This is a genomic window from Sulfitobacter sp. CW3 (assembly GCF_019392245.1).
In the GTDB taxonomy this organism is placed as follows: Bacteria; Pseudomonadota; Alphaproteobacteria; order Rhodobacterales; family Rhodobacteraceae; genus Sulfitobacter.
The window spans coordinates 1-57,108 of sequence record NZ_JAHXRL010000003.1; the positions used below are offsets into that span (position 1 = coordinate 1).

General features: G+C 57.5%; 53 protein-coding genes and 1 other RNA gene (1 of these 54 only partly in view). 27 read left to right on the forward strand and 27 right to left on the reverse strand.

Going from position 1 to position 57,108, the window contains the following annotated elements:
• Nucleotides 1–312: 312 nt before the first annotated feature.
• On the reverse strand, nucleotides 313–1,200 hold the full coding sequence (locus KZZ06_RS06755; RefSeq protein WP_219579299.1) for a LysR family transcriptional regulator: 888 nt from the start codon (nucleotides 1,198–1,200) through the stop codon (nucleotides 313–315).
• A gap of 119 nt (nucleotides 1,201–1,319) precedes the next feature.
• On the opposite strand from KZZ06_RS06755, the gene KZZ06_RS06760 reads away from it, so the two are divergent.
• The 5 genes from KZZ06_RS06760 to KZZ06_RS06780 all read left to right on the forward strand — a co-directional run bounded on the left by KZZ06_RS06760 (nucleotide 1,320) and on the right by KZZ06_RS06780 (nucleotide 6,540).
• Nucleotides 1,320–2,450 (forward strand): ABC transporter ATP-binding protein, encoded by a 1,131-nt coding sequence (locus tag KZZ06_RS06760; RefSeq protein ID WP_219579300.1) that lies wholly within the window; start codon nucleotides 1,320–1,322, stop codon nucleotides 2,448–2,450.
• Nucleotides 2,447–3,370: a carbohydrate ABC transporter permease gene (locus tag KZZ06_RS06765; RefSeq protein ID WP_219579301.1), complete on the forward strand. Its 924-nt coding sequence runs from the start codon at nucleotides 2,447–2,449 to the stop codon at nucleotides 3,368–3,370. Before KZZ06_RS06760 ends, KZZ06_RS06765 begins: the two co-directional genes overlap by 4 nt.
• Nucleotides 3,363–4,256: a carbohydrate ABC transporter permease gene (locus KZZ06_RS06770; protein WP_219579302.1), complete on the forward strand. Its 894-nt coding sequence runs from the start codon at nucleotides 3,363–3,365 to the stop codon at nucleotides 4,254–4,256. Before KZZ06_RS06765 ends, KZZ06_RS06770 begins: the two co-directional genes overlap by 8 nt.
• Before the next feature lie 148 nt (nucleotides 4,257–4,404).
• Nucleotides 4,405–5,658 carry an extracellular solute-binding protein gene (locus KZZ06_RS06775; RefSeq protein WP_219579303.1) on the forward strand — a complete coding sequence of 418 codons (1,254 nt, stop codon included), beginning with the start codon at nucleotides 4,405–4,407 and terminating at the stop codon, nucleotides 5,656–5,658.
• A gap of 57 nt (nucleotides 5,659–5,715) precedes the next feature.
• Complete coding sequence (locus KZZ06_RS06780; RefSeq protein WP_219579304.1) at nucleotides 5,716–6,540, forward strand: phosphodiesterase; 825 nt, start codon at nucleotides 5,716–5,718, stop codon at nucleotides 6,538–6,540.
• 88 nt (nucleotides 6,541–6,628) lie between these two features.
• On the opposite strand, the gene ccoS is transcribed toward KZZ06_RS06780, so the two are convergent.
• From ccoS to fnrL, 10 genes are all read right to left on the reverse strand, one after another.
• On the reverse strand, nucleotides 6,629–6,784 hold the full coding sequence (gene ccoS, locus KZZ06_RS06785) for a cbb3-type cytochrome oxidase assembly protein CcoS (RefSeq protein WP_219579305.1): 156 nt from the start codon (nucleotides 6,782–6,784) through the stop codon (nucleotides 6,629–6,631).
• A complete protein-coding gene (locus tag KZZ06_RS06790; protein WP_219579306.1) occupies nucleotides 6,781–8,931 on the reverse strand; it encodes a heavy metal translocating P-type ATPase in 2,151 nt (716 codons plus the stop codon). The genes ccoS and KZZ06_RS06790 overlap by 4 nt, the downstream gene beginning before the upstream one ends.
• The gene (locus tag KZZ06_RS06795) at nucleotides 8,928–9,380 is read right to left on the reverse strand and encodes a FixH family protein (RefSeq protein ID WP_219579307.1); all 453 of its coding nucleotides are present in this window, start codon (nucleotides 9,378–9,380) and stop codon (nucleotides 8,928–8,930) included. Before KZZ06_RS06795 ends, KZZ06_RS06790 begins: the two co-directional genes overlap by 4 nt.
• Nucleotides 9,381–10,922 (reverse strand): cytochrome c oxidase accessory protein CcoG, encoded by a 1,542-nt coding sequence (gene ccoG / locus KZZ06_RS06800; protein ID WP_219579308.1) that lies wholly within the window; start codon nucleotides 10,920–10,922, stop codon nucleotides 9,381–9,383.
• A gap of 151 nt (nucleotides 10,923–11,073) precedes the next feature.
• Nucleotides 11,074–11,943 (reverse strand): cytochrome-c oxidase, cbb3-type subunit III, encoded by an 870-nt coding sequence (ccoP, locus tag KZZ06_RS06805; protein WP_219579309.1) that lies wholly within the window; start codon nucleotides 11,941–11,943, stop codon nucleotides 11,074–11,076.
• A complete protein-coding gene (locus tag KZZ06_RS06810) occupies nucleotides 11,930–12,124 on the reverse strand; it encodes a cbb3-type cytochrome c oxidase subunit 3 (RefSeq protein WP_219579310.1) in 195 nt (64 codons plus the stop codon). Before KZZ06_RS06810 ends, ccoP begins: the two co-directional genes overlap by 14 nt.
• A gap of 11 nt (nucleotides 12,125–12,135) precedes the next feature.
• Nucleotides 12,136–12,861 (reverse strand): cytochrome-c oxidase, cbb3-type subunit II, encoded by a 726-nt coding sequence (ccoO, locus tag KZZ06_RS06815; protein ID WP_219579311.1) that lies wholly within the window; start codon nucleotides 12,859–12,861, stop codon nucleotides 12,136–12,138.
• 12 nt (nucleotides 12,862–12,873) lie between these two features.
• A complete protein-coding gene (gene ccoN / locus KZZ06_RS06820; protein WP_219579312.1) occupies nucleotides 12,874–14,490 on the reverse strand; it encodes a cytochrome-c oxidase, cbb3-type subunit I in 1,617 nt (538 codons plus the stop codon).
• Nucleotides 14,491–14,606: 116 nt separating this feature from the next.
• Complete coding sequence (locus tag KZZ06_RS06825) at nucleotides 14,607–15,014, reverse strand: universal stress protein (RefSeq protein ID WP_219579313.1); 408 nt, start codon at nucleotides 15,012–15,014, stop codon at nucleotides 14,607–14,609.
• A 100-nt stretch (nucleotides 15,015–15,114) separates the two neighbouring features.
• Nucleotides 15,115–15,849, reverse strand: coding sequence for a transcriptional regulator FnrL (gene fnrL, locus KZZ06_RS06830; protein ID WP_219579314.1), 735 nt, complete (start codon nucleotides 15,847–15,849; stop codon nucleotides 15,115–15,117).
• A gap of 49 nt (nucleotides 15,850–15,898) precedes the next feature.
• Here fnrL and hemN point away from each other — a divergent pair, with 49 nt between their 5' ends.
• Complete coding sequence (gene hemN, locus KZZ06_RS06835; protein WP_219579315.1) at nucleotides 15,899–17,254, forward strand: oxygen-independent coproporphyrinogen III oxidase; 1,356 nt, start codon at nucleotides 15,899–15,901, stop codon at nucleotides 17,252–17,254.
• A 2-nt stretch (nucleotides 17,255–17,256) separates the two neighbouring features.
• Here hemN and KZZ06_RS06840 read toward each other — a convergent pair whose 3' ends face one another.
• Nucleotides 17,257–18,213 (reverse strand): acetamidase/formamidase family protein, encoded by a 957-nt coding sequence (locus tag KZZ06_RS06840; protein ID WP_219579316.1) that lies wholly within the window; start codon nucleotides 18,211–18,213, stop codon nucleotides 17,257–17,259.
• A 27-nt stretch (nucleotides 18,214–18,240) separates the two neighbouring features.
• Nucleotides 18,241–18,855, reverse strand: a complete 615-nt coding sequence (locus tag KZZ06_RS06845; protein ID WP_219579317.1) for a response regulator transcription factor — start codon at nucleotides 18,853–18,855, stop codon at nucleotides 18,241–18,243.
• Nucleotides 18,856–19,228: 373 nt separating this feature from the next.
• Here KZZ06_RS06845 and KZZ06_RS06850 point away from each other — a divergent pair, with 373 nt between their 5' ends.
• The 6 genes from KZZ06_RS06850 to KZZ06_RS06875 all read left to right on the forward strand — a co-directional run bounded on the left by KZZ06_RS06850 (nucleotide 19,229) and on the right by KZZ06_RS06875 (nucleotide 25,890).
• Entirely contained in the window at nucleotides 19,229–19,735 is a 507-nt protein-coding gene (locus tag KZZ06_RS06850) for a molybdopterin-dependent oxidoreductase (protein ID WP_219579318.1), read from the forward strand.
• A 78-nt stretch (nucleotides 19,736–19,813) separates the two neighbouring features.
• Nucleotides 19,814–22,360, forward strand: a complete 2,547-nt coding sequence (locus KZZ06_RS06855; RefSeq protein WP_257884249.1) for a PAS domain-containing hybrid sensor histidine kinase/response regulator — start codon at nucleotides 19,814–19,816, stop codon at nucleotides 22,358–22,360.
• Nucleotides 22,361–22,550: 190 nt separating this feature from the next.
• Nucleotides 22,551–22,703 (forward strand): hypothetical protein, encoded by a 153-nt coding sequence (locus KZZ06_RS06860; RefSeq protein ID WP_219579320.1) that lies wholly within the window; start codon nucleotides 22,551–22,553, stop codon nucleotides 22,701–22,703.
• Nucleotides 22,700–23,701: a glycosyltransferase family A protein gene (locus KZZ06_RS06865; protein WP_219579321.1), complete on the forward strand. Its 1,002-nt coding sequence runs from the start codon at nucleotides 22,700–22,702 to the stop codon at nucleotides 23,699–23,701. Before KZZ06_RS06860 ends, KZZ06_RS06865 begins: the two co-directional genes overlap by 4 nt.
• Nucleotides 23,702–23,810: 109 nt before the next feature.
• On the forward strand, nucleotides 23,811–25,268 hold the full coding sequence (locus tag KZZ06_RS06870) for a cobyric acid synthase (protein ID WP_219579322.1): 1,458 nt from the start codon (nucleotides 23,811–23,813) through the stop codon (nucleotides 25,266–25,268).
• Between the two features lie 76 nt (nucleotides 25,269–25,344).
• Nucleotides 25,345–25,890 carry a biotin transporter BioY gene (locus KZZ06_RS06875; RefSeq protein ID WP_219579323.1) on the forward strand — a complete coding sequence of 182 codons (546 nt, stop codon included), beginning with the start codon at nucleotides 25,345–25,347 and terminating at the stop codon, nucleotides 25,888–25,890.
• Nucleotides 25,891–25,939: 49 nt separating this feature from the next.
• On the opposite strand, the gene KZZ06_RS06880 is transcribed toward KZZ06_RS06875, so the two are convergent.
• The 6 genes from KZZ06_RS06880 to KZZ06_RS06905 form a co-directional block, all read right to left on the reverse strand.
• Nucleotides 25,940–27,316 carry a M20 family metallopeptidase gene (locus KZZ06_RS06880; protein WP_219579890.1) on the reverse strand — a complete coding sequence of 459 codons (1,377 nt, stop codon included), beginning with the start codon at nucleotides 27,314–27,316 and terminating at the stop codon, nucleotides 25,940–25,942.
• A 4-nt stretch (nucleotides 27,317–27,320) separates the two neighbouring features.
• Entirely contained in the window at nucleotides 27,321–28,742 is a 1,422-nt protein-coding gene (locus KZZ06_RS06885; protein WP_219579324.1) for a mannose-1-phosphate guanylyltransferase/mannose-6-phosphate isomerase, read from the reverse strand.
• An 84-nt stretch (nucleotides 28,743–28,826) separates the two neighbouring features.
• Nucleotides 28,827–29,999, reverse strand: a complete 1,173-nt coding sequence (locus tag KZZ06_RS06890; protein WP_219579325.1) for a DegT/DnrJ/EryC1/StrS aminotransferase family protein — start codon at nucleotides 29,997–29,999, stop codon at nucleotides 28,827–28,829.
• A complete protein-coding gene (locus KZZ06_RS06895) occupies nucleotides 29,996–30,925 on the reverse strand; it encodes a GDP-L-fucose synthase (RefSeq protein WP_219579326.1) in 930 nt (309 codons plus the stop codon). Before KZZ06_RS06895 ends, KZZ06_RS06890 begins: the two co-directional genes overlap by 4 nt.
• Nucleotides 30,926–30,928: 3 nt before the next feature.
• Complete coding sequence (gene gmd / locus KZZ06_RS06900; protein WP_219579327.1) at nucleotides 30,929–32,050, reverse strand: GDP-mannose 4,6-dehydratase; 1,122 nt, start codon at nucleotides 32,048–32,050, stop codon at nucleotides 30,929–30,931.
• Nucleotides 32,051–32,245: 195 nt separating this feature from the next.
• On the reverse strand, nucleotides 32,246–34,459 hold the full coding sequence (locus KZZ06_RS06905) for an NADP-dependent isocitrate dehydrogenase (RefSeq protein WP_219579328.1): 2,214 nt from the start codon (nucleotides 34,457–34,459) through the stop codon (nucleotides 32,246–32,248).
• A gap of 234 nt (nucleotides 34,460–34,693) precedes the next feature.
• Between KZZ06_RS06905 and KZZ06_RS06910 the strand changes: the two genes are divergently transcribed.
• Nucleotides 34,694–35,281 (forward strand): histidine phosphatase family protein, encoded by a 588-nt coding sequence (locus KZZ06_RS06910; protein WP_219579329.1) that lies wholly within the window; start codon nucleotides 34,694–34,696, stop codon nucleotides 35,279–35,281.
• A gap of 39 nt (nucleotides 35,282–35,320) precedes the next feature.
• Complete coding sequence (locus tag KZZ06_RS06915) at nucleotides 35,321–36,238, forward strand: 3-hydroxyacyl-CoA dehydrogenase NAD-binding domain-containing protein (RefSeq protein WP_219579330.1); 918 nt, start codon at nucleotides 35,321–35,323, stop codon at nucleotides 36,236–36,238.
• Here the strand turns inward: KZZ06_RS06915 and recR are convergent.
• The 3 genes from recR to KZZ06_RS06930 form a co-directional block, all read right to left on the reverse strand.
• On the reverse strand, nucleotides 36,230–36,823 hold the full coding sequence (gene recR / locus KZZ06_RS06920; RefSeq protein ID WP_219579331.1) for a recombination mediator RecR: 594 nt from the start codon (nucleotides 36,821–36,823) through the stop codon (nucleotides 36,230–36,232). The genes KZZ06_RS06915 and recR overlap by 9 nt on opposite strands.
• 73 nt (nucleotides 36,824–36,896) lie before the next feature.
• Complete coding sequence (locus KZZ06_RS06925) at nucleotides 36,897–37,241, reverse strand: YbaB/EbfC family nucleoid-associated protein (protein WP_219579332.1); 345 nt, start codon at nucleotides 37,239–37,241, stop codon at nucleotides 36,897–36,899.
• Nucleotides 37,242–37,319: 78 nt separating this feature from the next.
• Nucleotides 37,320–39,059 (reverse strand): DNA polymerase III subunit gamma/tau, encoded by a 1,740-nt coding sequence (locus KZZ06_RS06930; RefSeq protein ID WP_219579333.1) that lies wholly within the window; start codon nucleotides 39,057–39,059, stop codon nucleotides 37,320–37,322.
• Nucleotides 39,060–39,240: 181 nt separating this feature from the next.
• Between KZZ06_RS06930 and KZZ06_RS06935 the strand changes: the two genes are divergently transcribed.
• Entirely contained in the window at nucleotides 39,241–40,080 is an 840-nt protein-coding gene (locus tag KZZ06_RS06935) for a neutral zinc metallopeptidase (RefSeq protein ID WP_219579334.1), read from the forward strand.
• Between the two features lie 238 nt (nucleotides 40,081–40,318).
• Here KZZ06_RS06935 and ffs read toward each other — a convergent pair.
• Nucleotides 40,319–40,416, reverse strand: an RNA gene (gene ffs, locus KZZ06_RS06940) — signal recognition particle sRNA small type.
• Between the two features lie 37 nt (nucleotides 40,417–40,453).
• Entirely contained in the window at nucleotides 40,454–42,235 is a 1,782-nt protein-coding gene (locus KZZ06_RS06945) for a bifunctional UDP-sugar hydrolase/5'-nucleotidase (RefSeq protein ID WP_219579335.1), read from the reverse strand.
• A gap of 219 nt (nucleotides 42,236–42,454) precedes the next feature.
• Here KZZ06_RS06945 and nudC point away from each other — a divergent pair, with 219 nt between their 5' ends.
• On the forward strand, nucleotides 42,455–43,423 hold the full coding sequence (nudC, locus tag KZZ06_RS06950) for an NAD(+) diphosphatase (RefSeq protein ID WP_219579336.1): 969 nt from the start codon (nucleotides 42,455–42,457) through the stop codon (nucleotides 43,421–43,423).
• 34 nt (nucleotides 43,424–43,457) lie between these two features.
• Nucleotides 43,458–43,925, forward strand: a complete 468-nt coding sequence (locus tag KZZ06_RS06955) for an SRPBCC family protein (protein WP_219579337.1) — start codon at nucleotides 43,458–43,460, stop codon at nucleotides 43,923–43,925.
• 22 nt (nucleotides 43,926–43,947) lie between these two features.
• Here KZZ06_RS06955 and KZZ06_RS06960 read toward each other — a convergent pair whose 3' ends face one another.
• Nucleotides 43,948–44,793: a prephenate dehydratase gene (locus tag KZZ06_RS06960; protein ID WP_219579338.1), complete on the reverse strand. Its 846-nt coding sequence runs from the start codon at nucleotides 44,791–44,793 to the stop codon at nucleotides 43,948–43,950.
• A gap of 132 nt (nucleotides 44,794–44,925) precedes the next feature.
• Here KZZ06_RS06960 and KZZ06_RS06965 point away from each other — a divergent pair, with 132 nt between their 5' ends.
• The 6 genes from KZZ06_RS06965 to KZZ06_RS06990 all read left to right on the forward strand — a co-directional run bounded on the left by KZZ06_RS06965 (nucleotide 44,926) and on the right by KZZ06_RS06990 (nucleotide 51,632).
• Entirely contained in the window at nucleotides 44,926–45,435 is a 510-nt protein-coding gene (locus KZZ06_RS06965; protein WP_219579339.1) for a cytochrome c family protein, read from the forward strand.
• A 171-nt stretch (nucleotides 45,436–45,606) separates the two neighbouring features.
• Entirely contained in the window at nucleotides 45,607–47,538 is a 1,932-nt protein-coding gene (locus tag KZZ06_RS06970) for an extracellular solute-binding protein (RefSeq protein ID WP_219579340.1), read from the forward strand.
• A 9-nt stretch (nucleotides 47,539–47,547) separates the two neighbouring features.
• Entirely contained in the window at nucleotides 47,548–48,636 is a 1,089-nt protein-coding gene (locus KZZ06_RS06975; protein ID WP_219579341.1) for a microcin C ABC transporter permease YejB, read from the forward strand.
• 4 nt (nucleotides 48,637–48,640) lie between these two features.
• Nucleotides 48,641–49,747, forward strand: a complete 1,107-nt coding sequence (locus KZZ06_RS06980) for an ABC transporter permease (RefSeq protein WP_219579342.1) — start codon at nucleotides 48,641–48,643, stop codon at nucleotides 49,745–49,747.
• The gene (locus KZZ06_RS06985; protein ID WP_219579343.1) at nucleotides 49,744–50,043 is read left to right on the forward strand and encodes a hypothetical protein; all 300 of its coding nucleotides are present in this window, start codon (nucleotides 49,744–49,746) and stop codon (nucleotides 50,041–50,043) included. The genes KZZ06_RS06980 and KZZ06_RS06985 overlap by 4 nt, the downstream gene beginning before the upstream one ends.
• Entirely contained in the window at nucleotides 50,040–51,632 is a 1,593-nt protein-coding gene (locus KZZ06_RS06990; protein ID WP_219579344.1) for an ABC transporter ATP-binding protein, read from the forward strand. The genes KZZ06_RS06985 and KZZ06_RS06990 overlap by 4 nt, the downstream gene beginning before the upstream one ends.
• Before the next feature lie 50 nt (nucleotides 51,633–51,682).
• On the opposite strand, the gene KZZ06_RS06995 is transcribed toward KZZ06_RS06990, so the two are convergent.
• Complete coding sequence (locus KZZ06_RS06995) at nucleotides 51,683–53,158, reverse strand: D-alanyl-D-alanine carboxypeptidase family protein (protein WP_219579345.1); 1,476 nt, start codon at nucleotides 53,156–53,158, stop codon at nucleotides 51,683–51,685.
• A gap of 250 nt (nucleotides 53,159–53,408) precedes the next feature.
• Complete coding sequence (locus KZZ06_RS07000) at nucleotides 53,409–54,101, reverse strand: HAD family hydrolase (protein ID WP_219579346.1); 693 nt, start codon at nucleotides 54,099–54,101, stop codon at nucleotides 53,409–53,411.
• Between the two features lie 92 nt (nucleotides 54,102–54,193).
• On the opposite strand from KZZ06_RS07000, the gene clpS reads away from it, so the two are divergent.
• The 4 genes in view from clpS to hemF are tightly spaced (at most 58 nt apart) and all read left to right on the forward strand, a layout consistent with a single transcriptional unit that may run on beyond the window.
• Nucleotides 54,194–54,535, forward strand: a complete 342-nt coding sequence (clpS, locus tag KZZ06_RS07005; protein WP_219579347.1) for an ATP-dependent Clp protease adapter ClpS — start codon at nucleotides 54,194–54,196, stop codon at nucleotides 54,533–54,535.
• A gap of 3 nt (nucleotides 54,536–54,538) precedes the next feature.
• A complete protein-coding gene (locus KZZ06_RS07010) occupies nucleotides 54,539–55,531 on the forward strand; it encodes a class I SAM-dependent methyltransferase (RefSeq protein ID WP_219579348.1) in 993 nt (330 codons plus the stop codon).
• Between the two features lie 31 nt (nucleotides 55,532–55,562).
• Nucleotides 55,563–56,363, forward strand: a complete 801-nt coding sequence (locus KZZ06_RS07015) for an SDR family NAD(P)-dependent oxidoreductase (protein ID WP_219579349.1) — start codon at nucleotides 55,563–55,565, stop codon at nucleotides 56,361–56,363.
• Nucleotides 56,364–56,421: 58 nt separating this feature from the next.
• Nucleotides 56,422–57,108: the 5' portion of an oxygen-dependent coproporphyrinogen oxidase gene (gene hemF, locus KZZ06_RS07020; protein WP_219579350.1), read on the forward strand. It continues 207 nt past the right edge of the window; the window shows 687 of its 894 coding nt (coding positions 1–687); its start codon is at nucleotides 56,422–56,424; the stop codon falls past the right edge of the window.

A 57,108-nucleotide genomic window follows, 5' to 3' on the forward strand; every position in this document is an offset into this window, starting at 1 on the left:
TTCGCGCCAAGCCCAGCCTGATGCTCCTTCAATATCCCGATTATCTGCTCTTCGCTGAAACGGCTTCTCTTCATCGTGTCTCCTTTTGAGAGAACAGGCTAACTCAAAAAACCGGACTTTTCAGGGGAGCACGTCAATCCAACACGTGACCTTTGCTGCATCCGCAGGTTGAGATTTGGTCAAAGGTGAGATTACAGCCGCCGATCAGAAGCTCTTTTGGCAATATCACACCCGACTTGCAGTCCGATTCCGCACCTGGTTTCGTCCCGCAGTGATCAGGCCACTCAAACAACAAGTCCGCACACCCCAAGATCACAGATCATCCGTATGAAACCGTGTTTCGACGACGGATAGAAAGCTTTGAACCAGTCTGAAATCGTGTTTGTCATTGGGCACGACAACGCAGTTTCTGTAGGTCTCTGGCATCTCATCAATCGGAATACTGACGAGAGCGTGGGTTTCGGCTGTGCTGTCCTCTAAAAACAGTCCGACACCGGCCCCCTGCAAGATTGCCTCTTTCATCACTGGAAATGTTGTTGTTTTGATTTTGCGCCGGACGTCCAAATTATGTTTGCTCAGCGCTTTCGCGACCACCCGCTGGGTCAGCGAACCTTGCTCTGGCAGCAGTAGCGTTTGGTCGCTCAAATCTGCCAAACTGACTGTGTTGCGCGTGGCCAATGGGTGGTCCACCGGTACATAAAGAACATAGCGTTTGCGTCCAATTTGATAAATTGTCCATTCAGTGGAATGGGTTGGCTCGAAAATGAGCGCAATATCAGCCTGATGATTACGCAGCATTTCAATGGCAGTTGTCCAGTCGTACAGGGTAAAATCGATCTGTACGTTCGGCCATTGTTTGTTGAACCGCGCGATCAAACTAAGGGCAGGGACCGGGGCATTTGCGATGATGGTTAGATGCCCGCTGTCCAGCGTGGCATATCCCGCCAACCGTTCCGCGATCAGCCTTTCAAGTGACACGTGCCGTTCGGCCAGCTCGAATATCTCTTGTCCGGTTCGGGTTAGGGTCTGGCCCTCCCTGCTGCGGGTAATCAGCTTTCCACCGACCAAGGCCTCCAGCTTTTGGAGGTGCTGGGTCACGGCTGATTGCGATACACCCAGCTTTCGCGCGGCGTCTGTCACGCTACCCTCGCGGACAACATGGGAAAAGGCCGTCAACTGGTATGGATTCGGCCTGAGCATCGGGTCTCTCCAACTTCAAAGTGACTCTAGTCGACATAAGTTACACTTATATGGCGTCACAGAATCGTTATCTGAACTGATTAGCTTGCCCCCGAAGCGACACGGTCTTGGGGGCAATGATGTCATCTATTTCACTACGAGAGATCACCAAGGCATTTGGTGAAACGAAGGTTCTGAACGGCGTTAACCTCGACATTCAAGATGGGGAGTTCATCACCCTTGTCGGCCCGTCGGGCTGTGGCAAATCCACCTTGTTGCGTATCCTTGCGGGGTTAGAGACTGCAGATGGCGGCGCGGTACGCATTGGCGATACCGACGTTACCCACACGCGGCCCTCTGCGCGCAATCTGGCGATGGTGTTTCAGTCTTACGCGCTTTACCCGCATCTGAGCGTCGCGCAGAACATGCTGACACCTTTGCTGCTACGCGACCTTACTACAGCGGAACGCTTGCCCATTCTTGGCCCCTTGTTGTCGCGCAGCAAGCGCCGCGCGTTGATGGATCAGGTCGATAGTGCCGCGCAAACACTGAAAATAACCGACCTTTTGCCCCGCAAACCCGGACAGCTTTCGGGTGGCCAGCGCCAGCGGGTGGCATTGGGGCGGGCCATGGTCCGCAATCCGGTGGCATTCTTGATGGATGAACCGCTGTCAAATCTGGATGCCGCCCTGCGCGTTCATATGCGCAGCGAATTGGCCGAACTGCATCGACGTCTGAAAACCACTTTTGTTTACGTAACCCACGATCAGGCCGAAGCGTTGACCATGTCCGATCGCATGGCGGTCATGATGGGCGGTAACATCCTTCAGTTCGGGCGGCCCGACGACATTTACCGTGATCCAGATTCGTTGGCCGTGGCCCAGTTTGTGGGGTCTCCGGGCATTAATACGATTCCGGGGGAAATCGCAGACAACGGCCAGCTTTATGTTCAGGGCAAGCGCATTGCGACGGTTCACGGTGCCGCACGGCAACCCGTTACAGTGGGCATCCGACCTGAACATTTGACCATTAGTCACACCGGGCAATTCAAGGGTGTTGTGCGCCACCGTGAGAACCTTGGGTCGGACATCTTTTTGCACGTGGCGGTCGAAGGGCTGACCCAAGTCGCGGTATTACGCGCCAGCCCCGATCAGGCAGCAACGTTGGGCGCGCAAGTTGCCTTTGATATGAACCCTGATCGGGTGCTCGTCTTCGATAGCCAAGGCGCAAGGATCCGGATGTCAGTCCCAAAGATGGCGGCGATGGCATGACTGGAAACCGCTACGCATATTTGTGGTTCATCGGGCCCGCGCTCGTCTTGATGTTTGTGATCCTGTTGCTGCCGATCCTGATCGCCGCGGGGATGAGCTTCACCAACTACTCGTTAGGGAATTCAAGCGCTGACTTTGTAGGGTTAGAGAACTACGAGAAAATTTTCACCCGCTCCACCTATGCCAAGATGTTCGGCGCGACCTTTCGCTATGTCTTTGTGGTTGTGCCGATGACCGTCGGCCTCGGGCTAGGCGCTGCATTGTTGATCAATTCCCTTACCCGCTTTGGCGATGTCTATAAAACGATCTATTTCCTGCCCGTCATGGCAGCATTGATCGCAATGGCCATCGTGTGGGAATTCGCATTCCACCCCACCATCGGCATTATCAACGCAACACTGGAATACGGCTGCGGCACGTTTCTAGAGAGCTGGAGCTGGTATGCCAAAGGCTGCGCACGCACCTTCCCGCTTTGGCTGACGGACAGGGATTATGCAATCTGGACAGTCAGCTTTATCGGCATCTGGCAGGGCTTTGGCTTTAACATGGTGCTCTACCTTGCAGGGCTGACAGGCATCCCTCGCGATCTATACCACGCAGCAGAAATGGACGGGGCGCGATCCGGTTGGGACAGCTTCCGGCTTGTCACATGGCCGATGCTGGGGCCGACCACTGTCTTTGTCGTCACCATCAGTTTGATCCGTAGTTTTCAAGTCTTTGACACCGTCGAGGCATTCTATCCGCAGGGGGGCGGCCCGTCGAAATCTGTCTACGTGATGATGTTCGCGATCTACGAAAAAGCGATCCAACAGAACCTTATGGGGATCGGCGCAGCCATCACGATGGTCTTCCTTGGCTTTGTGCTGATCCTGACATTGATCCAGCGTTGGCTGGTCGAACGGAGGACGCATTATGCGTAACCGCTTTTCCACGGGCGAGACGCTCAAACATGTCGTGCTGATCCTTGGGGCGATTGTCGTGCTGTTGCCGTTCTACGTCATGGTCACCTACAGCTTCAAAAGCCCGAACGAGATTATGACCAACTCCGGCGGGCTCTTTGGGGCTCAGGAATTATTTCTCGATGACTATTGCGTGGCCCGCGGCAATCTGGCGGCCGACTGCATGGTCACCCCCTGGATCTACAACTACACCACCGCCTTTTCCAAAGCGCCGCTGCTGCGGTATCTGGCAAATGGCGTGTTCGTCACCGCATCAATTTTCCTGATCCAAGTCATCGTGGCCCTGCCGTGCGCCTATGCGCTGGCCAAGCTGCGATTTTGGGGGCGGGACGCGGTGTTCGGGCTGGTTATGTTCTGTTTGTTGATCCCTGTGCATGCGATTGCATTGCCGCTTTACATCATGCTGGCCAAGCTGGGCCTGACCAATAGCTATACGGCGCTGGTGATCCCGTGGACGATTAGCGTCTTCGGAATCTTTCTGATGCGACAGTTTTTCATGACAGTGCCTGATGATCTGATCGATGCGGCGCGCATGGATGGCATGTCCGAATATTCGATAATTTGGAAAGTCATGCTGCCCACAGCGATCCCCGCGCTCATGGCTTTCGCGATTTTCAGCGTGGTCGCCCATTGGAACGATTACTTCTGGCCGCGCATTGTCATCACCGGCAACCGCGATCTGTTTACCCCGCCACTGGGACTGCGCGAATTCAAGGGCGATGCAGATGGTGACAACTTTGGCCCGATGATGGCCACGGCTGTTGTTATCGTCACGCCGCTGATCGTGGCCTTCATGCTGGCGCAACGCCGCTTCATCGAGGGGATCACGCTGTCAGGGATGAAATAGCAGCCCCCACATCGCAAAGCTGAAGAGCAAAGAATGGAATTGGGCGCGCCCGAAAGCGCACCCAAAGCAACCTCATCCCACAAGGGATAAAAGCGGGTCCAGCAAATCGTCAAATCAATCTGGGCCCAAGGCAACTGGAGTGAAAGTAATGAAAAATCTGACAACTGCAATGGCACTGGTGCTCAGTGCCGGCACGGCAATGGCGCAGGACAAGGTGACCATCGAATTCGCCTATCCCTACAGCCATCTGTTCGATGTGACTTACGAGAACATTATGCCGCTGTTCAACGCAGCGCATCCGAACATCGAAGTGAAGTTCCGTGCCACCTATGAAAACTACGAAGACGCCAACAACACTATTCTGCGCGAAGCGGTCGCAGGCGAATTGCCTGACGTGACCATGCAGGGTCTGAACCGTCAGGCGATCCTTGTCGACAAAGGCATTGCGCAGTCGCTGGAACCGTTCATCGCCAACGAGGCCGATTTCGCCAAAGACGGCTATCATCAGGCGATGCTTGATCTGGGTACGTTCGACGATGTTGTCTATGGGCTGCCTTTCTCGATCTCGCTGCCTGTTGGGTATTACAACATGGAAGTCATGGCCAAGGCGGGTATCACCGACACGGCGGATCTGCCGACCACATGGGACGAGGTCATCGCGACCTGCGGCAAACTGGCCAAGGCTGGTGTCGATAACCCGATGTTCTGGGGCTGGAACATCACAGGAAACTGGTTCTTGCAGGCGCTGATGTGGTCGCAAGACGCGCCGACCGTGATCGGCAATGACTTCAACCTCGACAGCCCCGAAGGTCTGAAGGCGCTTGAGCAGATGAACGCTTTGTTCGATGGCTGCGACATGCAGAACATCGAATGGAAAGCCGCACTTGCATCGTTTTCCGCAGGCGAGATCGGCATGATGTTCTGGTCAACTTCGGCGGTTGGCGCTGTTGAACGCTCCATGGGCGATTTCACTTTGGTCACCAATGAATTCCCCGGCTTCGCTGCGGGTGGTCCATTGGGTTTGCCAGCCGGTGGGAACGCAGCAATGCTGACCTCGACGTCTGACGATCCGGCTGTACGCGAGGCCGCTTGGCACTGGCTCAAGTTCATCACCTCGGGCGAAGGTGCCGCAGCCGTTGCCCGCACCACGGGCTATATGCCACCAAACCAAGCCGCGAATGAAATCATCCTCAAGGATTTCTATGCAGAAAACCCCGCCAAAGCGACGGCAGTGCGCCAGCTTCCTTTGCTGCGCGACTGGCAGGCCTACCCGGGCGACAACGGTTTGGCTGCGACGCAAGTGATCTACGATGGTCTCGAAGGCATCGTTACGGGTGAATATGATGACATGCCAGAGCTGCAAAAACAGCTGTCCGAAGAAGTCCAAGACCTTCTCGATTAAGGCTATGCGCGGCCACCGGAATACTTCGGTGGCCGCATCTCTCTTTGGGAACAGAATATGAAACTTTTGCAGATCACAGACATCCATTTGACGACCCCCGGCAAAACCATTGGCGGACGTGACCCTAACACCAATTTCGCCAAGGCATTGGCGCATGCAACCAGCCACCACCCGGACGCAGAGGCGCTGGTCATCACCGGTGATCTTTCAGACTGGGGCGAAGCTGCGGATTATGAGCGCCTCAAGGCTCAGTTGGTCGATGTCCCTATGCCCGTGCACCTGTGCATTGGAAATCATGACGACCGGCAGACCTTTTTGGACGTTTTCCCCGAAAACCAAGGCGCAGATGGCTTTGTTCAACGGGTTGTGCCGTTGTCCATGGGGCATGCAATATTGTTGGACACTTGGGGTGAAGATACCCATGCGGGACATTTTTGCGAGGCCCGCGCCGCGTGGCTCTCTCAGCAGTTAGAGACGCTGGACGGCCCGATCTGGATATTCATGCACCACAATCCCGTACCGGTCGAAGTGTCCCCGATGGATAAGATCATGCTGCTGGATGCCGACCGCTTTGCCGATACGGTCGCAGCCCATGCGGGCAAAATCCGCCATATCTTTCATGGTCATTGCCATATGCATCTATCGGGTGCTCTTCACGGCATACCGTTTTCGGCACCACGCGGCACGAACCACGCAGGCTGGCCGGATTTCGCGGCAACCAAGCTGTTATCGGCGGCGGACCTTACCGAAAGCTACAGCGTCATTTTCGCGACCAACACCACGACAATGGTTCACATGGTCGAATATGGATACCAAGGTGAAATTCGCGGTGAAGGGTCGCCTGACTATGCCGACTGGGATCAACTGACGATGGTGCGTTAGCATTGTTGTGAATGGCCAGATGCGATGAAGACGCATGGCGGAACGGGGCGCGGCTCATCTCTGGTGTGCCGTGTCGTAAAAACCGCCGCTACCCTTCGTCCGGTTCATCGTCGTCCAGCAACAACCGCGCTGCACTGCCTTCGGCATCGTCATATTGGCCGCTGCGCAGGGTCCATAGAAAACCGCACAGGCCCAAGCCGCCCAAGATGATCGAGACGGGGATCAGGATAAGCAGCACATTCATTTGACAAACCTGACCCGCATGGCGTTGAGGATAACGGTGATGGATGACGCGGACATCGCAATCGCCGCGATCAGGGGTGTCGCATAGCCAAGCAAGGCAACGGGTATCGCAATGGCGTTATATCCGGCGGCGATGGCAAAGTTCTGTTTCGACAGCCGCGATGTGCTGCGCGCGATACGGATCAGCAGCGGGAAATCATCAAGGTTTTCGCGCAATAACACGACATCTGCCGCGTTCCGCGATGCGTCCAACGCCGAGGACGGTGCAACAGACGCATGCGCCGCAGCCAATGACGCAGTGTCGTTCAGCCCGTCACCCACCATCAGCACATGGTGCCCTTCGTTCTGCAATTTCGTCAGATAGGTGTGTTTCTCTGTTGCGCTTATTTCGGCGTGAATGTCCTGAACGCCCAGCCGCTGCGCCAAGGCGCGTACCGTCCCCTGCCTGTCACCGCTAAGGATCTGCGGCGGGACGCCCAAATCCCGAAGACCTTGAAGCGCGACATCAACCCCTTGGCGTGGCGTTTCGTGCAAGGGAAGCTCCACCGCTGGCTGGCCCCCGATCTTAAGCCCAAGCCCGTCAAACGATGCACCCAGCCAGGTGCCGCGTCCAAGCTTGACGGTCTCACCTTTGTAAACCGCCTGCATGCCGTTGCCCGGAATTTCCGAGATTTCGACGAGCGTTGCGGAGGGCGCGTCGGGTAGGGCGGTAACAAGCGCACGCGACACGGGATGGTCAGACGCTTGCGCCAATCCGCGTGCGATTGCGGCCTGTTCGCCCGTCAGGTGATCCAGCCGCGCGCTGCCTCCGGCAAGGGTCAGCGTTCCGGTTTTGTCAAAAATCGCCACGTCCACTTCGGCCAAACGTTCCAGCGCGGTGCCGGATTTTACCAAAAAACCCAGCCCGTAAAGCCGCCCGATTGCCGCCGTCGCGACAGCGGGCACAGCCAGACCAAGGGCGCAGGGGCAGGTGATAATCAGTACGGCAACAGCGATGTTCAACGCATGACGTACGTCACCGTCAACCAGAACCCACGCGACAAATGACGCAAAGGCCAGCAAGTGAACCGCTGGCGCATAGATACGTGCCGCGCGGTCGGCGAGATTGGTATAACTGTTGCGGCTGTTCTCGGCCATCTCGACCAAATGCGCGACCCGCCGCAATGTTGTGTCATCGCCGACGGCGGTGGCCGTCATCTCGAACGGGGCACCTAGGTTAATCTCGCCGGCCTGAACCTGTTGGCCTTTGGCCAATGTAACCGCAGCTGATTCACCGGTCAAAAAGGACCGGTCCGAAAGCGCCTGCGCACTGTCCAATCTGCCATCGACAGGCACCCGAACGCCCGAGGGGATCAGCAGGCGGTCGCCGACAATTAGGCTCGATACAGGGGTTTTTACCGCGTTGCCGTCCTCGATCCGCTGGGCGTGATGCACTTCCAGCGCGGCCAGTTCCTTGGCGGCGGATCTGACTGAACTGCGGGTGTGATGATCCAGATAGCGACCGATCAGCAAAAAGAACGTCAGCGAAAGTGCCGCGTCGAAATAGGCATGCGCGCCGCCGTTCAAGACTTCGAACAGGGACATGCCCGTGGCCAGCAGGATTGCCAGTGAAATCGGCACGTCCATGTTCAACCCGCGCACCCGCAGGGCAGACCACGCGCTGGCGAAAAACGGTTGCCCGCAATACAGCACCGCAGGCAAGGAGATCGCCGCAGAGATCAAGTGAAACAGTTCGCGGGTGGTATCGGTCGCGCCAGACCATATGGCGACCGAAAACAGCATGACATTCATCATCGCAAAGCCAGCCACCGCCAGCCGCACCAGCAGGTTGCGCCCGACTGTGTCTTGGCGCGTTTCCAGCAGCCCGACATCCAGCGGGTATGCGTCATATCCGATAGACTTTAGCGCGGCGACAATGATGTCGGTGTCGATAGCATCGCCATAAACCGACAGCTGTTTAAGCGACAGATTAACCCGCGCACTATCGACGCCGGGCATGGCATTCAGCTTGCGTTCAACCTTGCCGATGCAGGCGGCGCAATGGATGGTGGGTAGGGACAAGACAACAGCAGGGGCCGCATGGTTTTCGGCGTGTTTCAACGCCAAAGGGGCCGCAACGCAGCCCGGACATGCGGCAACCATTGTCATTTCTGCACCTTAACAATCACGCGCTGTTGAAACAAAGCCCCGTCGATCGACCGCATTTTTAGACGCAGGTTCCAATTGCCTGCACCGGCATGAACATCCGCCACATAGGATTGACCGTCGAACTTGAAATCGGGGGTTTGATCGGCGGCAACGCTGGTGGCACGGCCGAAAATGGCCTCTTCGATGACGGGGGAAACCGGTGCGTCGCCCTTCAGGATCGTCAGAACCAGATGATCGCCCTGCAACGTCGCGGCGACATTCCAATTCAGGGCCTCTTGCGCGGCACGGTCATTGTCAAAGCTTTGCGAGGCGACATAGGAATTCTTGACCTCAAGGCCGGGAAAGGTGCGCACAGCGTTAAATGCCAGCGTCAGATTGACGGCGATGATAACACCAAAAGCCATCGCAAAGCCCGTGAAGACATGCCACCCCTTAAGCTCGTGTTGCATCTAGTTTCCCTTTCCATTGAACGTTGTCGCCTTTGAGGCGCGGGTTTGTGCGGTGGTGTCTTCGACCCAAATGCGCAGGTCTGTTGCTGCGTTCATGGCCGCCTGATCTTGCGGACGGGACGTGACATAGACGCGCTGAAGCACCGTTGTATCTGCGGGAATGTTCAGGGACAGATCATCGGTCCCTTCCAGTTCGATGCGCAGGATTTCATCACTGCTCAGCCGCAGGCGGAATTCACGGTCTTCGCCTGACTTGTTACGCAGACGCACGTCATAGATGTTGCGGATCGTACCGTCGGACAGGGTCACATAGGTCGGGTTGCGTACCGGGCTGACCGTCAGTTCGATGTCGGATCTCACGAACAACGCATAGACAAGCCCCAGACCGATCAGCAGCCAAACGACCGTGTAAAGAATAGTGCGCGGCCGCAGGATGTGTTTCCACAACGGTTTGACGGGTTCGCCCGCACGTTCGGCGGTTTCATCTGACAGGGCCAGATAATCAATCAACCCGCGCGGTTTGCCGATCTTGTCCATCACGTCATCGCAGGCATCAATGCACAGCGCACAGGTAATACACTCCATCTGCTGGCCATTGCGGATGTCGATGCCCATGGGGCACACGTTCACGCAGGCCATGCAATCGATGCAATCGCCTGTTTCGGCAATAGGTGGCAGAACGGGGGCGGCAGATTTGGCGTCTTGGCGGTACGGCGTGCCGGGATAGCGTGCCTCGCCGGGGCCAGTGGCTTGTGCGGCGGCCTCGGCTTGCAGAGCCTGAGCTTTGCGGCGGCTGTTGCTTTTGCCGCGTGGTTCGCCGCGCCAGTCACGATAGGCGACAGTGATTGTATCGGGGTCCATCATTGCCGCTTGGATACGGGGCCACGGGCACATGTAAATGCAGACCTGTTCGCGCAGGAACCCGCCAAAGACAAAGGTCGTCGCAGTGAGAATGGCGATGGTGATATAGGCCGCCGGATGCGCAGTCAGATTGACCAGATCACGGGCCAATGTCGGCGCGTCGGTGAAATAGAACACCCAAGCACCACCCGTCGCCACAGCAATGGCCAGCCATACTGCCCATTTGGTCAGACGGAGCCGCCATTTACGCAGGTTCCAACCGGCTTTGTGCAGCCGGACGCGGGCGTTCCGGTCGCCTTCGATCCAGCGTTCAACAAGGATAAACAGATCGGTCCAGACGGTTTGGGGGCAGGTATATCCGCACCAGACCCGGCCCAGTGCCGACGTGAACAAAAACAGCCCCAAGCCCGCCATGATCAGCAAACCGGCCACGAAATAGAATTCATGCGGCCAAATTTCGATCCAGAAGAAATAGAACCGCCGGCTGGCCAGATCGACCAAGACCGCTTGGTCCGGCAGGCTGGGCCCACGATCCCAGCGGATCCATGGGGTGATATAGTAAATGCCAAGCGTGACGATCAGAATCGCCCATTTGAAACGGCGGAAAAAACCCGTGACCTTGCGCGGGAAAATCGGTTCGCGCGGTGCATATAGGGACGGAGGAGATGGTTGATCGGTCATATGTTTCTTCCTGTTCGCCCCTTTACCTAACCGGGTTCAGGGCTGCACACTTTGATCTTGATCAAAAAAACATCCCCGAAGCGGCCATTTTCGGGAGCTGGCACGCTTTCGGGGATGGAACCAGTTGGGGACACAACTGGTTGCTACCGCGCTACTCTCCGCCTCCCAAAGAGTGCACGTATGCTGAAACGGCGCGAACATCGGCCTCGGTCAGGCGCGGACCCCATGCAGGCATCACGCCAAAGCGGGCGTTTTTCACCGTATCTGTCAGGGTCTTGCGGTCACCGCCATAAAGCCAGATCGCATCTGCCAGATTGGGGGCACCTTGCGCCCGATCACCCAGCCCGGTTTCACCGTGACACGCCGAACAATTATCGGCGAAAACGGTGGCACCTGTCTCTGCCAGCTTGGCGTCAAATTCGGCGTTTGACAGCGACACCACATGTTCGACCACGGCGGTGATCTCGTCTTTTTCCAGCATCTCGCCAAAGGCGGGCATCTGGGAATAACGCGCATCATCGTCCTGTTCGTTGCGGATACCGTGGCGCACTGTGTATTCGATCTCGGCCATATCACCGCCCCAAAGCCAGTCGTCATCCAGCAGGTTGGGATAGCCTTTGGCACCTGCCGCGCCCGATCCGTGACATTGCGAACAATTGGCGCGGAACACCGCACCGCCGCGTGCAACAGCATAGCGGTTCAGGTCCGCACTGGCTGGCAATACATCCATATCGGTGGCCAAAAGCGCGGTCACCAGATCGGCGTTTTTACCCTCGTGGGCCGTGATATCAGCCGCGACATTTGCGCGGGTGGACCAACCCAACAGGCCCTTGGTAGCACCAGAAACCATCGGCCATGCGGGATAGGCAATCGAATAGAGAATGGCCCAAATGATGCACAGATACAGCGTCCATAGCCACCAACGCGGCAGCGGTGTGTTCAACTCTTCGATGCCGTCCCAGCTGTGGCCTGTGGTGTCGGTGCCGGTGACTTCGTCTGTTTTGCCCTTAGACATGGTCATCCCCTTTATTTTTCATGCTTTTGGGTTTCGTGTCGTCGCCCAAGGGTATCTTGGCCACGGCGGCGTAAACCTTGGTGCTGCCGGGCCGGAATGCCCACAGGATGACACCGGCAAAGAACAGGAACATCGCCAGCAAAACCCAGCTATCGGCAAGTTCGCGAAGGAAGGAATAGGTGTTCATTTCAGATCTCCTTAGCGGCTGGCATCTGGGGTGAAGGTCGAAAAATCGACCATGGTTCCAAGAACCTGAAGGTACGCAATCAGCGCGTCCATTTCCGTTAGCTCCGGTTGGCTGTCAAAGTTGGCCACGGCAGCACCGGGATAACGTTCCAGCATGCCATCATAATCGGAATCCGGGTCGGCCTGGGCGCGGAAATCTGCGCGGGCCTCTTCGATCTGTTCATCCGAATAGGGCACGCCGACAAACCTGTGGGTCTTGAGCAGCGCCTCGATATGGGTCGGCTCAATCGGCGTATCCTTGAGGAACGCGTATTTCGGCATGATCGATTCCGGCACAACGGATTGCGGATCGCTTAGGTGATCCACGTGCCACGCGTCGGAATAGCGCCCGCCAACACGGGCCACATCGGGCCCCGTCCGTTTGGACCCCCATTGAAACGGGTGGTCATACATCGATTCAGCCGCCAGCGAATAGTGGCCATAGCGTTCCACCTCGTCGCGCATGGGGCGGATCATCTGGCTGTGGCAGACATAGCAGCCTTCGCGCACATAGATATCGCGCCCCGTCAGTTCGAGCGGCGAATACGGCCGCACGCCTTCGACTTCTTCGATGGTGTTTTCCAGCCAGAACAGGGGGGCAATTTCCACGATGCCCCCCACCGTGACCACCAGCAGGGATGCAACCAGCAGCAGGGTGGGGCTTTTCTCAAGGATGGCGTGTTTATCGATAAAGGCCATTGTTTCAGCTCCTTATTCTGCAGGTGTTGCGTTTGAGGGCGGGGGCGTGGTTGGCAGTGCTGTGGTGACCGGTTTCGCACCGCGAATGGTCATCCACATGTTCCACACCATGATCAGCCCGCCACCAAGGTAGAGAACCCCACCCAAACCGCGCACCACATACATCGGGAACTTCGCAGCAACGGTGTCGGCAAAGGAGTTGACCAAGAAACCCTGATCATCGACTTCGCGCCACATCAGACCTTCCATGATGCCGGTGACCCACATCGACGAGGCGTACAAAACGATACCGATCGTGGCCAACCAGAAGTGCCAGTTGATCGCCGACATCGAATACATCTTGTCACGGCCCCACAGTTTTGGCGTCAGGAAGTACAGCGCACCAAAGGTGATCATGCCGTTCCAGCCAAGCGCACCGGAATGCACGTGCCCGATGGTCCAGTCGGTGTAATGCGACAGAGAGTTGACCGCGCGGATCGACATCATCGGACCCTCGAAGGTGGACATGCCGTAGAACCCAAGCGAGATAACGAACATCCGCAAGATCGGGTCGGTGCGCAGTTTGTCCCATGCCCCTTGCAGGGTCATCAGGCCGTTGATCATGCCACCCCAGCTGGGCATCCACAGCACGATTGAAAACACCATGCCAAGGGTCGCAGCCCAATCGGGCAGGGCGGTATAGTGCAGGTGGTGTGGACCGGCCCAGATGTACAAGAAGATCAGGGACCAGAAGTGGATGATCGACAGCTTGTAGGAATAGACCGGGCGGTTCGCTTGTTTAGGGACGAAATAATACATCATCCCCAAGAAACCGGCGGTCAGGAAAAAGCCCACGGCGTTATGGCCGTACCACCACTGCGTCATGGCGTCTTGAACACCTGAAAACACCTGAACGGATTTTGAACCCCAGAAACTGACCGGGATCGACAGGTTGTTGACGATATGCAGCATCGCCACGGTGATGATAAAGCTAAGGTAGAACCAGTTGGCCACATAGATGTGACGTTCGCGGCGCTTGAAGATCGTGCCAAGGAACACCACCAGATAGGCCACCCAGATGATGGTCAGCCAAAGATCGGTATACCACTCAGGTTCGGCGTATTCTTTCGATTGTGTGGCACCCAGCAGATAACCGGTGGCGGCCAATACGATGAACAGCTGATAGCCCCAGAAAACAAACCATGACAGGTTACCGCCGAACAAACGCACCGAACTGGTGCGCTGGACGACATAGAACGACGTACAAATCAGCGCGTTGCCCCCAAAGGCAAAGATCACCGCTGACGTATGCAGCGGGCGCAACCGGCCAAAGTTGGTATAGGGCTGGCCCCAGTCAAAGTTCAGTTCAGGAAAGGCCAGCTGAAAGGCGATGAAGGTGCCGACTAGAAATCCGGCGATGCCCCAAAAGGCCGTCGCGATCACACCAGCGCGGATCACACCGTCAGCATATCCGGTTTCAGGGACAGGGACAGGTTCATCAATGCGTCGCAGGACCCATATGAACATCCCGGCGGCAACCGCCATGATGATGAAAGCATGAAACTTGTAGGCCAAGTCATGACCCCAGTTCATGCCCATGGCGGCAATCAGGGCAATAATCCCCAAAACGATGAGTTTAAAATAGTTCATAATGCACCTTCTTCTTGGCGCAGCCCTGTTTTGGGTACGCACCTTATCGCAATCGTCGGGTAGCGTCTGGGAGGCTTGGCTTCTTTGATCTAAATCAATTTTGCCAAAACAGTGGGCTACCGGATCACATGAACCGCACATTTTGCGTGGCGTACGACGTAATGCGCGACCGACCCCAGCAAGATGTCCGAGATATTTGGCTGATGAGACGCGATAACGATGCAATCTGAATTGTTATCTTCGGCCCATTTCAAAATCTGGGTGCCGGGGCGGCCTTGGGTCGTGGCCGCATGACAATTGGGCAGCGTCTTGGCCAGTTCGTCCAGTCTGTTATGCAAGGTTTTGCGCGCCTCGAGGATAAAATCGCTCGGGACATACTCGGACACGTAAACCGGGATATCTTCGATCACATGCAGCAGGGTGAAATGCGCCCCTTCATCGGCCAGCGCGCGCGCGGCTTCGAATGCAGTTTCGTTTTTCTCAGGATGGTCCAGAATGACTGGAATCAGAATATTGGTGTACATCAGATGGTCTCCTCTTGGTTGAGAGAAGATAATCAGGTCGGCGCATCAGTCGTTTTGATACAGATCAAGTCATGAGGTACGCGCGCTGGGCAGCACAACCTTATACAAGGATACCGCCGTCTGAATCGTCACCCGTCGCCAGTTGCAGAGCCGGTAAATCCGAGACCTCGAAATGCCGACGGTCCGAGAACCGCAAGATGCTCTGTTTTTTCATCGCGCCCAGCTGGCGGCTGACCGTTTCAAGGGTCAGACCCAGATAATTGGCGACCTGTTCCTGGGTCAGGGGCAATACCAACGCTTGGTTCGATGTCTCGGTGCCGCCCATATGCTGCCGTTGCACCAGCATATGAATGAAGGTCGCGATTTTTTCGCGGGCGGTTTTGCGCCCCAGCAACAGCATCCATTCGCGCGCGACGTCCAGTTCATCCAGCGCCATTTCAACCAGCCGCTGTGCGACATGCGGTGTCGATGCGATCAGTGCCTCAAAGGGTTTGATCTGAAAGCAGCACAGCGTCACATCAGTGACAGCGACCACATCAAAATCAATCTCGGTCCGGCCTGTCCGCCCGATAAAGTCTGACGGCAGCAGCAGGCCGACCATCTGGGTACGGCCATCCTCCAGCGTTTTACTCAGGGTGGCGACCCCGTAAACCAACGACCCGACATAGGTCAATTTATCGCCGCGCCACAAAATGGGATCACCGGCCTTGAACGTCTTATAGGTCTTTAGCTGTTCCAGAACGTCCAGCTCGTCACCGCTGCAATGGGCGCAAACTGCGCGATGTCGGATCGGGCATTCGGTGCATGTGACACGCGCGAGTAGTTCAGTGGTCATATTTGATCTAAATCAAGGAAAATTGGCTGTGCAGTTGCAAAGTACCGGCATGACAAATTTTACGCAACTCCGCCGCTACGGGATTCTGGATGCCAAAGTGCCGCGGTACACCAGTTATCCGCCCGCCAATCACTTCAGCGATGAGGTGGGACAGACCGAACAGTCTGACTGGCTGCGCGCGGTGCCCGAGGGTGCCAGCGTATCGCTTTATGTGCATATTCCGTTTTGCAAACGTCTGTGCTGGTTCTGCGCCTGCCGCACCCAAGGGACGTCAACGCTCCGCCCGGTCGAGGCATATGTAGAAACGCTGCTGCACGAGATTGATCTGGTGCGCGCACGCCTGCCCAAAGACGTGTCGTTGTCACGGCTGCATCTTGGTGGCGGGACACCGACGATATTGTCTTCTGATACCATGGCGTTGTTGCTGGATAAGATATTCGACACTTTCGCCAGAGGTGACGCGTTCGAGTTCTCGGTCGAGATTGACCCAACCGAGGCATCGTTCGCCTTGCTGGATACGTTGATTATCTACGGCATGAACCGCGCCAGCATCGGCGTGCAGGATTTCGACCCGCGTGTACAAACAGCAATCGGGCGGATGCAATCCTTTCAGCAAACATCCGAGGTGGTGCATCATCTAAGGACCGGCAATCTGGACAGCCTGAACATGGATCTGCTGTACGGTCTGCCCTTTCAAACGGCCCAAAGCCTGAGCCAATCCTTGCAAGATGTCATGTCTTTGCAGCCTGACCGCTTGGCGCTTTACGGTTATGCCCATGTTCCGTGGATGTCGAAAAGACAGGTGCTGATCGACGAATCGGCACTGCCGGATCCGGAAATGCGCTATGAGCTGTCCGAAGTTGCAAGGCGCTTGCTGACGTTGGACGGATTTGAACAGATCGGGTTTGACCATTTTGCACGTCCCGGTGACGGGCTTGCGACCGCCAAAGCAAGCGGACATCTGCGCCGCAATTTTCAGGGCTATACGGATGACACAGCCGAGGTTCTGATCGGGCTTGGGGCATCGGCGATCTCGAAATTCCCGCAAGGCTACAGCCAGAACCAATCCGCGACGGCAAAATATGTGGCCGCGATCGAGGGGCAGGCCCTTGCAGGCGCGCGGGGCTTTGCCTTGTCCGACGCAGATCGTTGGATCGCTTTGGCCATCGAACAGCTGATGTGCGGCTTTCAGGTGAACATCGCGCAGTTGCAGGCCGATTTTCCGGCCCATGCATCGACCATATCAACGGCCTTTTCGCAGCTTGCAGCGGCATTTCCACTGGGCGTCGCGATTGACGGTCACAACCTGTCGGTAAACTCCGGGTTCGAGCCGTTGGTGCGGATATTGGCGGGTCAACTGGACGCTTTCCAAGCGCCCCAAACGGCCCATAGCAGCGCCATCTGACCTTAGCCTAGCTGTAGCAGCGATTTGCGCAGCCGCCCGTGTACGCCTTTTTCCTGGTTCACCGATTGCGTCACCGCAAAATCGACCGCCAGTGAACACAGCTGATAGGCTTGGGTTTCGCTGATATCACTGCGTTCGCAGATCATCGCGATCATTTCACGCAGCGCAATTTGCAGCGCCGTATCCAGACTGGCGTGAAACCCCATCGAGATAATCTCGTCCGCCGTCTCTGCCCGTGGCAGGGTGATCTGCGCGCCCGCACCTTTAAGCACATCAAAGCGGAATGTACCGGTCAAAGCAGTCTCTAACGCAGTGATGCAGACCTCTCCGTCGCCTTGGCAGCCGTGACCGTCACCGCAGGAAAACAGCGCGCCTTTTGCGTGAACGGGCAGATATAGCGTGGCCCCCTCGGTGAGCAGTTTCAAATCCATATTGCCGCCATGCAGCCGTGGCTGGATCGATGTGACCTCGCCCCATTCGGGGGGCGGGGCGACGCCCATCACACCAAAGAACGGGTTCAGTGGCAAAACCGTACCCCAAGGCAGGCGTGCCGTTTTATGGGCCGTATCAATCGGAATATGGGTGATCGTTTCGGTCGAAACAGGAAATTCACCCGGTAGCGTGCCAGCCGTCGGGCGCACAACATTGAACCCCCAGTCTGCGCCAAGCTCGATCTTTTCGATGGTGATTTTCAGCACATCGCCGGGCATGGCCCCCTCGATCGCGACGGGCCCTGTCAGCAAATGCGCCTGCCCGGGAATATCCGCCGCTAGAATGGTGTGCTGTTCCGGCGCGACTGTCATGCCCGACCCGCGGGGCGGCAAAACGGTGTCGCGACCCGAAAATGTTTGGATGGTGGCGCGGTCGCCGTCTGCGATGGTCAAAACCGGGGGATGTTCCGCCCAGAACCGCCCCCAATGGACAGTTTCAGGGGTGGCCAGCAGGGAATGATCGCGCATTATATGTGTTCCAAGGGGTAGGCTGAGTTAAAACAGGCCCGCTTCGCGTGCAATTAACGCAGCTTGGGTGCGGTTGGCCGCCCCGACTTTGCGATAGAGCGTCTTCATATGCAGTTTGACAGTTGGTTCTGTGATGTCCAGATCGCGCGCGATTTCCTTGTTCGATTTCGCCTCGGTCAATCCTTTTAGAACCTGTAATTCGCGCGGCGACAGTTTTTCGGCCAGCGGATGTTCGGGGCTTTCGTCAAGCGCGGTCATGAAATCGATGGGGGCGTATTGTTCGCCCATCGCCATGAACTTGACCGCGTTGATCATCGACTTGGCCGGCAGGGTTTTCGGCACAAAACCGGCGGCCCCGGCCTCAAGCGCGTTTTCAGCAATCTCGCGGGTGGCTTCACCCGACAGCAGGGCAACACGTTGGCCCCCGTTCATGGCCAATGTCGCCCTTAACCCTTCAAGGCCATTCATGCCGGGCATATTCAAATCCAACAGAACCAGATCAAAGACCTCTTCTGCGTCGATCAGCTTGTGTGCCTCGCCCAGATTGGCGGCCTGACGCACGATGATGTCGCCCTGCGCCTCAAGGAACATAACCAATGTATCGCGAAGCAGGTCATGGTCGTCGGCGATAAGTACGCGCATTGAGGTCTCCTTGGTTGGTAATACACGTAAACCGAGATTGGGTTTGATGCACAACGAAAATATGATTTTACGACCCCATTGCCAACGGCACTTTGGGGTAGGTTCACCAAAATACGTATATTAATCATCCACCTAGATCATGGGTTTTGTCCATCTGCATAGCCCGATCATGCGGGCGACCTGACCAAAAGTGCTGCCCACCAGATGGACGCAATGTAGAACCGAAGGCGCATAGTTTCATTAAAACCGGTTCACCGCGGCTTCACCACGTCAGCCTTTAACCTATCCGAAAGGATAGGTCTGTATCCCGATGCTCCGTCGCGTGCTATTCGGTATGGTGCTACCTACACGGTAGTTGGGGAAGGATTTTGCTATGCTGTCACAATTTTTCAAGGCCGTGATCTTTTTAACGATTTCAGTCATGCCAGTGTGGGCTGACGATCTTGGGGCGGCACAGGGCGAAATACTCCTGACTGTTTCGGGTGCCATCGAAACGACAAACGCGGACAGTATGGCACAGTTTGATCTGGAGATGCTTGAAGCGCTTGACGCCACGGTGATCGATACGTCGACCATCTGGACCGATGGCACCCAATTCTTTCAAGGCGTGTCGTTGAATGTGCTGGTTGACCGCCTGGGCATTCACGGCGACACCCTGCGTGCCACGGCAATCAACGATTACGCTGTCGAAATACCGGTCTCGGACGCGGTCGAGGGTGGCCCGATCATCGCTTACAAACTGAACGGCGACACCTTGTCTGTGCGCGAAAAAGGCCCGCTTTGGATTGTATACCCGTATGATTCCGATTCAGTGTACCGCAGCGAAGTGATTTACTCGCGCAGCATCTGGCAGCTCGACCGGATCGTTGCACTAGACTAAAAGCAAAGGGGCGTGCTGCCCTTTTTGGTGCCGCCGATGACAAGAGGCCAGCCTATATCACATTTGGGGAAGATATCTTTGCGCCTTCGGCTTGTGCTTTCGGTATTGCTGGGCGCGATTGGCATTGCGGCGATTGTATATCTGTCCATCTACGTCGCGCGCGATCTAAGGCTGCTGAACTCGGCCAGTTCCGACAATGTGCAATGGACGCTGTCGCAAGCCGAGGTAGAGTTCGTCGAATTTCAGCTGCATCTCGCGACGCTCGACGTAAATTCGCCAACTGATATCAAACAGCTTCGGCGTGATTATGATATCTTCTTCAGCCGCATTCGAACGCTGAAACAATCATCGCTCTATGCGGGTCTGCGCGCGCAAGTTGAATACTCCAGCAGCCTGTCAGCTGTCGAAAGTTTTCTGGATCAAACGGTCGATATGATCGACGCGGATGATGTGGGTCTGATTGCGGCGTTACCCGCATTGCGCGAGCAGGCCACGGATATACGCATAAGCGTGCGGCGGCTGTCGAACTCGGGTCTGAACTTTTTCGCCCGTGATTCAGATTTGCGCCGCAAAAGGATCGCAGTCACCTTGAGCCAAATGGCATTCGGCGTCACGGCGTTGCTTGTGGCACTGCTTTTGCTGTCCGTGTTTTTGGGCGTGTTGAACCGCCAGAACATTCGCCGCCGGTCCGAAGTGATCGAGGCAAGCAGCCGGATGAAGGTGGTGACCGGAACCGCGCTGGACGCGGTAATCGTGGCAAACGCGGAAGGCAATATCCTAGATTTCAACACTGCGGCCGAACAGATTTTCGGATATACCGTGCAAGAGGCGCTGGGTCAGGAACTGGGGGCGATGATTGTGCCGGACCAGTACCGCCACGCCCACGAAACTGGCATGCAGCGCATGCGGGACAAGGGTGAAAAACGCGTTGTCGGCAAGGGCCGGGTCAAGCTTGAGGCCAAGCGGAAATCGGGTGATGTGTTCCCGGTCGAGCTGGCCGTGCAATCCGCCACCACCAGCGAGGGCGAGATCTACATCGCCTTCCTTCGCGATATTTCTACGCAGGTCGAAGCAGAACGCGAATTGGTTATGGCCCGCGACAGGGCCATGGCGGGCGAAAAGGCCAAGACCGATTTTCTAGCCACAATGAGCCATGAAATCCGCACGCCCTTGAACGGGCTTTTGGGCAACCTGACCTTGTTGGCCGAAACCAAGCTCAGCACGAAACAGGCGCGCTATATCAAGAATATGGACACCTCAGGCAAACTGTTGATGAGCCATATTTCAGACGTTCTGGACATCACGAAATACGATGCAGGCAAGCTGCGTTTGCGCCCTGTTGCGATGGATATCAGCTTGCTGTTGCAAGATATCGTCGACAATCAAAGCGGGGCAGCCTCGGCAAACGGTACCACCCTTGAGTGGAGCTGGATCACGACACCCGTAAACTGGATCTGCGCGGATCGTGACCGTATCCAGCATATTTTGATGAACGTGATCGGCAATGCGGTCAAATTCACCCGCGACGGGCGGATCGTTATCCAGGTCGAAATGGAAGAGCATAAGGGGCAAGCGCCCGCATTGCAGATTACCGTGTCAGACACCGGGATCGGCATGACCGAAGAGCTGCAAGAACAGATATTCGACGACTTTATGACCGGCGACAGCTCTTATGATCGCGATGTTGGTGGTACCGGTCTGGGGTTGGGTATCGCACAACGTTTTGTCAAAGCACTGGGTGGCAGTATTGATGTCAGCAGCACCGTCGGCCAAGGCAGTACCTTTAGCATCTGCTTTCCGATTGAACCGATTAACGCCCCTGATCCGCAAATTGCGCTGCGCAAACCTGCGGCGCAGGCGAAACACAGCGCGATCCTGTTGGTCGAGGACAATGAAATCAACCGCGTGGTCGCCCGCGAGATGCTGATAGCTGCGGGTCATTACGTGACCGAGGCGCATAACGGATCCGTGGCCGTCGATATCGCCCAAGTTACCCGCTTTGACCTGATCTTGATGGACATCAGCATGCCGGTACTGGATGGGCGCGGGGCGACCCGTGCCATTCGTGCGGGGAAGGGCGTGAATGCCAAAACGCCGATCGTTGCGCTGACCGCCAACGCAATGGCCGACGAGCAAGAGGCGTTTTTGTCGGATGGTATGAACGATATTCTGACCAAACCTTTGGTGCGCAACGATCTGCTGACGGTCATCACGCAATATGCCCAACCCCAAGCCGGTGCGGAAAAACCTGTTGATACTGCGTCCGCGACTGTGGCGACCCAATACCTTGATGATCTGCGCGATACATTGGGGGTGGACCGGCTGAAAACGTTGCTTGAACGCTATGCCCAAGAGATCGATCAAGGGATCGTTGCCTTGTCCGATCCTGCGCAGAACACGCTGCCGGAAATCTCGGCGCTGGCGCACCGGTTGGCGGGGTCATCCGCGTCGATGGGGGCGATGGAAATGCGCGCCGCGTTCTTGGCGATCGAAGCATCAGCCAAAATTGAGGACAAGGCACGCACAGATAGGTGTATTGCCGAATTGCCCGACGTTTGGGCCCGAACACGCCCTTTGCTGCAAGCCGAGCGGCGCGTTTCCCCTAGGGACGGCATTGATAACTAAGGCCAAATTCGCATTGCCTATCCTTTGGCGCATGCGGCGCGGCCTAGCGCAGCCAGGAAACTTTTGGCTGGGGGCATATATCTCAAGGATAGGGTCATAGGCGATTGCGCCTCCGATCTCTCCCGTGGCGTCGCGGACACGGTTGTGACCGTGGGTTACGCTGGGTCAGTAATTTGATTGGACCCAGCCCATGCTAACAGCACCGAACAACACAGCCCTCGGCGCGGCGATGCGATTTGCATTCGCCAGATCAGGTGCCGCCGCGCCCGCATTGCGCCCGCTGACGCCATCGTCCGGGATGGTGGTCTATCTAGACGCCGCGCCAGAAAAGCTGCTCCGATGACGCTTGCCTCGATCATCGTGCCAGCTTTCAATGTTGCCGGCACACTTGAAAAAACCATGCATGCGCTGCTTGCCCAAACCTATGCGCCGTTCGAAATTATCATCGTGGATGACGGGTCATCCGATGCAACACCGCAGATTGCGGCGCAGTTTTCTACCGACCCACGGGTTAGCGTGCTGCGTCAGGCCAACCGGGGTACGGCCGGCGCGCGCAACGTCGGTATTTCCGTCGCGCAGGGCGAATACATCGGGTTCTGTCAGGCAGGTGATCTGTGGATGCCAAACAAGCTGGCCCGCCATGTGACACATCTTCGGGCGTGTCCGAATGTGGGTGTCAGCTTCTCCGGATCGGCATGGATCGATGAGACGGGGGCCGTGACGGGCCGCGGGCAGATGCCATGCTGCTTGACCGCAGTCACCCCCGCCCGCATTCTCAAGCGTAACCCGATTGGCAATGGATCGGCGATGGTGATCCGGCGCGCCGCACTTGATGACATTGCGTACCGGCCCCGCTGCGAGGTTCAGCGCAACTGGTATTTCGACGAAACTTTTCGTCAATGCGCCGACATCGAATGCTGGATGCGCATGGCCTTGACCACCAGTTGGGCGTTCGAGGGGCTGCGCGATATGTTGACCAAAACCCGCCAGTCCGAGGGCGGCTTTTGCACCAATCCAGACCGCCAGCTGGCTGCGTGGGAACGCATGATTGCAAAGCTGACCCCGCTGGACCCCGCGGTTTTCAAGACGCATTCACCTGCGGCCCGCGCCTATCAGCTGCGCGCGTTGGCGCGCCGGGCGATCCGCGATCTTGACGGCGCGCAGGCGGTCAATTTGACCTACGGTGCAATCGCGCAATCGCGCCTGCCTTTGATCGAAGAACCCGGTCAATCGCTCCGCACCATATGTGCAGCGGTGGCGCTGTTTTGCGCGGGTCCGGAAACTACTCGTAAGGTGATGCAGCTGAAAGAACTGCTGTGGGGGGCCAAACCGGTTTCGTGAAATGGGGGGACGGGGCCGTAAATCCACGCCCCGCGTTCGATCCGCAGACTTGACGCGGCGCGTGGCGGCTGACACGACTTTGACGCAACCCATATCTTAAGGACTGGCCATGCCCACACGCGCAATAATGATCCAGGGCACAGGCTCTAACGTGGGCAAATCGATGCTGGTTGCGGGGTTGTGCCGTGCAGCGCTACGGCGCGGTATTTCGGTCGCGCCATTCAAACCGCAGAACATGTCAAACAACGCCGCCGTCACCCATGACGGAGGCGAGATCGGCCGCGCGCAAGCCCTCCAAGCGATGGCCTCGGGGCGCAGCTTGTCAGTGCATATGAACCCCGTTTTGCTCAAGCCCGAAACCGACACCGGCGCGCAGGTCGTGGTACAGGGCCGCGCGCAATCCCGGCTCGAGGCGGGCGATTTCGGGGCGGCCCGCAGGGCGTTGCTCAAACCCGTTCTGGAAAGCTTTGGCATTCTTGGCAAAACCGCTGACCTGATCATCGTCGAAGGCGCGGGCAGCCCGGCCGAGACGAACCTGCGCAAGAACGACATCGCCAACATGGGCTTTGCCCGCGCCGCGAATGTGCCGGTGATCCTGGCCGGAGACATCAATCGCGGCGGGGTGATTGCCCAGATCGTGGGCACCCAAGCGGTGATGGACCCTGACGATGCGGCCATGGTCGCGGGCTTTTTGATCAACAAATTTCGCGGTGATGTGCGCCTGTTTGATGGCGGATACCAAGACATTATCGACCGCACGGGCTGGGCCGGATTTGGTGTTCTACCGTGGTTCAGCGGCGCGCATTTGCTGCCCGCCGAAGACGCGGTTGATCTGGCCCGCGCGCGATCCGCCGGCGCGTTTCATATCGTTTGCCCCATGCTTTCGCGTATCTCGAACTTTGACGATCTTGATCCATTGGCCGCAGAACCCACGGTGCGGCTGACCATGATCCCGCCGGGCACACCATTGCCTGCGGATGCGGATCTGGTGATCTTGCCCGGCACCAAATCGACGCGCGGCGACCTGAATTTCATGCGCGCCCAAGGGTGGGATATTGATCTGCTGGCCCATGTTCGGCGGGGCGGCCATGTCTTGGGGATTTGCGGCGGCTATCAAATGCTGGGGCAGATTGTGGATGACCCCAAAGGGATCGAAGGCCCGTCAGGTCAGGACGCGGGGCTTTGCTTGCTGGATGTGGAAACCCTTATGGCGGCGGATAAAACCCTGACGCACGTCACCGCGACCCATAGCGCCACCGGTGCGCAGATTGACGGGTACGAAATTCATATCGGCCAAACCAAAGGGCCCGATTGCCAACGCCCCTATTGCCAGATCGACGGGGTGCCAGATGGCGCGGTTTCGCGTGACGGCAAGATCGCAGGCACCTATTTGCACGGGCTGTTTTCCAACGACAGCTTTAGGAAATCGTGGTTGGCGCAATACGGGCTGGCCGCCGCGCCAGTATCCTATAGCCAAACAGTCGAGGATACGTTGGATCAACTGGCCGATCACATGGAGCAGCACTTGGATGTGTCAGCGATTCTGGCCAGTGCCGGCCCCGTCTGAACATTGGATCAATCACGCCCTTGTGTCTTTGGTTAATCACATCAATACATGCGCCACCTAATAGGAAGTATCTTAAATGGAACGTAATCTCACTCTTGTTGCCTTGTTTGCAGCACTTATTGCGGCGCTTGCGCTGATCCCCCAGTTTACCTTGGCCTTTGGTGTGCCAATCACGGCGCAAAGCCTTGGTATCATGCTGTGCGGCACCGTTTTGGGGTCCAAACGCGGTGCGTTGGCTGTGTTGCTTTTCATGTTGCTTGTCGCCATGGGCTTGCCCCTGCTCGCAGGTGGGCGTGGCGGTCTGGGATCGTTCATGTTGCCGTCGTCGGGCTTTTTGATCGGCTTTCCCTTTGCCGCGTTTGTTACCGGCCTGATCGTTGAAAAATGGCAGGGTCCGTCGCTGGCCATCACCGCGGGCATCGCGTCGGTTATTGGCGGCATTATCGTGCTCTATGCCTTTGGTATTGCCGGTCTTGCCATCGCGTTGGACAAAACCCTGCTGGAATCCGCAGCATTGGTCACGGTCTTTATCCCCGGTGACATCATCAAGGCGGTACTGGCGGGGCTGATCACAGCGGCGCTGTTCAAGGCCCGCCCGGCAAGCGTGTTGTCACGCGCCTAAAACCACGCGCCTAAAACCACGCGGCTAAAACATTTTGAAAGCGCCCTGATTACGGGGCGCTTTCGCCTATGTCCCAAAACAATCCCGTCATGATTTGCAGCCCGCTTTCACAGACAGGTTTCAGCACATGTTCATTCGGGGCGTGCTGATTACAGCCAAGATAGCTGTGGGGAATCCATACCGTTGGCAGCCCCAAAATATCAGAAAAACATTCATTCGGCAGGGATCCGGCCAGGTTTGGCAACACATGCGGTGCCATGCCGGTTGTCTGTGTGATCGATGTTTTGACATAGGTGACCCAAGGGTGGGTAGGGTCCAACCGCGTGGCGGGAAAAATCTCGGCGTGGGGGACGATCTGCACCTTTTGCAACCCGTGCGCATCCAGATGGTCGCGCAGGGCAGGCAGCAATGCCGCCGGGTCCGTGCCCACGACATAGCGCAACTGGCAGGTCGCCCGCGCTTTGCCCGAAATGGCATTCACCGGTGCATCAGGCACGCCGCTGGTCATGGCCAACACGGCAAAGGAATTCCAGCCATAGGCACGCTCTGCCGGGGTCAGGGATTCTTCGCCCCAATCTTCGTCAACGGGGGGAAAGCTGTCTTGAACTATGGGCAAGCCGTCCAGCGCGTCGCGGATGGTCTGGGTCAGGCTGTCAGGCCGCCATTGCGGAATGCGCAATTGGCCGCGTGCGTCGGTGATGGATGCAATGGCGTGGGACAGCAGCATCGCAGGATCGGCCAGCAATCCGCCCCAATTCCCCGAATGATGCGCACCTTCGCGCAGATCAACGACCAGATCAAAGCTGGCACCGCCGCGCGCGCCCATAAACATCGTTGCGCGATCAGGCCGCAACCGTGGCCCGTCCGACGCAATCAACACATCCGCCGACAACAGGTCTTTGTTGGCGCTGCAAAAGGCGGCCAACCCCGGTGATCCGATTTCTTCGCTCATCTCGAAAATGATTTTGACGTTGAACCCAAGGTGGCCCCGCGTCGCCAAAACCGTTTCCAAGGCTTTGAAGTTGATCAGATGTTGAACCTTGTTATCCGCCGCCCCGCGCCCATACAGGCGGTCACCATCTTCAGTCAGATCAAACGGGCTCAGCCCCGCGCGCCATTGGTCGGTTTGCGCACGGGTCACGTCGCCATGGCCATAGGTCAAAACAGTTTTGAAATCAGGGTCTTCGATCCGCAGCGCCACCAAAAGCGGCCCGCCGGACGGATCGGGATTGTCGTGTATCCGGGTCTCGAACCCCATCGCTTGCAGTCGCGGTTCGATCGCCTCAACCAGATAGCGGGCCAACTGCGGCTTTTGCTCTGGCGCTTGGCTTTCCGTTTGAAACGCGACCAGCGTCGCAAGGTCTGATTGTAGTGTCCCGCTGTCAAAATAGGTCTGTGCAGTCTTGATCGCCGCCTCGCGGGCCATCGGGTTATCGGCGGGCATACACGTCCTCATACCTAATAATGTCGTCTTCGCCGAGATAGCTGCCTGTTTGGACTTCGATCAGCACCATGGGAACTTTGCCGGGGTTTTCCATGCGGTGGACGGCCCCCAGCGGGATGTAGACGGATTGGTTCTCGCTGATCAGTTGCACGCTGTCATCAACGGTGATTTTGGCGGTGCCTTCGACCACGATCCAATGCTCGGAGCGGTGGTGGTGGCTTTGCAAACTTAGCGACGCACCGGGGTTCACCACGATACGTTTCACTTGAAAGCGCCCGCCGATAACGAGGCTTTCGTACCAGCCCCAAGGCCGGTAATCGCGGGGCAGTTGGATCGCTTGGCTTGATCCCTTGGCCTTGAGCGCATCAACAGCTTCTTTGACGCGCTGCGCCTTGGATTTATCAGCGACCAGCACCGCGTCGCCCATGGCGATGGCCACGATGTTGTCCAGTCCGATGCCCACCAGCTGCAACCCGTCGGTTTCCGACCGCAGCAGCGTATCGGTACAATCAATCGCGGTGGCATTGTCGGAACACACATTGCCCTGCGCATCGGGGCCGGATTCCATCCACACGGCATCCCAGCCGCCCAGATCGGACCAGCCCGCGCCAAAGGGCATCACCGCCAGATTGTCGGCCTTTTCCATGATCGCATAATCGACCGAGATATCGTCGGCCTTGGCCCATGCGGCAGGATCAAGACGGGTAAAGCCTAGGTCCGGGTCGGCCTTGTTCAGGGCGTCAGTGACGGCCTTCAGCAAGGCGGGCGCATGGGTCTCATAGGCGGCAATGATCGCATCGGCGGTGAACAGGAAAATACCGGCATTCCACAGGAAATTACCCGCGGCCAGCATCTTGGTCGCGCGGTCCGCATCCGGTTTCTCAACAAAGCGCGCCAGTGTCTGGGGTGTGTCGGCACCTGCATCCGCACCCGTCGCCAACTCAAGATAGCCATAGCCGGTTTCAGGCCGCGTGGGCGTGATGCCAAAGGTCACCAGATCGCCCGACTGCGCCCGCGGCACGGCGGCCTGAACGGTGGCCGCAAAGGCATCCGTGTCGGGTATCACATGGTCAGACGGGGCGACCAACATCAACGCGCCGGGGTCGGTTTTGGCAATCCACAACGCAGCAGCAAGGATGGCTGGCGCAGTATTGCGCCCCTCGGGCTCGATCAGGATACCCATCGCGGCTTGTTCCACCTGCGCCAGCTGTTCGGTCACGATAAAGCGGAACGGGTCACCTGTCACAATCACAGGGGCCGCAAAACCGTCGCCAGACAAACGCCGCGCCGAGGCTTGGAACAGGCTTTCGTCGCCCATCAGCTTGGCAAACTGTTTGGGATAAGACTTGCGTGACAGCGGCCACAGGCGCGTACCAGAACCGCCACAAAGAAGGATAGGATGGATCATGATAGGAACCTTAATAGCGATTAATCTAACGAGACATTAACAAAATCTGCGGGGTCAAGTCTGCAACCCGGCGCGGTTAAGCATCTAGACCCGCAGACCAGACAATGCCTCGACGGCTTCGGGGATCGGATAGTGGTGGTTGCCGACAAACAGCCCGTTCACATCAATATACTGCGCGTTCGGCAGGGTGCCGTGAATGACGTGGGGGATATGCTCCATCACCGGGTTCTTGGTGAAATTGCCGGCCACGATGGGGCGGCATTCAAACCCGAGGCCGTCCAGTTTGGTCACCAGTTCACTGCGCGTGATACCAACATCCGGGCGCAACAACAGCGAGAACCCGAACCAGCTGCTTTCGCCGATTTCTTCTTGCAGGGTGAACAGCGGATGGTTTGACAGCCCGTCAACGAACAGCTTGGCATTGTCGCGCCGTCCCTTGATCAGGTCGGGCAGTTTCTTCAACTGTTCCTGACCCAATGCACCCGACATTTCCAGCGGGCGCAGGTTGTAGCCGGGCAACACAAAGTTAAAGCTTTCCTCGAAGGGATCATCGCTTTTGGTGCCGGTCACACGGTTTTCCTTGGGCAGGTGCCGCGTCCAGCCATGCGACCGCATGGACAACATGATATGGTACAGCTCTTCGTTATCGGTGGTCACAAGGCCACCTTCCATGGTCGAAATATGATGCGAGAAAAAGCTGGAAAAGCTGCCCACATGGGCGAATGTTCCGGTCTGTTTGCCGCCAAACGTGGCACCCATAGATTCGCAATTGTCTTCCAGCAACACGATCTTGCGGTCGCCGATGATTTTCTTGATCCGGTCGAAATCATTGGGGTTGCCAAGCAGGTTCACGATCATGATCGCGCGGGTCTTGTCGGTGACGGCCTCTGCCAGCGCATCAAGGTCATAGTTCAGCGTGCCACGGTCGATATCGACAAATTTCTGAACCAGACCGTATTGGGCCAGCGGGTAATATGTCGTGGACCAGCTCACGGCGGGCACGATGATCTCGTCCCCCGCTTTCAGGCGCAGATCCTCGTTTTTGGAATAGAACAACGCGCCGGTCATCAGCAGGTTCGCAGACGATCCGGAGTTAACCATGATCGCATATTTCGATCCAAAAAACGCAGCAAACTGTTCTTCAAAGCGCCGGACCTCGGGGCCCATTGAATACATGTCTGACTTGATCACCCGTTGCAGGGCGTCTTGCTCGGCCTGATCCCAAGAGGAGGTCGCAAGAGGAAAACGCGGGCTCATGATTTTGATGTCTCCAGATAGTATTGATAGGTCTTGGTGATGCCATCCTCGAGCGAGGTTTGCGGCTGCCATCCCCATGCGGTTTGGCGCGATGTATCGGACAGCTTGCGGGCCATTCCCGTGGGCTTGCTCAGATCATGGGCAAAGCTGCCCTGCCATCCGATCACCCGCGCAACTGTCGCGTAAAAGTCGTTGATGCTGTGGTCATGGCCGACGCCGACGTTCATCAGATCGGGAATGTTTTCAATGTCATCCGCCGCGCGAAATATCGCATCGGCCAGATCGGCAGAATACATGAATTCGCGCCGCGCCATGCCGTCGCCCCAGATTTCTACAGTCGGATCACCCGCCAGTTTGGCGTCATGGACCTTTTGAATGATGGCGGGCAGCAAATGCGACACGTTTGGATCAAACTTGTCATAGGGCCCGAATAAATTGCACGGGATCAACGTCTTGTACTGAAACGTCGGGTCTTCGCGGCGAATATACTGGCACAACCGCAACGCAAATATCTTGGCAATCGCATAGCCTTCATTCGTCGGCTCCAGCTCTCCGGTCAGCAATAAATCCTCGCTCAGCGGGTTCGCAGCGGCGCGGGGATAAATGCAGGTCGATCCCAGATTGATGAACCGCTTCACGCCGGCCTCATAGGCCCCCATGATCACGTTCCGACCGATGGTAATGTTGCGATCCAGAAAGGCGACAGGTTCGGCCATATTGGCGCGGATGCCACCGACCTTGCCTGCGGAATGCACAATCAGATCAGGCTGTTCGGCCTTGATGAATTCAGCCACGGCAGCGCTGTTCATCAGGTCCAGTTCGCGGCTCGACGGGGCAACGATCTGCCACTTCGCGGCGGCGGCGTGATCCTGAACGTTGCGGCCCACCATGCCGGAACCACCGGTGAGGAAAAGTTTCCCTGACATGGATTAATCCTCGCGTGCGATAAACGCATCAAAGCCGTGATCGACCAGCAGGCGCGCACGTTTGGCGATTTTCAGATCGCTTTTAACCATTTCGGCACACATTTCCTGTGTGGTGATCTGCGGTTCCCAGCCTAGTTTGGCCTTGGCTTTGGCGGGCGACCCCAGCAGCGTTTCCACCTCGGCGGGGCGGAAATATTTAGGATCGATTTTCAAAACCACATCGCCGGGTTTCACGCCGGGGGCGTCGTCGCCTTCAATGCTGTCCACGATCGCGCGTTCCTCAACGCCGGTCCCCTCAAACCGCAGGGTAATCCCCAGCTCGGCGGCGGACCATATGATGAACTGGCGCACCGAATATTGCACGCCGGTCGCGATTACGAAATCATCGGGTTCGTCCTGTTGCAGCATCATCCACTGCATCCGCACGTAATCCTTGGCATGGCCCCAATCGCGCAGCGCGTCGATGTTGCCCATGTACAGACAGTCATCCAGACCTTGGGCGATATTCGCCATCCCGCGCGTGATCTTGCGTGTGACGAATGTTTCGCCGCGACGCGGGGATTCATGGTTAAACAAGATGCCGTTGCAGGCGTACATGCCGTATGCCTCGCGGTAGTTCACCGTGATCCAATAGGCGTACATCTTGGCCACCGCATAGGGGCTGCGCGGGTGGAAAGGCGTGGTTTCGGTCTGCGGGGTTTCCTGCACCAGACCGTATAATTCCGATGTCGAGGCTTGGTAAAACTTGGTCTTCTTCTCAAGGCCCAAGAACCGGATTGCCTCAAGCAGACGCAAGGCACCGGTGGCATCTACATCCGCGGTATATTCGGGCGATTCAAAGCTGACCGCGACGTGGCTTTGCGCACCAAGGTTATAGACCTCGTCGGGTTGGACTTCGCTGATGATCCGCGTCAGGTTCGAACTGTCGGTCAGATCGCCATAATGCAGGTGCAGCTTGGGGTTTTCCTCGTGGGGGTCTTGGAAAATGTGATCGATCCGCTGGGTGTTCAATGACGATGCCCGCCGTTTGATCCCGTGCACCTCATAGCCCTTTTCCAGCAGAAATTCCGCCAGATAGGACCCGTCTTGGCCCGTAATCCCAGTAATCAATGCGCGTTTCGTCATGGATAGCCCCGTTTCTGCCGTCAACATTATAGCGGCCCCGTAAGTGCAGGGCTAATTGTTGTTTAATCAGGATACGGGCGCACTGGCAAACTGATGCGGCATGTCTTTGGCGCAGATCAGCGGTTTCGGCGCGATATTGCCCTTGAGGGCAAAGAAAAACCCCGCCCCCCAAGCTAGGGGACGGGGCTGGATCGTTTAGCCGATGATGGCGTTCAGCGTGGCCGAGGGGCGCATGACCGCCTCGGTTTTGGCTGGGTCCGAATGGAAATACCCGCCCAGATCAACGGCTTTGCCTTGGACCTCGGCCAGTTCGGCCATGATCTTGTCCTCGTTCGCGGCCAGCTTTTCCGCGATGGGGGCAAAATGTGCGGCCAGATCGGCGTCGCCGGTCTGTGCGGCCAGCGCCTGTGCCCAATACAGCGCGAAATAATAGTGGCTGGCGCGGTTGTCGGGCTGGCCGACTTTGCGCGATGGCGACTTGTTGTGATCCAGGATGCCTTGGGTGGCATCATCAACCGCTTTGCCCAAAATCCGTGCCTTTTCGTTGTTCTTTTGATCGGCAAGGAACTTGAGGCTTTCACCAAGCGCACAGAATTCACCCAGTGAATCCCAACGCAGGTGGTTTTCTTCGACCAACTGCTGAACGTGCTTGGGGGCAGACCCACCAGCACCGGTTTCAAACAAACCACCGCCCTGCATCAGTTTCACAATCGACAGCATCTTGGCCGAGGTGCCCAGTTCCAAGATCGGGAACAGGTCGGTCAGATAGTCGCGCAGCACGTTGCCGGTGATCGCGATGGAATTGGCTCCGGTGCGGATCGTTTCCAGCGTCTGGCGCGTGGCCTTGGCGGGCGACATGATCTGGAACTTGTCGGCCACGCCTTTGGCTTCAAGGATCGGTTTGACATAGGCGATCAGCTCGGCGTCATGCGCGCGGTCTGCGTCCAGCCAGAAAATCGCCTCGCAGCCTTCGGCTTTTTGACGGTCGATGGCCAGTTGTACCCAGTCTTCGATCGGTGCCTTGCGGGCCGATGCAGCACGCCAGATGTCGTTCGCCTCAACGCTATGTTCGGAAATCACATCGCCATTGGCCGCGATCATCTTCACGGTGCCATCGGCAGGAATTTCAAACGTGGTGGGGTGCGAACCGTATTCTTCGGCCTTTTGGGCCATCAAACCGATGTTCTGCACAGTACCCGAGGTCGTCGGATCCAGCGCGCCGGTTTCTTTGAAATACTTGATGCTTTCGTCATAGACGGGCGCATATGAATTGTCAGGGATCACACAGTTGGTGTCGTGTTCCTTGTTGTCCGGGCCCCAGCCCTTGCCGCCAGCGCGGATCAGCGCGGGCATGGACGCGTCGATGATGACGTCGGACGGCACATGCAGGTTGGTGATGCCCTTGTCCGAGTTGACCATATACATCGGCGGACGTGCGGCCATGGCGGCTTCGACTGCGGCAACAATCTCGGCGTTGCCCTCGATACGGGCCATCATATCGCCGATACCTGCGTTCGGGTTCACGCCCGCGGCCTTCAGCTCAGCTTCATATTTATCGAACACCGGTTGCAGATAGGCGCGCACAGCGTGGCCGAAAATAATCGGGTCCGATACTTTCATCATCGTCGCTTTCATGTGCAACGAAAACAGCGTGCCGTCTTTCTTGGTTTCTTCGATCTGCTCGGCCAGGAATTTATCCAGCGCCTTGGCAGACATGAACGTCGTGTCCACAACGGTGCCCGCCGGGAATGTCACGCCGTCTTTCAACACGGTCTCGGACCCGTCAGCCGCCACATGCACGATTTTGGCCGCACCGGCTTGGGCGTCTGTCAACGTCAGCGATTTCTCGTTCGAGAAGAAATCACCGCCCGACATCGCGGAAACCTTGGTTTTGCTGTCCTTGGACCATGTGCCCATCGAATGCGGGTTGGCCATCGCGTATTTCTTGACCGCAATCGCGGCACGACGGTCAGAGTTACCTTCGCGCAGAACCGGGTTCACAGCCGAGCCTTTGATCGCGTCATAGGCGGCGCGGGCTTTTTTCTCGGCGTCGGTGGCGGGGGCCTCGGGGTAATCGGGCAGGGCGTAGCCTTGGGATTGCAGTTCCTTAACGGCGGCCACCAATTGCGGGACCGACGCGGAAATGTTCGGCAGCTTGATCACGTTGGCATCTGCGGTTTTCACCAGATCACCCATCGCGGCCAGATCATCCGATTGCTTTTGATCGGCATTCAGCGCGTCAGGAAAGGCCGCCAGAATACGGCCCGCCAGCGAAATGTCGCGGGTGCCAACAGACACGCCCGCCGCATCGGCAAAGCTGCGAATGATCGGCAGCAAGGAATAAGACGCCAGTTCAGGTGCCTCGTCGACCTTGGTGTAAATGATGTCAGGTGCGTTCGTATCAGCCATGGTTTCAAGCCTTTCAGGAAGTTTGGTATGCGATAGTACACTAAAGCGGAAATATCCACCTCATCTGCGCAAGATATATCGTCATTTTGCAAGAACGACAGCGGGTTTCGCATTGCCTGTGCCCGCCCGTGCCGCGCCGCCACAACGCATCCTGTGGCGAAATCATAGGGTTGGCCTTTGTCCTGCCATCGGCCAAGGTGCGCGCAAACAGCAGTTTCAAAAAGGCGCGAAACGATGAAATCCTATCCCAAGGTCTGGTTCATGCGGCATGGTGAAACCGAATGGAATGCCCAAGGGCGTGTGCAGGGCCAAACCGAATCCGTTCTGTCGGCGCGCGGTTTGCGGCATGCAGAACAACAGGCGCGGTTGATGGCCCCCATTCTTGAGGCCGATCTGCCGTGTTTTGTGTCGCCGCTGAAGCGCACACGCCAGACAGCCGACATCGCACTGGGCGGCCGCAACTATGAAACAGACGACCGCCTGAAAGAGGTGTTCGCGGGCGAATGGGAGGGCCATTTGCGCGCTGATATCTATAAGAATCTGCCCGAAGGTATCACGCCCGACAGCCCGCATATGGAATTCTATTCTGCCGCCCCGGGTGGCGAAGGTTTTGATACATTCCAAGCCCGCGTGCGTGATTTCGTGGCGACGCTGACGCGGCCAACCGTGATTGTTGCCCATGGCCTTAGCGGTCAGTTGCTGCGCGGCGAATTATGCGGGCTCAGTCGGCCCGAATTGGGGCAACTGACCAACCGTCAGGGCTGTGTCTATGTGCTTGAAAACGGTGTCGAAACGGTGCTGGAACTAGACGAAACTGTTTGAGCCTGTGACGGGTCGCCGGTTGGATAAAGGAACGCTTTGATGGCCAAGAAAACCACTGTCTCGGTTGTGGGCTGCGGTCTGATCGGTGCCAGCTGGGCGGCGTTGTTTTTGCGCGCGGGCCATGATGTGCGGGCATGGGATCCTGATCCGCAGTCGCTTGGCGGCTTCCGGGATCGGGTTGCGACGCCACTGGCACAATTGGAACAGATCGGCGCGTCGACGGCTGCCCAAGGGGTGCTGCACCTAAGCGCCGATCTGGCCGACGCGCTTGAGGGCGCGCGTTTGGTTCAGGAAAACGCCCCCGAAAACGTGCCGTTGAAACAAGACCTCTATGCCCGGATCGAAGCGCTGGTCGCGCAGGATGTTATCATCGCCTCCAGCACCTCGGCGCATCCGTGGTCGCACCTGTCTGTCGGCATGAAACACCCCGACCGCCTGATTACCGCGCACCCGTTCAACCCGCCGCATCTGGTGCCTTTGGTGGAAATCTTTGGCACCGATGACGCGGTGGTGGCATGGGCCGAGGCATTTTACAGCGGCATCGGCTCCGCCCCGGTCACGCTCAAGAAAGAAGCCGTGGGTCATATTGCGAACCGGCTTGCCTCCGCGCTGTGGCGCGAGGCCGTGCATATCGTTGCCGAAGGGATCGCCGACGTCGACGCCGTGGATAAAGCCTTGGTGAACGGCCCCGGCCTGCGCTGGTCGGTACTGGGCGCACATATGGCCTATCATCTGGGCGGTGGCGCGGGCGGGATGGCCGGATATCTGGACCATCTTGGGGCCAGTCAGGAAAAACGTTGGGCAAGTTTGGGCAACCCCAGCCTGACCCCGGATGTACGCGAGAAACTGGTGAACGGTGTGATGGCCGAGGCCGCAGGGCGTAGCATTGCCGAATTGGAAGCAGAGCGCGACGCGGCGCTGATTGCCTTGGCAAAGCAGCGTCTAAAATCAGATTGATTTGCGGGCCCGCATCGCTGCGGTGATCGTGCCATCGTCAAGATAATCCAGCTCACCACCAATCGGAACGCCTTGGGCCAGCGACGTCAGGCGCACCTGCCCGTCAAGCTGGTCCGCGATGTAATGCGCAGTGGTCTGCCCGTCGATTGTGGCGTTCAGGGCAAGGATGATCTCGGTGATGTTTTCCGTCGATACGCGGTCAATCAGGCGCGGAATGCGCAATTCCTGCGGGCCAATGGCATCCAGCGCGGATAGCGTGCCGCCCAACACATGATAGCGCCCCTTGAACACGCCCGAGCGTTCCATCGCCCACAGATCGGCCACGTCTTCGACAACGCAGATTTCGCCGTTGGCGCGTTTTTCCGACGTGCAGATGTCGCAGACATCGCTGGTGCCGACATTGCCGCAATTCAGGCATTCCCGCGCCGTGGCTGCCACGGTTTGCATCATATCGGCCAATGGTGTCAGCAGAAGGGCCCGTTTCCGGATCAGATGCAGCACCGCGCGCCGCGCTGATCTGGGGCCAAGGCCCGGCAGCCTCGACATCAGATCAATCAGGGCATCGATATCGCGTGTGCTGCTCAAGGGTGCGGGCCTCGCTGGGGTTTCAAAAAGAGATTTTATGCCTTCGGCGAGGATTTAGATCCATTTGGAAAGATCAAAAGGGCAGCTTCATGTCGGCGGGCAGGCCCATGCCTTCGGTCAGTTTGCTCATCTCGGACTGGGCGCGATCGGTGGCTTTGGATTGCGCGTCTTTGATCGCGGCAAGGATCAGGTCTTCGACGACTTCTTTTTGGTCGCCGTTGAAAATCGACGGATCAATGTCGAGCGATTTCAATTCGCCCTTGGCGGTGCAGGTCGCCTTGACAAGGCCGGCACCGGATTCACCTTCGACGATAATATTGTGCATGTCTTCTTGCATCTGCGCCATCTTGCCTTGCATTTCCTGCGCGGCTTTCATCATTTTCGCCATGTCACCCATGGCACCCAAACCTTTTAACATCGTGTCGTCTCCTGAATTTCGTGTCTTGATCTATATGCGGATTGTGACGCTGCCGGACAAGGGGGTGCCCCCTGCGCGCTAGTCGTCCTCGAAGGGGTCCCATTCGTCTTCGACCTCGGGCAGGGCCTCGGACACGGCGGCGGCGGCGATGTCTTCGGGTGTGCGGATCGACAGGATTTTCGCCCCCGGAAACGTTGCCATCACGGCCTGCATCAACGGGTGGTTCTCGGCCTGGGATTTCAGCGCGTTTTCCTTGGCATCGCGGATTTCAGCGATGGTTTTTGTGTCGCAGTCGCCAACGATGATGACCGCCCAGCGGTTGCCCGTCCACTGTTGCAACCGCGTGCCAAGCCGTTGTGCCAGATCGCGTGGCGCGGCATCGGTTGGTGTGAATTCAATGCGACCGGGCTGATAGGCGGCCAGCCGAAGGGTGTTTTCCACCTCGACCAGCAGTTTTACGTCGCGGTTGGTGCGGATCAGTTCGACGACATGCTCAAAGCTGGGAAACCGCGCGAGCGCTTGATCAATCGCGGGGGCGGTCGCCGTCATGGTGACACCGGACGCGCCACCCGATTGAACGTGCTGCCCACCCATCGCCGAGGTGCTGCCGCCGCCACCACCGCCGTTTGGCGCGGGGGTCGGGGACGCGGGGGGCGGCGTGGCATTGCCAAGCTTGCGCACCAGTTCTTCGGGGCTGGGCAGGTCGGCCACATGGGTCAAGCGGATGATAGCCATTTCAGCCGCCATCATCGCGTTGGGCGCGCTTGCGACCTCGTCCAGCGCCTTGAGCAGCATTTGCCACAGCCGTGTCAGCACCCGCATCGGCAGGGTTTCGGCCATGGTCAGGCCGCGGCTGCGTTCTTCGGGTGACACGGTCGGGTCTTCGGCGGCATCAGGCGTGATTTTTACGACTGACACCCAATGGGTGATCTCGGCCAGATCGCGCAGCACGGCCATCGGATCGGCCCCGTCGGAATACTGACTGCTTAGTTCATTCAACGCACCCGCCGCATCGCCACGCAGGATCATGTCGAACAGATCCAACACACGGCCACGGTCGGCCAACCCCAGCATCGCGCGCACTTGCACGGCGGTGGTTTCGCCCGCGCCATGGCTGATCGCCTGATCCAGCAGGGACGTCGCATCGCGCGCCGATCCTTCGGCGGCGCGGGTGATCAGCGCCAGCGCATCATCGGCAATCTCGGCCCCTTCGGAGCCTGCGATTTTGCGCATCAGGGCGATCATCACCTCGGGTTCGATCCGGCGCAAATCAAACCGCTGACAGCGCGACAGCACCGTGACCGGCACCTTGCGAATTTCCGTGGTCGCAAAGATGAATTTGACGTGCTCGGGCGGTTCCTCAAGGGTTTTCAGCAGGGCGTTGAACGCGCCTGTCGACAGCATGTGCACCTCATCGATGATGTATACTTTGTACCGGGCCGAGGCCGCGCGGTAATGCACGCTATCAATAATCTCGCGGATGTTGCCGACACCGGTGTTCGATGCGGCGTCCATCTCCATCACGTCGACATGGCGGCCTTCCATGATGGCCACGCAATGTTCGCATTCACCGCAGGGTTCGGTGGTGGGGCCGCCGTGACCATCCGGCCCGATACAGTTCATCCCCTTGGCGATGATCCGCGCGGTGGTGGTTTTGCCGGTGCCCCTGATGCCCGTCATGATGAACGCCTGCGCAATGCGGTCTGCCGCGAACGCATTTTTCAGGGTCCGCACCATGGCATCCTGCCCGACCAGATCGGTAAAGGTCTCGGGCCGGTATTTACGGGCAAGAACGCGGTAGGCGGTGGTGTCTGACATGACGGTCCTTCGGGGATTCGGGTTGCCCCGTAAGATAGGGCGGGGGCGGGGCAGCGTCCACCGTTGTTGGACCGGGTAATACGAGGGCCCGTGTTAAGCGTTGAATGCGATACCGCCTAGAGTGTAAACATATGCGAACCACACGGATATAACACATCAAATCTTACACTGGGGGCACGCGATGCGGCTGCGAGGGATACGGCGAAGCAAGAATGTAGAAGTACGCGGTGGCCGCAGTGGCGGCGGCGGTCGGGCAGGCGGGTTGGGGCTGGTCGGCGTTTTGGCCGTTCTGGCAATCGGCTATTTCACCGGCATAGATGTGTCGCCCTTGATTGGCGCTGGTGGCGGCCAATCCCAGCAAAGCGCACCTGTCAGTCAGGCAGATGCCCAAGCCACGCAGTTTTCAGCGCAGGTTCTGGCAACAACCGAGGATGTGTGGGGCAAGGTCTTTTCCGAACAATTGGGCCGGGAATATGTGCCGCCGAAACTGGTGGTGTTCTCAAGCGTGACGCAAAGCGCATGCGGCGGTGCATCTGGCGCGTCGGGCCCGTTTTACTGCCCCGCAGATCAAAAAGCATATTTGGATACGGATTTTTTCAACATGCTCTCGCAGCGTATGGGCGCGGGCGGTGATTTCGCCGCGGCCTATGTAATCGCCCACGAGGTTGCCCATCACGTGCAAAACCAACTTGGTATTTTGCCCAAGGTGGATGCTTTGCGGCGGCAATCCTCCAAGGCCGAGGCGAACGCATTAACCGTCCGGCTGGAACTGATGGCCGATTGTTTGTCCGGCATTTGGGCGCAAAACGTCCAAGGGCTGATGGAACGTGGCGATCTGGACGAGGCACTGAATGCGGCCCGCAAGATCGGTGATGACTATTTGCAAAAGCAAGCTGGCCGCGCGCCGCAGCCGCATACCTTTACCCATGGCACATCCGCACAAAGATCGGGCTGGTTCCAGCGCGGGTATGACAGCGGGCAGGTTGGTCAATGCGATACCTTTGCTGCTGAACGGCTGTAAAACACGCGCTGCGGTCGGTGGTGTAAGGTAAAATTTACGTTTATAAACAAGCAGTTAAGTTACCCGTGGGTAACTTGACTGCTGTGTGCACGCTTGTCGGGCCCGCGTTGCTGCAAAGCGCAGAGGCATTACTGGCGGCGTGTGGTGTTTTATTGGGGGGGCTGATGCTACCCCTCCCGAGCCATCCGTTGGAGGGCCCTGCCGGGGTGACGCGCATTTTGCTGTGCAAAATACGCTAAGGTGAGAGGCTGATAACGACCCAAGTGGGGCTCGTTACGGCTGCTTCCTTCCGGATCTGACCGGGTTGGCGAGGCACCTGCCCGCACCAACCTCTCAAGGGTCATATAGTATAGCGTTTTTCAAAGTGCAAGGATCACAAGGTGATCTGGATGCGGTCAAACCCGGTTTCCGTGTGGCCCAGTATTTCAGGACAAAGCGCGCTGATCTGCGAGAAATACCGCGCAGCGGTGGGGCTGGATTCGAACACGGCCTTAAACGTCCCGCCACAATTCAGCTGCCATGGGGTGATGTTCACCCACTCGGCTAGATCGTCCCTTTGCAGGGCCTGAACGATCGCTTGGACCGGGGTCATGTCGCTTTGGAACAGGGGGGCTGGCAGGTTAAGGTCGGTATAGCCGCCCCCGCCTGCCGCGCGGAAATGGTTCGTTGCGATAATGAACTGCTGGTCTGCGGTAACGGCGGCACCGGCGTGCATCAGCGATGTGATCCGTTCGCCAATGGGTCGCGACGGATTGATGACATAGTCCAGCCCGTAAATTGTATCAAAAATAAAGCTGGGGTTGCGTTCGTCCCGCAGCTGTTGCTCGGGTGTGTCGGGGCGTAGCTGGTTGTACACACATGCCGAATGTTCCAGCCAGTTACGCAGCATGGAACCGGTGATCTGCAACGCGCAAATCCGGTTGGTGGCTGGGGCGAAATTCGCCAGATGTCGGCGTAAAACGGGCCCTTGCGGAATGTGGATATAGTTCGACGGGCCGCTTCTCTCGCCGACGGTGCGGGTGGTTGCCGTTGCCAATATGGGCAGGTGGTCAAACCCGTGGCCAGCCAGCCCTTGTTTGACCTCAATCGCCTTGGACCGCGCAGCAAGCGCAAGCGTGTCGGTGGGGCGTACCATCCCGAAATAGCTGTGCAGGTCAAAGCCGATCTCGGCGACTGGTTCCGCAAGATAGGCGCGTGTGGCCTGATGTGCCGGGGTGCTTAGACGGATGGTGGTCGGGTCCGGCGTCACGGTGCCGGTATTGGGCCAAAGCGCGCTAGTGTATTGTCCGATATGCCAAATGCCGCCGGATGTTTGCACCAGATCAAGGTCGATCACCCCCAGATCAGAGGCGTAGTGCCCCGGCATCACGATCGGGGCGGCGGTGATGGGGCTGGTTCCCGTGATGGGCGTCAACGGGTATCGCTGATGCGTATGGCCCGCGATGACCACATCGATATCAGGCACCTGCGCCAATGCCGTTGCACCTGAGTTCCCAGTGATCTTTTGCGTATCGGACGGGGTGATACCCATGTGGGCAAGGGCGATGATCAGCTCGGCCCCGTCTTGGCGTAGTTTCTTTGCGGCGGTGCCCAGTGACACAACGGGATCGTGGATGCGGGTGCCCGATGGCAACTGTGATGTGTTCCAGATCGCGGTTTCAACGGGCAGGGCCGACAGGATGCCGATGGTCAAGGGGGCCGCCCCCTGCGATGTCTCAATTTCCGTCCTCAGCAGGATATGGGGGTGAACGCCTGCGATGGCCCCGGCTGAAAGATTGGTCGAAACGGTGGGCGCGTCCAGCAGGTCAATCACGCCGGACAGATAGCCGGTGCCATAGTCCAGATCGTGATTACCCAATCCGATGGCATCATATTCCATCGCGTTAAAGATACCGATGAGAGGGTGCTCGGGTGCGGTGCCGAGTTCGCTTTGCCAATCGGCCAAGGCTGTCCCTTGCAAGAAATCGCCATTGTCCAGCAACACCGAAGACCGCCCCTGTGACCGGGCCTCGGCGCGGGCAGCGGTCACCATCGTGGACAGGCCTGCCAGACCCGTTGTGCCCCCCGGCGCGTCACAGGCATAGTCGAACCCCGACAGGTTCATGTGCAAATCTGTCGTGGCAAGTATTCGCAGCTTCGCGGTGATGTGGGTCATTGGGTGATGGGCCTAGCGGCGGAGTGCATGGGCTGTCTTACGTTGTGGGTCGTTGCAAGTGGTCAAAATACCTGGCTCCGCATTGCGTTCTCGCTGTGGTTGAATCAGTATATTCCTCTCTCTTCTGAATTGAAAGCGGATCTCGCGCGATTATGCGGCGGGCTTGGCTTTGGGGCTGATGCTGACTACTCAGGGTGGGAACTGGATTTGAGGGACGGTATGAAGCACGCTGAGACAGTAACATTCGGGGGATCGTCGCTTGACCGTGCGGGCGAACTGCGCGGCGATAAAGAGGCTGTTGCGGCGCTGATGGCGGACGAAGCTGCGCGCGCGATTTTGTTCTGGCGGGGCAAGGTTCTGATCGATCCCACGCGTCCTGCGTCCCTTGTGCGTTTACCGCTAGATCATCCGGCGCTTGACGACGCCCGCGGTACACCAATTCTGCTGGGCCGAGAAGACGGCGCGGCGCGGTTTGCCTATGACCTGTCGCAGTGGATGCCCGATGACGTTGATCCACGGCAGTTAGGGCAATTTATGGACCCAAGCGAACAGCACCATCCGATGCTGCCGCAGGACTATGTTTTTGTCGAATTGCGCCGCGTGATGACGTGGTTGGACCCCCGCGATGCCGAACTGGCAGCGACCGGCAAAGCGATCTTGGCGTGGCATGACATACACGGTTTTTGCGCGCGCTGCGGGTTCGAGACGGTGATCAACGATGCGGGCTGGCAGCGCAATTGTCCGGCCTGTCGCGCGTCCCATTTTCCGCGCACTGACCCTGTGGTTATCATGCTGATTACTCATGGTAATTCGGTTCTTATGGGGCGGTCGCCGGGCTGGCCTGCGGGTATGTATTCGCTGCTGGCCGGTTTCGTCGAGCCGGGCGAGACATTGGAAGCCGCCGTGCGCCGGGAAGTGTTCGAAGAATCAGGCGTGCATGTGGGCGAGGTCAGCTATCTGGCGAGCCAGCCATGGCCCTTTCCCGCGTCGCTGATGTTTGGCTGTGCAGGCGTCGCAACCAGCACTGAAATCACCATTGATCCCAAAGAAATCGAAGACGCGGTTTGGGTCACACGCGAAGAGATGTTGGATGTATTTGCCGGACAGCACACCACGATCCTGCCAGCCCGCAAAGGGGCGATTGCGCATTTCTTGCTGGAAAACTGGCTTGCGGATACGCTTGATTAAGGTGATGTTTCGTTAGGTTATTTTGGGCGGTAGTATGAAGTTTTCGACGAAAGAAGATATCGACGTACCTATTGATGCGGTGTTCGAGATGCTGTGCGAGTTTGACACGTTTGAACGCGCGGCCATGCGGCGCGGCGCAGAAGTACGGCGGGTCGATACAATGACCGAGCCGGGCACCGGTATGAAATGGGAAACGGCATTTGATATGCGCGGCAAACGTCGCGATATCGAGGTCGAAATGGTGACCTTTGAACACCCGACCGAGATTTGTCTGGAATCGATGTCTCCGGGGTTGCTGGGCGCTGTGTCGTTTGACTTGTTGGCCTTGTCCCGCAGCCGCACACGGGTCGCGGCGAGCATCGAGATCAAGCCGAAAACCCTATCGGCACGTCTGCTGGTGCAATCCTTGAAGCTGGCCAAAACGTCGTTGACCAAGAAATTCAAACGGGCTGTTGCCGGATATACCAAAGACATGGAAGAGCGTTATCAGCAGTCCAAATAAGGGCTGCTGATCCGCGTTTCTATCAGTTTTGCCGGTCGGGATCGGCCGGATAGACGCCCAGAATTTCCAGCATATTGGTGAAGTACCCCAGCTCTTCCAGCGCGCGTTGCACGGCGGGGTCATCGGGGTGCCCTTCGATGTCGGCATAGAACTGCGTCGCGGTGAATGATCCGCCAACCATATAGCTTTCAAGCTTGGTCATGTTGATGCCGTTCGTGGCAAAACCGCCCATCGCTTTGTACAAGGCGGCGGGGATGTTGCGGACTTCGAACACGAAGGTTGTCAGCATTTTTTCAGCGCGGCGTGTGGTGTCGATGTCGGGTGCCATCAGCAAGAACCGCGTGGTGTTGTGATCAAGGTCTTCGATATCGCGCGCCAGCACGTTCAGCCCGTGAATATCGGCGGCGACTTCGCTGGCCAATACGCCGATATTGCGGTCGTCCGAGGCGGCCAGTTCCTCAGCGGCACCGGCGCTGTCTTTGGCGGATTCCGATGCGATTCCATGGGCATCCAGCCAACTGCGTGCCTGCGGAATCAGCACCATATGCGCGCGGGCCAGTTTAATATCCTCAAGCGCTACGCCGGGTTTTGCCATCAGGCAAATACGCACCCGCACGAATGCCTCGGCGATGATGTGCAGCCCGCTTTTGGGCAGCAAACGGTGGATATCGGCCACCCGCCCGTAGGTCGTATTTTCGACAGGAAGCATGGCCAGATCCGCACGGCCTTCGCTTACGGCAAGGAAAACATCCTCGAAGGTTAGGCAGGGGACGGGAATCATGTCGGGGCGCGCTTGAAGGCATGCCTCGTGGCTATAAGCGCCCAAAGCCCCCTGAAAAGCGATACGAGGAGAGTTTTTTTGGCTCATTTCGGGCGTCCTTTATCAGACCTTTACTATTGTCAGCGCTTCGTAGGGGTAACTACACCTTGCCCCGACGGAGGGAAAGCAATAGATACGCGGACAACCCTATGCCCGAATACCAACGATGGACCTTCACGCATGTTCGATACAATGACGATCACTAAAGTAGCTGCCGGCCTGTTCGGGGCTTGGCTCATTCTGTTGCTTGGCAAGTTCGCCAGCGAAGAAATTTACCACGCCGAAGTGCATGGTGACGCGGGATATGTTGTCGAAGTCGCCTCGGCTGGCGGCGATGAACCGGCTGAAGATGCCGTTGATTTCTCGGCTGTGTTGGCATCTGCCGACATTGGTGCCGGTGAAAAAGTATTCCGCAAATGCGGTGCTTGCCACAAGGTTGGAAAAGGCGAAAACGCGGTTGGCCCGTATCTGTATGGTGTCGTAGGCCGCCCCGTGGATAGCGCTGAAGGTTTTGCAGCCTACTCTGGTAACCTTGAAAAATCCGCCGATGTTTGGACGCCTGAGAACCTGAACAAGTTCCTGACCAAGCCAGCTGCATTTGCACCCGGCACCACCATGGGCTTCTCTGGTCTTGGCAAGATTGAAGATCGTGCGAACGTGATCGCATATCTGGACAGCCTCGACGGCTGATCTGCCACTTAGGTATTACGAAAGGCCGCCCCATTGTGGGCGGCCTTTTGCGTTTCGCGGTCGGATTTCAACCAGATAACATATTCGCAACTTGTATCTTGGCGTTCTGCGCCGTTAGCTTGGGTGCACGAACGGCACCGCCGACACGATGATTTTGCAAAGGAAACCCTGATGCCCCGGACCCATGCCCGCGCTGCAATTCACGCCCGCACTATGACATCTCAAGCGTTTTGGATGATGTTTTTGACGTTGGGTGCCATGCTGGTGGGCGTCGCGGCCTATGCCCAAGAGGGCAAGATCATCCGCAGTCACGGCTATTCGTTTTACGGCGATCTGAAATACCCCGCCGACTACCCGCATTTCGACTATGTGAACCCCGATGCCCCCAAGGGCGGCGAGATTTCGATTTCGACCCTTGGGACGTTTGATTCGATGAACCCCTATTCACGCAAGGGTCGTGGGGGCGCGTTAAGCACCACCATGTATGAAAGCCTGCTGGGCGAAGGTGTGGGTGGGGAAACCACGCCTGCGGATGTTTACGGCGAGAGCTATTGCCTGCTGTGTGAAAGCCTTGAGTACCCCGAAAGCAAGGATTGGGTGATTTTTCACATGCGCAAGGATGCCACGTTTTCGACAGGCGATCCGGTTACCGCGCATGACATCGTGTTCAGCCACAACCTGCTGTTGGATCAGGGCCTGAAATCCTATGGCGATGCCGTGCGTAAACGCATCCCCAAGGTCGAGGCGCTTGATGATTATACGGTCAAATTCTACTTTACCCCCGGCATTTCGCGCCGCAGCCTGATTGAACAAGTGGGCGGCGTGCCCGCGTGGTCGAAAAAATGGTTCGACGAAACCGGCGCGCGGCTGGACGAATCCCGGTTGATGACGTCGCCCGGATCGGGCCCCTATATGGTCGACACGGTCGATGTGAACCGGCGTATCGTCTACAAACGCAACCCTGATTACTGGGGCGCTGATCTGCCGTTCAATGTGGGCCGCAATAACTTTGATACGATTCGTGTCGAATATTTCGGCGACGAAAATTCGGCGTTCGAGGCGTTTAAAGCGGGCGAATACACATTCCGCGCCGAGGGCAGTTCAAAGCAATGGGCGTCGGCCTATGATTTCCCCAAAGTCGATGCCGGCTATGTGGTGAAGGACGAGATCGCTGACGGATCGCCGCCAGCACCTGCGGGCATTGTGTTCAACCTTGGCCGCGAGGTTTTGCAAGACAAACGCGTGCGCGAGGCTGTTGCATTGGGCTTTAACTTTGAGTGGACGAATGAATCGCTGCAATACGGGTTGTTCAAACCGCGTGCGTCTTACATCCAGGACACGCATTTGATGGCCAGTGGAAAGCCGCAAGGCATGGAACTGGCCCTGCTGGAAAAGCTTGGCGATGTGGTTCCTGCTGAAATGCAGAGCGAAGATGCGGTTGTGCCGCACAGCTCTGACCCGTCTCGCCTGTTGGATCGCCGCAATCTGCGCCGCGCGATGAAACTGCTGGATGATGCCGGATGGGCCGTTGGCACGGATGGCAAACGCTATGACACAAATGGTAAACCGCTGCGCCTGACGTTTTTGCTGAATTCATCCGGGTCGCCCACGCTATCGGCGATTATGGAAAACTTTATGTCGAACCTGACGAATATGGGCATCGATGCCGTCCTCGAAAAAGTCGACAGTTCGCAATATACGGCCCGCGAACGGGACCGCGATTACGATCTGATTTATGGTGACTATCCGGCGTTTTTGGGTACCGGCACAGGTTTGACCCAGTTCTTTGGGTCAGAGGCGGCCAGCTATTCGCTGTTCAACCCTGCAGGTTTGGCCAGCCCGATGGTGGACGCGATTATCGAGGTGTCCCTTGCCGCGCAAACCAGGGATGAGGAACACGCCAGCCTGATGGCATTGGACCGTGCCTTGCGTCACGAATTCATCATGATCCCGACATGGTACAACGACAGCTTTTGGACGGCGTATTATGACCAGTACGAGCACCCCGAAACCCAGCCTGCCTATGCCTTGGGCTATCTCGATTTCTGGTGGTACAACGCAGACAAAGCAGCGGCCTTGCGTGCCGCTGGTGCGCTGAGGTAAACGCCGCATATGGGCGCTTATATTCTTCGACGGCTATTGCTGATTATTCCGACATTGATCGGGATTATGCTGATCAACTTTGCGCTGGTGCAGTTCGTGCCCGGCGGCCCGGTTGAGCAGGCAATCGCCCGTATTCAAGGCGGCGGCGACGTGTTCGAAGGCTTCTCGGGCGGGGGGAATGACGCGGGCAATGCGGATGTTGCGGCCGCCAATGACAACTATGTTGGCGCGCGCGGTTTGCCCCCTGAATTTATCGCCGAACTCGAGAAAGAGTTTGGTTTCGACAAGCCCCCGGTCGAGCGGTTCCTGACCATGATGTGGAACTATATGCGCTTTGATTTCGGAGAGAGCTATTTCAGGTCGATCAGTGTGATTGATCTGGTGAAGGAAAAGCTGCCGGTGTCGATTACGCTGGGGTTATGGTCAACGGTGATTGCCTATCTGGTGTCGATCCCGCTGGGTATCCGCAAGGCGGTCAAGGACGGCACGGCCTTTGATACGTGGACATCGGGTGCGATCATTGCGGCCTATGCGATCCCGGGGTTTTTGTTCGCGATTTTGCTGCTGGTGCTGTTTGCCGGCGGGTCCTATTGGCAGATATTCCCGCTGCGGGGGCTGACATCGGATAATTTCGACCAGCTTAGCCCGCTGGCCAAGGTCGGCGATTATTTCTGGCACATCACTTTGCCGGTGTTGGCATCCACCATATCGGCCTTTGCGACGCTGACCTTGCTGACGAAAAACAGCTTTCTGGACGAGATCAAAAAACAATATGTGATGACAGCGCGGGCCAAGGGGTTGTCGGAGCGCAAGGTGTTATATGGTCATGTGTTCCGCAATGCGATGTTGATTGTGATTGCGGGATTCCCTGCGGTTTTCATCAGCGTGTTCTTTGGCGGGTCGTTGATTATCGAGACGATATTCAGCCTTGATGGGCTGGGGAGGTTGGGGTTCGAGGCGGCAGTCGCCCGCGATTACCCCATCGTGTTCGGCACCTTGTTTATCTTTGGTTTGATGGGGCTGGTGGTCGGTATTCTGTCTGATCTGATGTATGTATTCGTTGATCCCCGGATCGACTTTGAGCGGCGCGAGGGATGATCTGATGGCATTATCCCCCCTCAACCAGCGCCGCTGGCACAATTTCACCCGCAACCGCCGCGCCTATTGGAGCCTTTGGATTTTCGCGATCCTGTTCGGGATTTCGCTGTTCGCCGAGTTCGTGGCGAACGACAAACCGATCCTGGTTAATTATCGCGGCGAATACTTCATGCCGATCTTTCAGTTTTATCCTGAAACGGCGTTTGGCGGCGATTTCCAGACCGAAGCCGTTTATCGTGACCCCGAGGTGAAATGCCTGATCGCGACCGGGGGCATGGTGGGCTGTTTTGACGACCCAGATCAGATGATCGAGGACGCGCAAGACGGGGAAATCGAGGGCCAAGAGATTGAAAAAGGCTGGTCGATTTGGCCGCTGATCCCCTATTCGTTTAACACCGCTGTTGACCGCCCCGGTGCGGCACCGTTGCCGCCCAACCGGCAGAACCTGCTGGGCACAGATGGCACCAAGCGCGACGTGTTGGCGCGGGTCATTCACGGGTTCCGGTTGTCGATCCTGTTTACCTTGATTGTGACGGGGGCAGCATCGTTGATCGGTATTATCGCGGGTGCGGTTCAGGGGTTCTTTGGCGGTTGGACGGACCTGATTTTCCAACGGGTGATCGAGATCTGGTCGTCTACCCCGTCGCTGTATGTGATCATCATTATGTTCGCTATTCTGGGGCGCAGTTTCTGGCTGCTGGTGTTTCTGCTGGTGTTGTTCAGTTGGACGTCGTTGGTGGGCGTTGTGCGCGCCGAATTCTTGCGTGCGCGGAACCTTGAATATGTGCGGGCCGCGCGCGCGCTTGGGGTTGGGAACGTGACGATCATGTTCCGCCACATGCTGCCCAACGCGATGGTGGCGCTGCTGACGATGCTGCCCTTTATCATCACCGGCACCATCAGCACGCTCGCGATCCTCGACTTTTTGGGCTTTGGTTTGCCATCCTCGGCCCCGTCACTGGGCGAACTGACATTGCAAGCGAAACAGAACCTGCAAGCGCCTTGGCTGGCATTCACCGCGTTCTTCACCTTTGCCATCATGTTGTCTTTGCTGATCTTTATCTTTGAAGGGATCCGCGACGCATTCGACCCAAGAAAGACTTTCTCATGAGCGGTGACATGCGCCGGTCGGTGCCGGAAATAGCTGCGACGTTGATCTATGCCGTGTCGGTAACCGTGGCGATCGGGGTGACGCTTTGGCTGATCCGCGCGGTGTTTTTGGCACCGGGCGATACGGTCGGGTTTCTGTTTCGCGTTCTTGAAACGCGGTTTTTGCCAACCACGCTGGTCGTGCTTTTGGGATGTTGGAGCGTCGCGTTGATCAGATTGCCCCCGGTCTGGCTGCGGCTTTTATGTGCCCCGATGGCGGCGTGGGGCGTTTATGCTTTGACGGTGTTTGTACCATGACCGATATAAAACCCGCTTTGCTCGAGGTTCAAAACCTGCGTGTTTCCTTTCGTCAGGAGGGGGCATTAACGCAGGCCGTTAAAGGCGTTTCCTTTACGCTTGAGCGTGGCGAGACCGTTGCCTTGGTCGGTGAATCCGGGTCGGGAAAATCCGTATCCGCGCTGAGCACGGTGTCGCTGTTGGGTGACAGCGCCGAGGTGTCGGGCTCTGTTCTTTATGACGGGCAGCAGATGATCGGGGCAGGGGATGACCTGCTGCGAAAGGTGCGCGGGAACGATATTAGTTTTATTTTTCAAGAGCCTATGACATCGCTGAACCCGTTGCATACGATTGAAAAGCAGTTGGGAGAATCGCTTGCCCTGCATCAAGGTGTGGTTGGCCGGGCGGCGCGGCAGCGGATCCTTGAACTGCTGAACAAGGTCGGGATCAACGACGCAGAAACCCGTTTGGGGGCCTATCCGCATCAATTGTCGGGCGGGCAACGGCAGCGTGTGATGATCGCCATGGCGCTGGCCAACAAGCCTGATGTGTTGATCGCGGACGAGCCGACAACGGCGCTGGACGTGACCATTCAGGCGCAGATTTTGGATTTGCTGAAAGACCTGAAAGACAGCGAGGGGATGGGCCTGCTGTTCATCACCCACGACCTTGGGATCGTGCGCCGGATCGCGGACCGTGTTTGCGTCATGCAACATGGCGAAATTGTCGAGCAAGGCCCAACAGCCGAGATTTTCGATAACCCCCAACATGCCTATACGCAAAAGCTGTTGGGGGCGGAGCCATCGGGCCGCCCCGATCCCGTGCCGGCAGATGCCGAGGTGATCGCAAGCACAGATCACCTGAAGGTTTGGTTCCCCATTCAGCAGGGGTTCCTGCGCAAAACTGTTGATTATGTCAAAGCGGTGAACGACGCGAGCCTGACAGTGCGTGCAGGTGAAACCATTGGTATCGTGGGGGAATCCGGGTCGGGCAAGACCACGATGGCGTTGGCAATTATGCGGCTGATTGCATCCGAGGGTGGCATCAGCTTCACGGGGCAGGACGTGCGCAAATGGTCGACGCGGGAATTGCGACGCCTGCGCAAAGACATGCAAATCGTTTTTCAGGACCCGTTCGGCAGCCTGTCGCCGCGGATGACCTGCATGCAGATCATCGCCGAGGGGCTGACCGTTCACAACGTGGACCCCGACCGAAACCAGCGCGAGCTGGTGCGCGACGTGATGGTCGAAGTGGGGTTGGACCCCGCCACGATGGATCGGTATCCGCACGAGTTTTCAGGGGGTCAGCGTCAGCGCATTGCGATTGCACGCGCGATGGTACTGCGCCCGCGTTTGCTGGTGCTGGACGAGCCTACATCGGCGTTGGATATGACCGTGCAGGTGCAAATCGTTGATCTGTTGCGCAATCTTCAGCGCAAATACGGGCTGGCGTATTTGTTCATCAGCCACGACCTGAAAGTCGTGCGCGCGATGTCGCATAAGGTGATCGTAATGAAGCGCGGGGACGTTGTTGAATATGGCGACGCCGATACGCTGTATGAGAACCCGAAATCGGATTACACGCGCGCTTTGTTGCAGGCGACGACCTAAGCACTAAGCACGAGAAGGTCGTTTCGCCTGTAACCTTGGCAAGGTCGTGCTTAGCTTGGTCCAATCATGAAACAGCTGACGTTGCGGGCGGCCAGACGGCGGCAGGCCAGATCGGCGGTTTCGCGGGTCATCCCCAGAAAATTCGCATCATACCCTTGGGGGCGTTGGACCACTTTGCGCAGTGTGCCATCGAGCGTCGAAATCTCGGACAGGGCGGTTTTGACCAGAACGGTTTCGGCGGCATAGCGGCTGGGGAAGCGGCCCACATTGACGCCCCAGTGACGGCCGCCGGATGTTGAAACGCGGGTCACCACCTCTTGCTGTTGCGGCGGCGCTTTCTGGACTTGTGTCGGGGTAATTGACGCGATCAGCCCAGCTGGACGCGCTGCGGGGCGCGGGGACACTGCGGCAAGGCTGGCGGGTTGCACATCCTTGACGGGGGCCGCTGCGACGGCCTGTTCGATTGCGGCTGTGATGTCTTCGGCCAACAAGGGCGACGTGGCCACCGGGGCCTCGGCTGTGGCGATAACCACGGCGTCGTCGGTTGTGGGGCGCAAGTGCGGCCGCTTGGATGTTGTGACCGCGCCAACAAGGCGAATTGTCTTGCCTGCGCCACCCGGTGTGCTGGCTGAATTGTTGGCAACGGGCGTGTCTTCGATATCTGCGTAAAGGGGTTTGGCGGGTTTCAAAAGCGGCGCTTTGGAGGGGGCGCGGCGGAAGCCCAGATCCATCAATTCGGCAACTTTCGCGTTGCGTGCGGTGGTCGACGTGCCGCCAAAGACGGTCACGATGACCCGTTCATTCCCACGCTCTGCCGAGGCGGTCAAGTTAAAGCCGGCGGCCCGTGTGTACCCTGTTTTGATCCCGTCGGCACCCTTGTAGGAGGTGAGAAACCGGCGGTTTGTATGGCTAACCTTGCGGACGCCAGCATCTGCCGTGATGCGGGAAAACAGGTTATAATATTCGGGGAAATCATACAGCAGATGGCGGCCCATCGTGGTCATGTCGCGGGCGGTGGACATGTGACCGGCTTCGGTCAGACCGTGGGCGTTTTTGAAGGTTGTGTTGGTCATGCCAAGCGCCTTGGCGGTGCGGTTCATGCGGCGGGCGAACTTGGCCTCTGAGCCAGAGATCGCTTCGCCGATTGCGGTGGCGGCATCGTTGGCTGATTTTACCGCAGCGCCGCGGATCAGGTAGCGCAGTGCAATGGTCTGACCCGGCCGCATACCCAGTTTGCTGGGCGGCTCGGATGCGGCGTGCGAGCTGATCTTGACCTGTGTATCGAGAGAGATTTCGCCCCGCTTGATCGCATCAAATGCGATGTAAAGTGTCATCATTTTTGTGAGGGATGCGGGATGCAATCGCGTGTCGGCATTTCGCGAATGAAGAACCTCGCCAGTGCGGGCATCAATGACGTACGCGGCGTAGGGAGCCGCCATGGCGCTAAGGGGTAGCACCACCAAAATCCAGATAGCCGCAAGAATGAATAGCCCATACCGGGCCGGCTGCACGCGCCGCGCTCTCATGATAACTGCCTTTGCTCTGCCTCGGACCGCCGATTTTTCGACTGGCCACTAATTATTAAGGTTACCGTACCACACACCGCTTTTTCGATAAACCCTTTGAAATCAAGGATCACATAAAAAGGTGAATTTTCTGTAAGCCACATTTAGCGGGTGCGATTCGAGTAACCACTACAGAAGCGATTGTGACGTCAATGTGGCGTTAGTTGGGTGGGAATCATGCGAATCTCGGGTCGCAGATTGCGCGTGGAAATCAGCTTAGAATTTGTTCTAATTCTGACAGATCGGCGATTTGCCGAAACCGGGGCGCGTGATCGGGGGCGTCGGCATGTTCAAGCGCCCAGGTCTGACCGTGGGGCACGTGAATGCCCCAACCGCCAGCATCGACCATCGGGACCACGTCGGACTTCATCGAATTTCCGACCATCATGCCGCGTTCGGCCCCGTCACCAAACTGGTTAAAGATGCGCGTATAGGTCGCCGGGGTCTTGTCCGACACGATCTCGATCCCGTCGAACATGTCGCGCAAACCGGAGAGCGCGAGTTTGCGTTCCTGGTCCAACAGATCGCCCTTGGTAATCAGGACGAGTTTATACCGGCCTTGCAGCGCCTCAAGGGTTTCTTGGGCGTGGGGGAGCAGATCGACGGGATGAGACAGCATTTCGCGGCCCGCATCCAGAATTTCAGCGATGACAGGGGCGGGAACCTTGCCATCGGTCACATCGATGGCGGTTTCGATCATTGAAAGGGTGAAGCCTTTGATTCCAAAGCCATAATGCGGAATGTTGCGGCGTTCCGCGACAAGCAAACGATCCATCAGCGTATCGGGCGCAGTATGATCGCGCAGCAGGTCGGCAAAGCGGTCTTGGGTCAGGACGAAATAATGCTCGTTGTGCCAAAGCGTGTCGTCGGCATCAAACCCGATCATCGTTAACGGCTTGGCCATCTTTCCAAGATCCTCTTTTATAATGTCCGTTTCAGGCTATATAGACGCTTATACGACTCACTTGAACCTCTTCTCTCGCAGCAGGAGCAGCAATGCGCCTTGATGATATTATGATGGCTGGCAAGGATCGCGACGACGAAGACGTCGATCTGCTGACCAAAGTCAAACCCAAGACAAAGCGGCCGCCGCTGTATAAGGTGATGCTGCTGAACGACGATTTCACACCGATGGAATTTGTTGTGCACGTGCTTGAACGTTTCTTTGGTCTGAACCATGCGCAAGCGTTCGAAATTATGCTGACGGTTCACAAAAAAGGGTTGGCGGTCGTGGGTGTGTTCAGTCACGAAATCGCCGAAACCAAAGTGGCGCAAGTCATGGATTTCGCCCGCAGGCATCAGCACCCGCTGCAATGCACAATGGAAAAAGAAGAATAACACTTGATTGATGCACGTTTGCAGCTGGCGCTTGACGGCGGTGGCCTTGAATTACCGGATGAGGGGACGATTGCCGTCTTCCAGCCGCCTCGTGACAGCGATCTGCCCGGCCTGGATAAGGCCCGCGTTCAGATCATTCAGGGTTTCAAACCGGATTATGATGCCTGGGCCGCCCGTGGCTATGACGTGGTGCGCAGCTTTGAGGGCGACTATGCGGCCTGCATCGTGTGCCTGCCCCGCGCCAAAGCAGAAGCACGCGCAATGATTGCCGACGCCTGTGCTGCCTGCGATGGCATTGTGGTGATTGACGGCCAAAAGACGGATGGCGCAGACAGTATCCTGCGCGAGATGCGATCCCGCGTGACCATTCACGGACCTATTTCAAAGGCGCATGGCAAACTGTTCTGGATCGCTGAACCCGCCGCCGAATTTTTTGTGGATTGGCAGCAGGGCCCCGAACAAACCGAGGGCGGTTTCTGGACCGCGCCGGGCGTGTTTTCGGCGGATGGCGTAGATTTGGCATCGGCGCTTTTGGTGGATGCACTGCCAGAAAAGCTGGGCGCTGAGGTTGCCGATCTGGGGGCCGGATGGGGTTTTCTATCGGCCCATATTTTGACCCGTGAAAGCGTTCAAAAACTCTATGTCGTTGAAGCGGGGCATATGGCCTTGGAATGCGCGCGCCGGAATGTTGGTGACGAACGCGCAGAATTCTTGTGGGAAGATGCCACAACATGGGAAGCACCGCACCGCCTGGACGCGGTTGTGATGAACCCGCCGTTTCATACCGGCCGCGCGGCAGAGCCGCAAATCGGGCAGGCTTTTGTCGCCGCGGCTGCGCGAATGTTGTCGCCACAAGGTAAGCTGTGGATGGTCGCGAACCGTCATCTTCCCTATGAGGCCGAATTGAAAACACGGTTTGCCCATGTCGAAGAGATTGGCGGGGATGCGCGGTTCAAGCTGTTTCATGCTGCGCGGCCTCTGCGTAAACGTCGCTAAGCGCCAGTTGGCGTCATAAGGAACCAGTTTCATGTCATTTTCGATCAAAGGCAAAAACGTCATCGTGACAGGTGCGGCAAACGGCATCGGCCTCGCGATTGCGCGACAGTTTGCTGACAAAGGTGCCAATGTCATGTGTGCCGACACGGATGAAAAAGCACTGAGCGAAGAGTTGGGCAGTACAAAAGACGAGGGTAATATCCGTTTCTTTGCGGGCGATCTGCGCCAGCGGCTGACGATTGCCAACCTTGTGTCTGCGACCATCGATGCCTTTGATGAGGTCGACGTTTTGGTCAACGCATCGCGGCAGTTTTTGCCGACGGATGCATTGAACAGCGAAGATACCAGCGTCGAAACCCTGTGGCAGGAAAACGTAATGACCGCGCTGCAATTGACGCAGCAAGTGTCGAAACGGATGATCAAGCAAGCCGAGGATCGGCCCGAGGGCGCGGTGGGTAGCATTATCAACCTAAGCTCGATCGCATCGCGGCACACACGGCCGGAATTGATGGCCTATTCAATGGCGGCCGCCGCGCTTGAACAGATGACGCGGTCGATGGCGTTGACGCTGGCACCGCACCGGATAAGGGTAAATGCCGTTGCGTTCGGATCGGTGATGAGCGGATCGTTGAAGGCATCGGTCGCGGATAACCGTGAGTGGCGCGATGACATCCGCAGTCACACGCCATTGGGCCGGATCGCATCGCCGTCTGAACTGGCCGACACCATTCAGTTTCTCGCGACGGACAGTTCCAGTTTTATGACCGGCGAGGTGATCGTGGTCGACGGCGGGCGTTCGCTGCTGGATGTGGTGGACGCACCGGCGCACTAAGCAGTGAAACCCGTTTCGGCGGGCTTTGAGTCGCAGCGCACAGACAAGGTAGATGAATATGACTGACAGTTTTGAGACCGAAAAATCGCGCGCGGCGGCATGGTTTCACGAATTGCGCGACCAGATTGTGGACGCGTTCGAGGGATTGGAAAAGGGCCATGATGCCGGGCCATTGGCAGATGCGCCCGCTGGCGAATTCGAGGTCAGCCAGACGACCCGCAGCAGCGTTGACGGATCGGATGCAGGCGGCGGTTTGATGAGCGTCATGCGCGGCGGGCGGGTGTTTGAGAAGGTCGGGGTCAATATCTCGACCGTGTATGGCACATTGGGCGAGCGCGCGCAGGTTGCGATGGCTGCGCGCAAGGGCATTCCCGGCATGAAAGACGACCCGCGGTTTTGGGCCTCGGGGATCAGTCTGGTGGCGCATATGCAAAACCCCCATGCCCCGGCGGTTCACATGAACACCCGTATGTTCTGGACCCCCCATGCGTGGTGGTTTGGCGGCGGGTCGGACCTGAACCCCTGCATCGAATATGCCGAAGACACGGCGCATTTCCATGATCAGCAAAAGACCCATTTGGATCCGCATGGCACGGGGTTGTATCCCAAGTTGAAAGAATGGGCGGATGAGTATTTTTATATCCCGCACCGCAACCGCGCCCGTGGTGTAGGCGGGATTTTCATGGATGATCACTGCACCGGCGATTGGGAAGCGGATTTCAAGCTGACCCAAGACATCGGCCGC

Bases quoted from the DNA above. Each gene is read 5' to 3' on its own strand.
- KZZ06_RS06975 (WP_219579341.1), top strand. From the start codon at position 47,548: ATGGGCGCTTATATTCTTCGACGGCTATTGCTGATTATTCCGACATTG.
- ccoS (WP_219579305.1), bottom strand. From the start codon at position 6,784: ATGAATGTGCTGCTTATCCTGATCCCCGTCTCGATCATCTTGGGCGGC.
- KZZ06_RS06870 (WP_219579322.1), top strand. From the start codon at position 23,811: ATGCCCACACGCGCAATAATGATCCAGGGCACAGGCTCTAACGTGGGC.
- KZZ06_RS07015 (WP_219579349.1), top strand. From the start codon at position 55,563: ATGTCATTTTCGATCAAAGGCAAAAACGTCATCGTGACAGGTGCGGCA.
- KZZ06_RS06910 (WP_219579329.1), top strand. From the start codon at position 34,694: ATGAAATCCTATCCCAAGGTCTGGTTCATGCGGCATGGTGAAACCGAA.
- KZZ06_RS06890 (WP_219579325.1), bottom strand. From the start codon at position 29,999: ATGAGCCCGCGTTTTCCTCTTGCGACCTCCTCTTGGGATCAGGCCGAG.
- ccoN (WP_219579312.1), bottom strand. From the start codon at position 14,490: ATGAACTATTTTAAACTCATCGTTTTGGGGATTATTGCCCTGATTGCC.
- KZZ06_RS06990 (WP_219579344.1), top strand. From the start codon at position 50,040: ATGACCGATATAAAACCCGCTTTGCTCGAGGTTCAAAACCTGCGTGTT.
- KZZ06_RS06935 (WP_219579334.1), top strand. From the start codon at position 39,241: ATGCGGCTGCGAGGGATACGGCGAAGCAAGAATGTAGAAGTACGCGGT.
- gmd (WP_219579327.1), bottom strand. From the start codon at position 32,050: ATGACGAAACGCGCATTGATTACTGGGATTACGGGCCAAGACGGGTCC.
- KZZ06_RS06880 (WP_219579890.1), bottom strand. From the start codon at position 27,316: ATGGCCCGCGAGGCGGCGATCAAGACTGCACAGACCTATTTTGACAGC.
- KZZ06_RS06960 (WP_219579338.1), bottom strand. From the start codon at position 44,793: ATGAGCCAAAAAAACTCTCCTCGTATCGCTTTTCAGGGGGCTTTGGGC.
- clpS (WP_219579347.1), top strand. From the start codon at position 54,194: ATGCGCCTTGATGATATTATGATGGCTGGCAAGGATCGCGACGACGAA.
- KZZ06_RS06845 (WP_219579317.1), bottom strand. From the start codon at position 18,855: ATGCGCGTACTTATCGCCGACGACCATGACCTGCTTCGCGATACATTG.
- KZZ06_RS06755 (WP_219579299.1), bottom strand. From the start codon at position 1,200: ATGCTCAGGCCGAATCCATACCAGTTGACGGCCTTTTCCCATGTTGTC.
- KZZ06_RS07000 (WP_219579346.1), bottom strand. From the start codon at position 54,101: ATGGCCAAGCCGTTAACGATGATCGGGTTTGATGCCGACGACACGCTT.
- ccoO (WP_219579311.1), bottom strand. From the start codon at position 12,861: ATGGCCTTTATCGATAAACACGCCATCCTTGAGAAAAGCCCCACCCTG.
- KZZ06_RS06860 (WP_219579320.1), top strand. From the start codon at position 22,551: ATGCTAACAGCACCGAACAACACAGCCCTCGGCGCGGCGATGCGATTT.
- ccoG (WP_219579308.1), bottom strand. From the start codon at position 10,922: ATGACCGATCAACCATCTCCTCCGTCCCTATATGCACCGCGCGAACCG.
- KZZ06_RS06765 (WP_219579301.1), top strand. From the start codon at position 2,447: ATGACTGGAAACCGCTACGCATATTTGTGGTTCATCGGGCCCGCGCTC.
- KZZ06_RS06995 (WP_219579345.1), bottom strand. From the start codon at position 53,158: ATGAGAGCGCGGCGCGTGCAGCCGGCCCGGTATGGGCTATTCATTCTT.
- KZZ06_RS06980 (WP_219579342.1), top strand. From the start codon at position 48,641: ATGGCATTATCCCCCCTCAACCAGCGCCGCTGGCACAATTTCACCCGC.
- KZZ06_RS06865 (WP_219579321.1), top strand. From the start codon at position 22,700: ATGACGCTTGCCTCGATCATCGTGCCAGCTTTCAATGTTGCCGGCACA.
- KZZ06_RS06895 (WP_219579326.1), bottom strand. From the start codon at position 30,925: ATGTCAGGGAAACTTTTCCTCACCGGTGGTTCCGGCATGGTGGGCCGC.
- nudC (WP_219579336.1), top strand. From the start codon at position 42,455: ATGAAGCACGCTGAGACAGTAACATTCGGGGGATCGTCGCTTGACCGT.
- KZZ06_RS06795 (WP_219579307.1), bottom strand. From the start codon at position 9,380: ATGCAACACGAGCTTAAGGGGTGGCATGTCTTCACGGGCTTTGCGATG.
- KZZ06_RS06775 (WP_219579303.1), top strand. From the start codon at position 4,405: ATGAAAAATCTGACAACTGCAATGGCACTGGTGCTCAGTGCCGGCACG.
- KZZ06_RS06930 (WP_219579333.1), bottom strand. From the start codon at position 39,059: ATGTCAGACACCACCGCCTACCGCGTTCTTGCCCGTAAATACCGGCCC.
- KZZ06_RS06925 (WP_219579332.1), bottom strand. From the start codon at position 37,241: ATGTTAAAAGGTTTGGGTGCCATGGGTGACATGGCGAAAATGATGAAA.
- KZZ06_RS06780 (WP_219579304.1), top strand. From the start codon at position 5,716: ATGAAACTTTTGCAGATCACAGACATCCATTTGACGACCCCCGGCAAA.
- KZZ06_RS06790 (WP_219579306.1), bottom strand. From the start codon at position 8,931: ATGACAATGGTTGCCGCATGTCCGGGCTGCGTTGCGGCCCCTTTGGCG.
- KZZ06_RS06970 (WP_219579340.1), top strand. From the start codon at position 45,607: ATGCCCCGGACCCATGCCCGCGCTGCAATTCACGCCCGCACTATGACA.
- KZZ06_RS06955 (WP_219579337.1), top strand. From the start codon at position 43,458: ATGAAGTTTTCGACGAAAGAAGATATCGACGTACCTATTGATGCGGTG.
- ccoP (WP_219579309.1), bottom strand. From the start codon at position 11,943: ATGACCATGTCTAAGGGCAAAACAGACGAAGTCACCGGCACCGACACC.
- KZZ06_RS06985 (WP_219579343.1), top strand. From the start codon at position 49,744: ATGAGCGGTGACATGCGCCGGTCGGTGCCGGAAATAGCTGCGACGTTG.
- KZZ06_RS06840 (WP_219579316.1), bottom strand. From the start codon at position 18,213: ATGCGCGATCATTCCCTGCTGGCCACCCCTGAAACTGTCCATTGGGGG.
- KZZ06_RS06850 (WP_219579318.1), top strand. From the start codon at position 19,229: ATGCTGTCACAATTTTTCAAGGCCGTGATCTTTTTAACGATTTCAGTC.
- fnrL (WP_219579314.1), bottom strand. From the start codon at position 15,849: ATGACCACTGAACTACTCGCGCGTGTCACATGCACCGAATGCCCGATC.
- KZZ06_RS06965 (WP_219579339.1), top strand. From the start codon at position 44,926: ATGTTCGATACAATGACGATCACTAAAGTAGCTGCCGGCCTGTTCGGG.
- hemN (WP_219579315.1), top strand. From the start codon at position 15,899: ATGACAAATTTTACGCAACTCCGCCGCTACGGGATTCTGGATGCCAAA.
- KZZ06_RS06905 (WP_219579328.1), bottom strand. From the start codon at position 34,459: ATGGCTGATACGAACGCACCTGACATCATTTACACCAAGGTCGACGAG.
- KZZ06_RS06810 (WP_219579310.1), bottom strand. From the start codon at position 12,124: ATGAACACCTATTCCTTCCTTCGCGAACTTGCCGATAGCTGGGTTTTG.
- KZZ06_RS06945 (WP_219579335.1), bottom strand. From the start codon at position 42,235: ATGACCCACATCACCGCGAAGCTGCGAATACTTGCCACGACAGATTTG.
- KZZ06_RS06760 (WP_219579300.1), top strand. From the start codon at position 1,320: ATGTCATCTATTTCACTACGAGAGATCACCAAGGCATTTGGTGAAACG.
- KZZ06_RS06825 (WP_219579313.1), bottom strand. From the start codon at position 15,014: ATGTACACCAATATTCTGATTCCAGTCATTCTGGACCATCCTGAGAAA.
- KZZ06_RS06915 (WP_219579330.1), top strand. From the start codon at position 35,321: ATGGCCAAGAAAACCACTGTCTCGGTTGTGGGCTGCGGTCTGATCGGT.
- KZZ06_RS06770 (WP_219579302.1), top strand. From the start codon at position 3,363: ATGCGTAACCGCTTTTCCACGGGCGAGACGCTCAAACATGTCGTGCTG.
- KZZ06_RS06875 (WP_219579323.1), top strand. From the start codon at position 25,345: ATGGAACGTAATCTCACTCTTGTTGCCTTGTTTGCAGCACTTATTGCG.
- KZZ06_RS06885 (WP_219579324.1), bottom strand. From the start codon at position 28,742: ATGATCCATCCTATCCTTCTTTGTGGCGGTTCTGGTACGCGCCTGTGG.